This is a genomic window from Turneriella parva DSM 21527, from assembly GCF_000266885.1.
Lineage (GTDB): Bacteria > Spirochaetota > Leptospiria > Turneriellales > Turneriellaceae > Turneriella > Turneriella parva.
Genome location: NC_018020.1, coordinates 2057752 through 2113968, shown reverse-complemented (window position 1 = coordinate 2113968; position 56217 = coordinate 2057752). Strand labels below are relative to the sequence as shown.

The following is a 56217-nucleotide window of genomic DNA, read 5'->3' as shown; positions in this document are numbered from 1 at the left end:
TGTATTTACCGTGTTTGTCGCCGGCACCAATTTCTCATCGCGCACCACGGCGGCCGATCGCTACGCCGATGCTGCCATTTATGCACTGGCGCTCATCGCCGTGCTCATGGGTTATTCGGTGACGCGTTACGTGCAGGCGCGTTCTTATGGGCTCTACGCCGAGCTGCCGCTATTTATTCCCATGCCGCTTTTTTCGCCATTTGGTACGTTCGGCGTGTTGACTAAAACAGCTCATATCGGTGTGCACACGCATGCGCTTTTCGACGTCGCATTCTGGCCACCGGTCGTCAGTTTTTCGCTGTCGTTGCCGATGCTCGTCGCAGGTACGCACTTCAGCGAAATTGTTCCCGGCAACGCGCAGTTTGAAAATCCCCTTTTGCTCGTGGGGATAGCGCGCTTACTCAAAGACATACCTCTTGGGTACGACCTGGCGGTTCACCCACTGCTCGCTGCGGGCTGGGCAGGGCTTTTCTTCACCGCGATAAACCTGTTTCCCGTCGGCAACCTGTCGGGCGGACAAATTGCTTACACGCTGTTCGGGCGGCGCCAGCGCGATATAGGCTACGTCTTTCTCGGTGGACTCTTCATACTCGCGCTGTATTACCCCATGTGGTTCGGGTTTGTGCTCGGCTTCATTTATCTCGGCGTCGACCACCCCGAGCTGCGGCAGGTGCGCAACCCGCTGTTTTTCGAAATGACGCAGCAGACCACACGCCAGCCGCTCGATCGCCGCAGACAATGGCTCGCAGCCATCTGCGCGGTTATCTTTGTACTGTCTTTCACGACCCGACCTTTCGACGCGAAGAGCGAGAATGTTGTCGAACGTCCCCCCGCACAATTGGCGCCACCTGAAAATTTTCAGGCGCCGCCCGGGCCCCAACCGAATAAAGCGCCGGGCGAAGATAATTCAATCTAAAATTTTCACAGAGACACAACATGGCAGATGACAAAAAAATAATATTCTCAATGGTGGGGGTGAGCAAAGTTTACCCGCCGCACAAGCAGGTGCTGAAAGATATCTATCTTTCATTTTATTATGGGGCGAAAATCGGCATCATCGGCCTCAATGGTTCGGGTAAATCATCGCTCCTCAAAATTATCGCCGGTGTTCTCAAGAGCGACAAAGGCGAAGTTGTATTCTCTCCCGGCTATTCAGTGGGATATCTGGAGCAAGAGCCGCAACTCGACGAATCGAAAACTGTACGCCAGATTGTCGAAGAAGGTGCGGGTGAAGTTGTTTCTCTCTTAAAAGAATACGAAGCTGTCAGCGAAAGTCTCGGTACCGACCTCAGCGATGACGAAATGGAAAAGGCGATCGAACGCCAGGGCGAGCTGGGTGAACTGATTGAAAAGGCCAACGGCTGGGAGCTCGACAATATGCTGAGGCGCGCGATGGATGCGCTCAACTGCCCCGAAGAAACAGCAGTCATTAAGAATCTTTCTGGCGGCGAGAAGCGTCGCGTGGCCCTTTGCCGCCTGCTGCTGCAAAAGCCCAAGGTGCTGCTGCTCGACGAACCCACGAACCATCTCGATGCAGAATCGGTGCAATGGTTAGAGCAGCACCTGCAAGAATACGAAGGCACTGTGATTGCAATCACGCACGACCGTTATTTTCTCGACAATATCGCCGGCTGGATTCTCGAACTCGATCGCGGCGAAGGTATTCCCTGGAAGGGAAATTACTCTTCTTGGCTCGAACAGAAATCGAATCGCCTCGCCAACGAAGAAAAGGCCGAATCGAAGCGCCGCAAAACGCTCGAACGCGAGCTTGAATGGGTACGCATGGGCGCAAAAGGCCGCCAGGCCAAATCGAAGGCACGTCTCGGCGCGTATGAGAAGTTACTGAGCGAAGACGCCAAAGAAAAAGAAAGCAAGCTCGAGATCTATATTCCCGATGGGCCGCGCCTGGGCGATAAGGTCATTATTGCTGAAGGTGTGAGCAAGGGTTATGGTGACCGCTTGCTTTATGAAAATCTCAATTTCGAGCTACCACCGAACGGCATTGTCGGTGTCATCGGCCCGAACGGTGCGGGTAAGACGACGCTCTTCAGAATGATTATGGGGTTAGAGAAGCCCGATGCAGGTAAATTTACGGTTGGCGAAACCGTGAAAATTTCTTACGTCGACCAGCAGCATTCGGCAATCGATCCCAATAAGTCGGTCTTTGATGTCATTTCAGGCGGGGCGCAAGAAGTTAAGGTCGGTAAAATTTCAGTCAACGCGCGAGCTTACATGGCGCGCTTCAATTTCAGTGGCGCCGATCAGGAAAAAAAGTGCGGCACGCTCTCGGGCGGTGAACGCAATCGCCTGCATATGGCACTCGCGCTCAAAGAAGGCGGTAACGTGCTGCTGCTCGACGAACCCACGAACGACATCGACGTGAACACGGTGCGGGCCCTTGAAGAAGGCCTCGAGAGCTTTGCGGGCTGCGCTGTTGTGATCTCGCACGACCGCTGGTTTCTCGACCGCGTCGCGACGCACATTTTGGCTTTCGAAGGCGATGCGCAGGTGCGCTTTTTTGCCGGCGGTTTTTCTGAATATGAAGAAGACCGCAAGAAACGCCTGGGCGGCGAACCCCCCCGGTTCAAATACAAGAAACTGGTAAAATAGCTTCAGCCGTACTGGCGGTGCTCGAGAGCGTCGTCTTCGGTGATGAAGAGCGTCGATTCGAAATCGGTCATCACATTGATCAGCGGGCCGTAGCTTCTGCCCGCAACCACCAGCGGCCGCTTCGGGGCAAAAACCGCGAGAAGCTGCGTAAAGGTTTTGAGCTCAGCCTCAGCAAGGCCAGGCAGCGCTGAAAGATTAATCAGAATCTGCTCGCTGCGCGTCAGCGCCTGCAGCGACGTCGAGTAAAGCTGCCGTGTTTTGGCGATTGAGTCTGCGGTGAAAACACCGCCGAAAACAAATTTCAGAACCCCGGGTATGCGTTCGGTCACGACTTTGGCCTCGGTGCCGCGCTCCCCCGTCTCTTTCTTAAACAGCAGCATGCGGCGCAGGTTGGTCATCTTCTGCCCGAACTGGTTGATCTGAAAAGGTTTACCGATATAGTCGCTGATGCCATAACGCATGCACTGCAGCAGCATCTCTTTCGTCTTATCGGCGGTAAAAACCATTACCGGCATCTCGCGTGTCATCGGGTTGTCTCTGATCGACCTCAAAACCTGAACTCCGCTACGCCCGGGAAGCCCCATGTCGAGCAGCACCGCGTCAAAATAGTGTGTGCGCAAACGCTCTAACCCTGCTTCACCCGTGAGACAAAAGGTACCCTCAATCTGCAGTGGTTTAAAGATGGCGGCGAGCAGTTCGTGCTGAATCTGGTCGTCTTCAATTACGAGAATTTTCATTGTGCCGCCAGCCGGTGGGTAGCAAGCAGTGTGCCCGCGGCCTCGTAAACTGAAATCGGCAGGTCGAAAAATCTTCTACCCAACTGTGCGCGCCCTTTGAGGCTGGCGCATGCAGCGCGGATTGATTTTTTTACTGTTTGTCGCGTCGATTTCGGGTCTCTACGCCACACCCAAGAATCTGGTTCGCGAAGACATGTACCTGCGCCCGGGCTTTGACAAAACATGGATCAAAGAATGGCCTGAGCGTTCTAAAGCGCTCGCCGCGTGGCACCACCAGCCATCGAGCACCACCGACACTCGCCCGGTGAAGATCGCCACGCTGGGCGAGCCTTTTCCTAAACCAGGAATCTACCGCTGGCCCTCAGACAAAGTTCACGAGTACACCGCAGTGACGCGATTCTTCTTGCAGCCTGATGAACGAAAGGCCCCGGTCAGCTGGGGGTTGAGGCTTGGCAGCATCGCTGACAACTGGCAGGTATTTCTGAACGGCACAGAAATTGGCTCTGCATGGCATATTGACCCGGCGGGCGAACGCATTCTGGTTCACCGCGCCATTCGCGATACGGTCATTGAGCTGCCTTCGTCGCTTCTCGCCAGCGGTGAAAATATTCTGGCGTTTCGTCTGGCGGGCGACCACGGCAGCGCCGAGGTAGGCTTTTATCTCGGGCAACCCTATGAGGTCGATCACCTGCGCACACTGCTCAGCCGCCGCAGCGAGACTGTTGTGTTGATTCTGATTTGCCTCTATCTCGCGATCGGTCTATACCACCTGCTGCTCTATTCGCGCCGTCGGCAAGAAAGCTATAACTTCTATTTCGGCATCTTCTGTGTCGGCCTGTTCGTGTATCTTTTTACGCGTACAGCAATCGTCTTTGAAATTTTCGAAGATACTACGCTTATTCAGAAAGTTGAATACATCGTACTCTTTAACGTCTTAACACCCTTTTTGATCTTTATCGACAGGCTCTTTGAAAAACGCATCACGCTCTTCCCGAAAATTTACGGCGCCTTCGGGGCTGCACTTTCGCTCGCGGTAATACCTACCACATCACATTTTAACACGACCATATTGCGCGTCTGGCAGGTGAGCGCCCTGCTCGGCATTCTCTATTTTCTTGCATTTCAACTCTTTCGGTTTGTGATACGCGAAATTCGCACCCGTTACGCCGATTCGCAAAAGGTGACGACTATCGCCAAAAGCCTGTCGGCTTTCAAAAACACGATGCTGTTCTCACCGGCCGGCAACCTGCTGATCGGTATTTTGACTATTATGGGCACAGCGGTGTTTGACATTCTCGATTCGGTCATTTTCGCAACAGGCATTGCCTTCACGAAATACGGGTTTGCACTTTTTGTCATTGGCATCGCAGTAATGCTTGCTAACCGCTTTCTCACGGTACACAACCAGGTAGAAGAATTAAATGAGAATCTTGAGAAGAAAGTCGAAGAGCGCACTCGCGAACTCAAAGAGAGCCTTGTACGCGTTCAAGATCTCAAGAAACAACAAGACGCCGATTATTTTCTCACCGCTCAGCTTCTAAAACCGCTGGCCGCAAACACCGCGCACAGCGACAATATTGATATTGAGTATTTAATCCGCCAAAAGAAAACTTTTGAATTCAGAAAATGGAAATCTGAAATCGGCGGCGACATCAACATGGCCGCGTCGATTATGCTGAAAGACAAGCCGTTTGTTGTGTTTGTCAACGCCGATGCGATGGGCAAGTCGATGCAGGGCGCAGGCGGCGCGCTCGTGCTCGGGGCAGTCTTTCAGTCTACGATCGAACGTCTCAGATGGACGAAAGAACTTTCTGATGTTTTTCCCGAGATCTGGCTGCACACGACCTTTCTCGAACTGCACCGCATCTTTGAAAGTTTTGAGGGCTCGATGCTCATCTCGCTGGTCATTGGGCTCATCGACGAAAAATCAGGGCTCATGTATTATATTAACGCCGAACACCCGAGCATGGTACTTTACCGTAACGGCGAGACTCGCTTTCTCGATACCGAAATTCTGCGCAAGCTCGGCACGCCCGGCATCAAGGGCACCCTCGAGATTCACTGCTTTCAGCTCGAACCCGGCGATATTCTCGTCATGGGGTCAGACGGTCGCGACGACGTCATTCTCGGGCACAACGCCGATGGCTCGAACATCATCAATGAAAACGAGCAGCTGTTTCTTGAACACGTGCGCGAGGCGAAAGGCAACCTGCAAGAGATTCACCATCGCGTCGCGAGTATGGGCGAAATTATGGATGACCTGTCTCTGCTGCGCATTGAATTTAACCCGAAAGAAATACCTGCGGCTGTCGAAGAGCAAGATGAGAAGCTAGAGGCGCTTCGCCAGCATGCAAACGAGCTGGCTGAAAAAACTCAATACAATGAAGCAGCCGAACTTTTGATGCAGATTTATGAAATGCGGCCGCAAGATATCGAAATCTGTTATTTGATTGCGCAGAATTTACGCCGCGAAAAAAAGATCAAGGCTGCTTTACAATGGGCTGAGCGCGCCGTGCTGCGTGACGGCCATAACCTGCAATACCTGCTGCTCGCCGCTGAACTCAATATCATGGTGAGGCGCGCCAACAAGGCACAGGGCTATTTGCGGCGGGTACTCGAGCTCGAGCCTGAGCACCAGCGGGCGGCAAAGCTCGAAACTATGATTTTACAATAATGCACTGCGCCTGAGGCGCAGTGCATTTTCAAATCTCGGGCACAGGCCCAAGATCGTCACGGGATTCAGCACGCCCGTCAATCCTCAGGTATTTCTGGCCGGCAACTTCAACGGCCTCGACTTTGTTCAGAGGCTTAAGTCGCGAATCTTGCAACTCTGCAGTATAATAGACCCAGCCTTCTTCGAGATCGCGCAAGATTTCGAAGCGGTATTGAAAACAGGTTGAATCTCGGCCGTTTGAAAGCTCGACCATCACCAGCTCAGGAAATCGATCAGAATATTGCTGCCCAACGATGTAGCACGTGCCGGCGCCCGATTTTTTCGGCAGGTCGACATGTAACAGAACAGAGAGCGCGGGTAGCAGCATGGCTGCGCGTATGCAGCGGGGTACAGCTGTAAAGCCAAATTGCCAGCAGAAGCGCCGGGGCTTTACAAGCCACGGCGCTTCTGCCGGTTTGTAGTGGTCGGCCAAAGAGCACGACGCCCGTAGGCCGGCGACGCACACGCTTGCTTCCGCCATCCATGGCTCCGCAAGCCTGGCGACCTCGTGTCGCCCGGTGCGTATTTGTCGACGGCCTGTCTAAATCATCAAATTAGACGCATGTTCGATCACCGTATACACAACTTTAACGCAGGCCCGGCGGCGATACCCCTGCCTGTTCTTAAAAAAGCACAAGAAGAGTTTTTGAATTTCAAAGGCACCGGCATGTCTGTCATGGAGATGTCTCACCGCTCGAAAGAGTTTGAGGCAGTGCTCGCGCGCGCGCTCGATGGCGTGAAGAATGTCATGGGTGTTCCCGACGACTATTCGATCATTCTTGTTCAGGGTGGCGCAAGCCTGCAGTTCTCGATGGTGCCGATGAACCTCGCCCTGCCCGGCAAGAAAATTGACCTTATTCAGACCGGCGCCTGGACGCAGAAGGCCGAAAAAGAGGCGAAGAAGCATGCCGAGGTCAATATTGCCGCGACCACCGAATCTGAGAATTTCATGCGGTTGCCAAGGCCCGAAGAGATCAAGCTGACTGCCGACGCAGCGTATGTTCACATGTGTTCGAACAACACAATCTTCGGTACTGAATACCACTGGCTGCCCGACACCAAAGGCGTGCCGCTCGTGGCCGACATGTCTTCGAACATCTGCTCGCGCGAGCTCGATGTCAGCAAATACGGACTCATTTTCGCGGGGGCGCAAAAGAACCTCGGCCCTTCAGGCGTGACGCTGGTCATCGTTCGCAAAGACCTTGCCGAGCGTGCCGACAAGAAGCTGCCGTCGATGCTGCAATACCGTACGTACATCGCAGAGAACTCGCTCTACAACACGCCACCGACATTTGGCATCTACATGCTCGCGCTGACGATGGAGCACATTCAAGAGACCGGTGGCCTCAAGGCAACCGAAGCGCGCAACGTCGCCAAGGCAAACACGCTCTATGAAGCGATCGACGGTTCAAAAGGTTTCTACCGCTGCCCGGTAAACAAAGCCGACCGCTCGCGTATGAATGTGAACTATAGAATCTATAAGGGCGATACAGCCAATGAGGATCTCGAAAAGCAATTCGTCAAAGAGGCTGAGGCAGCCGGCCTCGCAGGTCTGAAGGGCCATCGTTCTGTCGGCGGTCTGCGCGCTTCGATCTACAATGCAGTCGGACAAGATTCGATAAACGCGCTGGTCGCGTTCATGAATGACTTCGCGCGCAAAAATGGCTAAACAGCAGAACGGCGAAGCCGTTCTGCTCATCAACTTAGGTTCACCCGATTCGCCTAAGGTAAGCGACGTGCGCCGCTACCTGGCCCAGTTTCTGATGGATGGTTACGTTATCGACGTGCCCTACCCGATTCGCTGGATGATCGTACACCTGTTTATACTGCCGTTCAGGCCGAAACGTTCTGCCGAAGCCTACAGCAAAATCTGGGAAAAAGACGGTTCGCCGCTCTTAACGAACACCAAGAAGTTCGCTGAAAAGGTGCAGAAATTCTCAAGAAAGAAAATCTACTGGGCAATGCGTTACGGCAACCCTTCGGTGCTGCATGTTCTGACGACGATGCGCAATGCCGGCTACACGCAGATACTCGTGGCGCCGCTGTATCCTCACCATGCGCTGTCATCGACAGTCACGGCGATTGAAGAAGCAAAACTGCATGCTGCAGATTTGAAACTCGAGCTGAGCTTTTTGCCCGCTTTTTATGACCAGAAGGCGCACCAGACGGCGCTCGCAAAACTGGTGAAACCCGCCGGGGCAAAACACGACTATGTGCTTTTCAGCTACCACGGTCTGCCGGTGCGGCACATCACGAAGGCCGATATAACCGGCGCATATTGCCTGAAAGTCGAAAACTGCTGCGAACGGCGCAATGAGCAGAGCATGCCTGCAGCCGCCGAGGCGCATAAAACGTGTTACCGCCACCAGATTATTGAGACCACAAACGCAGTGGCAAGAATTGCGGGCATTAAGAGTGATCGTTATGGCTTTTCATTCCAGTCGCGGCTGGGGCGCGCCGAGTGGTTGAAACCGATGACCTCTGAATTTATCTCAGAGCTACCCAAAAAAGGTATTCGCCGTCTGGCGGTGATTGCGCCTGCATTTGTTGCCGATAATCTTGAGACGCTTGAAGAGGTGAATATGCAACTGCGGGAAATTTTTCTCGCGGCCGGTGGCGAAAAATTTACCTATATCCCCTGCCTCAACGACGACAGCGCGTGGGCAAAAGGTTTCGCGCAGATTCTGAGCGATTCGCAGAAACCGCACACGCGCGCGTAACGCGATGACCGGTAAAACCCGCATAGTCTTCTGGGGGTCGCCCGGTATTGCTGCCAGTTTTTTGCGTGATCTGGTGCACAACCACAGCGACAGGTTTGTTATCACGGCGTGTGTTACCCAGACAGAAAAGACGATACAGCGGCAGGGCAAGACAGCGGCACGCTCGAAGGTGCACGATACGGCTCTCGAACTCGGCCTGCCCGTGCTGACGCCGAAGTCGGTCAAGAAAGAGGCCCGTGAAATTCTGAGCACGCTCAGCACTTTTGGCTATGATCTTTTTGTCGTCGTCGCGTATGGCAAAATTCTGCCGCAATCGATTATCGATGCTCCGCCGCTCAAATCAGTCAACTTTCATGGCAGCCTGCTACCGCTTCTGCGCGGCGCATCACCCATCGAACACTCATTATTGTACGGCTTTCGTGAAACCGGCTGGACTCTGCAACGCATCGTCGAAAAACTCGACGCTGGCGACATCATAGCACAGTCGCAGGTCGTTATAGATGAAAATGAAACCACCGGCACTCTTTACGAAAAACTCAGCGCCGACCTGATTCAAAACGGCGCACAAATGCTCGCCGACTACGCCGACGGCAAGGTAACGCCCCGACCACAAGACGAATCTGCGGCGACGCACTGCGGAAAGATCTCGGCAGAAGATGGCAGACTAAATTTCGAAAGGCCTGCGCATGAAATCTTCAATCGCTGCCGCGCCTTCACCCCCCGCCCGGGCGTTTTTGCCATGTTCAGGGGCAAGAAGGTGAAATTGGCATTGTCCCCACCCCCCGTCCCCCTCCCCACACGTGGGGAGGGGGTGCCAGAGGCGGGGGTGGGGACACTCACCAAACACGGCAAAACCGACCTCTCTGTAGTCTGCGGCGACGGTAACGTGTTGAACATAGTCTCCGTGACCCCCGAGGGCAAAAAGCCGATGGCAGTCGCTGATTTTATGAACGGCTATCGCCTGCAAGACGGCGACCGATTCGAATGATTTCGCGAAAAAGATCTTACGGATCATTCAGAGAGCTGGCGCCGATTGCCTTGCCGATCGTGCTGTCGCAGGCGATCGATGTGCTGATGCTCTTCTGCGACCGGCTTTTCGTCTCGCAGATTGGCAAAGAGCAGCTAGCAGCGACGCTTTCGGGCGGTATTCTCACCTTTATGATGACGACTCTGGTAACGGGCACACTCGGCCAGATCAACCCGCTGGTGGCACAGTACCGTGGCGCGCAGAGGCCACACGATGCGACGCGCGTGGTGCATCAGGGGTTCGTGTTTGTTCTGTTCTTTGCTCCCGCAGTCTTTTTAATCTCGCGCGCGGCGGCTCCCGAAGTTTTTTCTTTTTTCAATCACGGCGGAGTTTTGCTCAGCAGCGAACTCGGCTATTTTGAAATTCTGAGCCTGACGCTCTTTACCGCTGCCATTCGCCAGGTCTTTGCAAACTTCTTCATTGGCATCGGTGAAACGAAGATGGTCACAATCGCTTCGCTGACTGCCGTGGGGCTGAACCTGCCGCTCGCTTATGCCCTGACTTTCGGTGCATGGGGTCTGCCACAGCTCGGCATGCGCGGGGCAGCCTGGGCAACAGTGATCGCCGGCTTCTTGCCCATCGGTATTTTTGCGGCACGCTTCTTTGCCGCCGACCTGCGCACGCTCTACAACACGCGCATGCGCCCGCGTTTCGACCGCAATATTTTTCGCCAGCTCGTGCGTTATGGTTTGCCAGCCGGGCTTGAGACTTTTGTCAACGTCGGCGGATTTACCTTTTTCACGATGGTTATGTACAGCTACAGCCCCGACGTCGCTGCGGCGACAACCATCGTGCTCAACTGGGATATGGTGTCCTTTTTGCCGCTGCTGGGCATCAGCCAGGGGGCATCAAGCCTCGTCGGTCGCTATCTCGGTGCCGGTAAAAAAAAGCTCGCTCTGCGTTCGGCGTGGTCTGGCCTCAAGGCCGGTTGGGGTTATTCCATTATCATCACATCTATCTACCTCTCGGCCACGGTGACGCTCATCGTCATCTTTGCGCCACGCGATAATCTGGTGTCGTTCGACGGAGTCGTCGCCGTCGGCAAAACGATGCTGCGCATCTCTTGCCTCTACTTCTTTTTGGACGCAACGTACAGCGTACTCGGTGGTATTCTTAAGGGCGCCGGCGACACCTTATGGACGATGCTCGTCTCAAACACGGCAATGTGGACTGCGGCTGTGCTGGTCTACCAGTTCAAAGACCGAATGGGGCTGACCGCAATCGGCGCATGGTGGGTGCTGACGGCAATGGTATCGAGCCTCGGCCTTCTGTTCTTCTGGCGGTTCATTCAGGGCAAATGGCTGAACCGGTTAATGATAAGCGCTTAGCCGCATTGTGGTCTTGCGTTTGACCAGATCGAATCTGCCGCTCGTGACTTCTTTCTCGCGGGCACTCAGAATATCGCCATCGACCTGCACCGCCGCAGGCTTCAGAAGCTGCAGGCTCAGGCTCGACGAGCTGAAGACCTCGACCTCTGAAAACGCAGTGTGCGCGCCGGTCTTCGCTGCAAGAATAATGCGAATGAGCCGAATAAGTCCCGTGCGGCGTACGGTCACAATCTGAAAGTCTGGCGAATAAAAACTCGCACCCGCAGCGAACCTCAACCCCGAAGCCCAGTGTTTGAGCTGCGTGACAAGAATGATCGAATAGCGGCCGCTCACGCGGCGGTTGCCAATATTGAAAGTCGCAAAAACTGTTTCACGGCGCAGCAGGTGCGCAGCGACTATGCACAGTGTACCGATGGTCTCTTGAAATTTTCTTAGCGGTGGCAAAACGCGCAATAGTTTACCCACCCAACGGTTGACGATAACGCCGAGACCCCAGTTCGCCTGACCGATAAATACCTTTCGTTTTTTCTCTGCGCTGAGTTCGCCCAGATAAATCGAGCCGCTCATTTTTCCCTGCGCTTCGTCGATGTCGATGACAATGTCATTCACCGAACCGGCCGGTAAAAACAGCAATTCGCCTTTATATTTCAGAGCAGAGAGCTCTTCTGCCGCGATCGTCAGAGATGAATCGCCGCCGCAAATGCCGAGCGCATTAAACCGGCGAGCGTAAGCGCGCGCGGTCGCTCTGAAATCCGCCTCGCTGGTTGAAATGTGCTGCGTGATTGTTTTGCCTTGCGAAACAAGAGCTGCCTCGAGACGCGGCCACTCTCGTAAGGTACGACCGCCACCCGAAGTGGGATTGATAATGACGCCTATTTTTCTCATGTGCGCACCCTCCGAGCGCCTCAGGGTGCGAACGGTCGCTGAGGTGCTCGAAGCGATCAACCCGGACTATTTCAATAGTGATTCAAGGGCCTTAATTTCACGCACGAACTGCCATGCCTGCAGATCGCCTTTGATCTCGTCGCGAATTTTTCGCGACAGGTAATAGAGCGAGCGTGTGTAGCCCATCTTCGCATAGGGTTCAACCCACTGCACGAGAAAGCCTTCTTCTTTTTCCCAGGTGTGGGCGCCGCGCATGGTTTCGCCAACACTTGAACCGGTGCGCTGGCCATATTTTTCACTGAGTTTGCCGTAGAGTTCTTCAGCTTTGAGCAGCGGAAAAATACTTTCGACAAAAAAGAACTTCGCCGTGCCAGCTGTCGGGTCGTCAGTCGCAGGTTTCTCAGCTGGCTTACCGGTCTCAGGCTTTGGCATGGATTCTACAGCCTTGGCTGCCGGTTTTTTGTAGAACACGTAACGGTAATAGATTTCGCGCCGGCGAATCAGAATTTCCCGGTCAGGGTTATCGGATATGATTTCAACGTTATCCGCTGCATTCGCGTTAGAGGCCATGACGCGAAAGCGATCTTTCATTTCTTTGTAGCTCATGCCCCAGGCGATACCATCAAAACCCTCAATCTTGGCCCCACCGTTGTTGTTATTGCTATTGCCGGTCGAACCGGGGCCGCTGGTCGGTGCAGGGTTGCCCGCTGTTGCCGGCTTCGGTGCGGTTGCCGAGCCCGGCGTCGCCGTCGCTGGCCGCGCGGGAGAAGCGGCCGCAGGCCGTGGCGAGGTTGGCGCCGCCCCGGGCGGTCTGCCGGCCTGAGCCCAGAGCACTGTGGTAGTTACCACAAGCGAGAGTACAAAAATGCGCATTTTCACATTTTATTATCGGGTATTTTCGCGAAAAGCCTTATATGTACAATAATCCCAGGGCATTTACGCCTTTGGGTAAGGCCAAGAAATCTCATTCTCAAGGTATGTACCATTTGGCGCATAGCGCCGATGTCGCTGCAGATTCAGACCCTGACAAACTCAAAGAATGATGTAAAGAAGTTTGTCTATTTCATGAAGCGGGTTTACCGCAAATATCCGCACTTTGTGCCGCCGATCTATTCAGAGGTCGTGAAGTTCATTTTGAAAGGGCCCTTCAATAAAATCGGCGAAAAGCAGCTGTTTGTCGCGCTACGCGACGGCGAGATTGTGGCAAGACTTTCGGTTCACCGCAATTTTGCGCATAATGAGTTCTACAAAACCAACCAGGGTTTCTTCGGTTTTTTCGAGGCATTCGACGACCAAGAGGCTGTGAACGCCATTTTTGCCGAGGGTGAAAAATGGCTCAAAGAGAGAGGATGTAGTTCTGTACTCGGGCCCATGAACTTTGCGGTGTATGATGAAATCGGTCTGCTCGTCGATGCCTTCGACATCGACCCGGTGCTCATGTGCACTTATAATCCCCCCTATTACCTGAAGCTGCTCGAAAATGCCGGGTTCAAAAAAGAGGTCGATTGGTATGCATACCTTAAAGACACGACGATACCCAATTTCATGCGTCTCATCAACCAGCGCGTGCTGAAACAGCCCGGCATGGTCATTCGCGAGGTGAACCGCAAGAAAATCGACTCAGAGGCCGAAGCAGTAAAGCACATCTTTAACCAGGCGTGGGCCGAGAACTGGGGTAATGTTCCTTTTACCGACGAGCAGTGGCACCACCTGGTGAAAGACCTGAAGATGATCATCAATGAAAAGCTCGCGTTCATTACCGAGCTGAACGGCAAACCGATTGCCTTTGCGATCAGCCTCATCGATGCGAACCAGGCGGTCAAGAAAGCGAATGGCAGCCTCTTCCCGTTTGGCATCGTTAAACTGTTGCTTGAAATGCGAAAGATCAAGCGAGTGCGCACCACAATCATGGGCGTACTGAAAGAGCACCGCAACAAGGGCATTGAAATTGCGATGGTTCACAAGACGATTGAAAATGGCATCGAGCTCGGCATCACCGAATCGGACTGCTCGCTGATCGTCGAGACGAATACTGCCATGAGCAGCGTACTCGAAAAAATCGGCTGCGTGAAGTACAAGACGTACCGCGTTCTTAAGAAAGATATCTGAACATAGGTTTACTCAAATGGTGGCTCAGGTCTTGCCTGCGGCTATTTTCGATTGACGATTGCGGCATAACGCACCCCATGGCCGACCGGGCAGGCTTGATTCAGAAGGTGGCAACAGACAAATAGCCGCGTTCACCCCTGCCCTGATGTAATTTATCTCGAGGAGACAACATGAGAAAAATACTGATGAGCCTCTTGGTGCTCGCACTGGCTGCCCCTGCCGCGTTTGCGCAGAAAAAGAAAGCGGCCAAGGCGCCTGCAAAAAAAGCGGCACCCGTCGCAGCACCGGCGGCACCGGCAGCTGCAGCCCCTGCTGCAGCGGAAAATTCAGAACAGCCAGAAATCGACGAAGCCACGGCGAAAAAATACGATGTTTCAGCCGAACTGGTCGAATCACTCAAGCGCAAGCGCGTGCTCAACGACAAAGACTTCGCCAAGAAGAAAGAAGGCGGTTTTTTTACCGGCCTGCCGCTGCTGAACTCAGACCCCAACACGGGCTTCGGCTACGGCGCACGTGTGTTTTTCTTTCAGAACGGCCAGAAAGAAGACCCGCTGTTTCGCCGCACACCATACCGCCACCAGGTTTATGCGCAGTTCTTTCAAACCACTTACGGCTACCAGTACCACGAACTCAACTGGGATTCACCCTACATCATGAACTCGCTCTTCAGGGTGCGGTCGGCTCTGGTTTTCGAGAAGAATATCTGGGCGAACTATTTCGGTACCGGCGCCCGAACCATGAACGCGTTTCAGTTCAATAACCTCACCTACGACAAGTACGCCGAGTACAACGACGAGCTGCGCAAAGTCGATGCGAGCGGCAACACCAACTCAGCCTTCAACCGTTATTCGTATGAGCGCCCAGCGGCGGTGGCGTTCTTTGAACGCGACTTCTTCGGTGGCATCGTGCGCCCGCAGTTCGGCGTACATATCGGTAAATACAATATACGCGATCTGCAGGGCAGCAAAGTACAGGCTACCGGCGGCGAAGGCACCAGCAATGCAACCCTGCTTGGCGTTGAAAATCAACAGGGTCTCGTGCGCGGTTACGACGGCGGCTGGCATAATCTTGGCCGCGCAGCGATTGCCATCGATACGCGTGACTATGAGCCAGACCCGAACAAAGGCCAGCTCTTCGAATTTATTTCGGAGTTCTCGAACAAAGCTTATGGCTCGCAGTTCAATTTTGCGCGCTATACAATCTCAGAAAAAGTCTATTACAGTCCATTCGAAAAATACGTCGACCTGGTTCTCGCTGGTCGCGTCGCCTATACGCAAGCAGTGGGAGATATGCCGTTCTACGCGCTGGACCAGTTTGGCAGCACCGAGCGCATCTACCAGGGCGGCCTGGGCGGCTTAAGGTCACTGCGCGGTTACAAGGCGAGCCGCTTCATGGCGACGAATATGGCCCTAGCGAACTTTGAAGTCCGCTGGACAACCTTTGACTTCGAAGTTGCAGGGCAGAGATTCGCACCGATTCTCGTGCCGTTCTTCGATATCGGCAGCGCATTCGATAAGCCCGGGGATATCAAGACGAGCGTCTGGCGCTACTCCTATGGTATGGGCCTGCGCATCGCCTGGAACCAGGCGACGATCGTCATGGTCGATTATGCGATGAGCAAAGAAGATTCGAACATGTTCATCAACTTCAGCCACATCTTCTGAGTTTTTCACTCTGCGCGGCCAAGACCGCGCAGATTTTCTGAACATTCTTTTTCATGCAGCGTCTAAGCTGCATGAAAAAGAAGATTCTCATCACCTCGGGTTTGGTCGCGGCCATCGTTATCGTTGCGCTTACCTTTAACCGTGCGGCAAATAACTTCAGGCAGATTAAGCTCGGCGAATTCAAGAAATCTGAGTCACCGGCGAGCGCGACCGCTGAAGAAGATTCCGATGAAATACGGCTGAACGCTGCGACTGCCACCGCCGCCCCGCTCGCGGGCTCGAGGCGGGAGAAAGACGTGGCCAAGAATCAGCAGGGTCATGAACCCCTCTTACCCCTCGGCCCTGTTTTTAAGCCGGCGGTCAGCTCTGAACGCAGGCTCGAATACCGGGCAAATCTGACCTACCAGATTGCCGATCTGAAGGCTGCACGCGCATTCTTTAACCAGTGGATACCGCGTTACGGTTTCTTGCAGAGTGAGACCGCTTCGGCGCATGACAACGGTTACCTGACGCTGACGGTGAAGGTGCGCAGCTCGGGGCTTTACGCCGCCCTGGCTGAACTCGATGCTATCGGCACTCTTGCAGCTGAAAATATATCGGTCGTCGATCACACTGAAAACGCGGTCTATCAACAGATGCTTGCCGAACGGGAACAGATTCGCCTGCGCCGCCGGGCGACCGCCGCAGCACAAAATTCTGCAGCTTCGCGCAACTGGCAGGCCACTGAAAACCTGCTCGCCGCGAGCGAAGACAAAGAACTTCAGACCCGCATCGCCGACTGGCGCATCAACGATCGGGTGCAGTGGGCGACGATTACTGTGCAGCTGACACTACCGGCGGCGGTTAAGCCGGCTGCGATCGAGGTGCCTCTCTTTCAAAACGCCTTTGTAGGAGTTCTCAACGTGCTCTTGCAGTTACTCTATCTCGCGATCTATCTTGTGCCCATAGCTGCCTTGGTATGGCTTGGCTGGCGCGCATCGCTCAGAATAATACCCGCGTTGCGTACCATGCCACGGGCTTAAGCCCGTTGGCCTATGCGTTTATAAACCGCCGGCGGTAAATGTTGATGAGAATTCCCACGGAAATGTAACACAAGAGCATATGTGAACCACCGTAGCTGACGAAGCTGAGGGGTATGCCCGTGACGGGTAACAATCCTACTGAAATGCCGATATTAATGAATACGTGCAAAAAGAAGATGAGCGCGATGCCTGACGCGAGCATCGCGCCGAAATCGTCTTTCGACGTCACAGCAATATTGATCGCGCGCAGAATCAAACCAAAGAGCAAAAGCAGCAGCAGCGAGGCGCCCCAAAAGCCCATCTGCTCGCCGACCACAGAAAAGATGAAGTCGTTATACCACTCGGGCAAGAAAGGCGTGTCGCCTTTGGTCATGTCGCCCTTGAAGATACCTTTACCTGCGAATTTGCCTGACCCGACAGTAATGAGCGAATGGCGCAGCTGGTAGCCGGCACCCTTTTGAAACTTGTCGGGATTCACAAACGAAACGATTCGAATCACCTGGTGGGGTTTGAAGTTGATGAACTTGTGGAACATAAAACCCGAGCTGAAAGAGAGCCCGACGATCAGCGCAATGCTCGCGACACGCCGCATCCAGAAGGCACCCGTCATGAAATTACCGAGAAGGCCAAGGCCATAGAAGAAGATGCCGGTGCCGCCGATCGCCATGACGACGACGCCATTGCGCAGCATATCGCGCAGAAAGCTGGGGTTGTTCTTTTCAATGTCTGCAGCAGTCTGCCAGAATATCTTCAGGTTCTCGCCCTGTGAAAGCGTTTCTTTCGCCCAGGTCACGAGGTTTTTGTCTTGTACGAGCCGGGTATTGTAGTTCAGGTTTTCAGCGACCTCCCAGACTTCGAAGTTCAGAATACGCACTGCATCCGCAAGGCGAAAATGATCTTCGCGCAGCGCGTTGTAAATGTCGTCGACGATGACATACCGCTCGTATTCGAGAAACATCGGCGTGAAAAGCGCAAAAAACCCAATGATCGCAAAACCGAAAAGCACGGCCGTGTTCGCACCGCCGATGAAGAGCATGCCAAACAAGATCGACATGAACATGACCGCGCCACCGAGGTCGGGCTGCACACCGATGAGTAAAGCGGGCACTGTCGCGAGCACAGAGGGTATTATCAGCTCTTTAAATTTACCGATCTCTGATTCGCGTAATACCAGGTACTTACTGAGCGTAATGACAATGACAAGCTTCATGAGTTCGGCGGGCTGAAAGCTGACACCGAGAAAACTAAACCATGACCGCGCACCCTTGACCTCTTTGCCGATAAAGGGAACCATAACGAGAAGCAGCAAGACGATGCCGATCGCATAGATCAGTGGCGCAAAGGCGCCAATCGTCTGGTAATTGATATTCGCAAAAACCAGCATGACAATAATGCCAAGTACCAACCAGAAAAGTTTTTTGCGCGCCAGCTCTTCGCCGGTCACGCCGCCCCCGTAGAGCACAATGACCCCAATGAGCGTCGCAGCAACAGCGAGCGAGATTGAAACCCAGTCGAGACGGCTAAATCTTTCCATAACCACCTGCCGGGAAAATTGCGAGCTGTCGGTAAGCGCCCATCAGTTGATCGTGCCTGCCTTCAGCTTTTGTGAATATTTGACGAATACATCGCGCGCTATCGGTGCAGCACCGACGGCGCCGCCCACGCCACGCTCGACGAGAACACCAATGACGACGACGTCTTTGGGTTCGCCGTCGAACGGCCCATAACCGATGAACCAGGCGTGCTGCGACGCCTTGTTGAAGCGATCACCCGAGCGCGTCTGCACGGTGCCCGTTTTGCCGGCAACCGGCACAATACCGGGAACTCGAAAAACCGACGCTGCCGTGCCACGCGTCGTCACGGCGCGCATGCCTTCGCGCACAGCCAGAAGCGCTGACTTTGAAAGGGGAATCTGGTCGGCGATAACCGGCTTCATCTCGAGCTTCACCTGGTCGTTCTCTGCGAAGCGAACCTGTTTAATGAGATGCGGCCTGTAGATGGTGCCGCCGGTTGCGACGGCTGAATAGAAACCGACCATACCAATCAGCGTTGTCTCAATAAAGCCCTGCCCGATGCTGAGGTTTATCGTGTCGCCGTCGAACCAGCGCGTGTTGAATGTCTTCTCTTTCCACGCGCCGTCGGGAACAAAACCAGCGATTTCATTTGGCAGGTCTATCTGCGACTTTTCGCCGAGGTGAAAATAGCGCGAATATTTGATCATGGGTTCAGCGCCCATGCGGTAGCCGGCTTCGTAAAAATACACCGAGCAACTTTGCGCCAGTGCACCGACGAGGTCATTGTGGTGGTGCGTCGCCCAGTCGTTGAAGATCGCGTCGGGCGACCCCTTATAGCTGCTCTTCAGCACGAATTTGCCGGGGCATGAATAGCTGTCTGATTTTGAAAGGCGCTTTTCTTCAAGGCCGGCGAGCGCGACCAAAGGTTTGTACGTTGAGGCCGGAGGGTATTTCGTCGAGATTGCGCGGTTGAGTTCGGCCTTCTCTTCTTGTACTTTTCGAATATGGTCGGCCCGGTCAGGGTTGTCGAGCGCGATCAGAATATTTGGGTCAAAATCGGGTTTCGAGACAATCGCCAGAATTTCGCCCGTATAAGGGCGGATTGCTATCAACCCGCCAGTTTTGTCGGCCATGGCCTTGGCCGCCGCCAGCTGCAGGTCTGCGTCGATCGTCAATATCAGGTTATTGCCCGGCACAAAGTTGCGAAAAACCTTTTGCTCTTCAATGTCGCCCGTCGCTGATTTGATCTGTACGATTTCGCCGTCTTCGCCGCGCAGAATCGTATCGTACTGCGCCTCTAACCCGTTTTTACCGGTGTACTGGTAACTTCTGACCCCGGCTGAAATTTCGCGCTGATTGGGCAGGCCAATGTAACCCGTGAGGTGCGCGGCGGCTGAACCCAGATTGTAATAACGCCGCGAAATCGGCCGAATGATGAATTTTGAAAAGGTAATGTAATAATCTGCAATGACGGTAATCTGATCGGGCTTCAGGTTTTCGATGAGCACTATTTCTTCGTGCGCCTTGTACTTGTTGTCGGCTACCTTCTGCGTCAATGCACCCTCAGGGTAGCGGAGCAGGCGTTCGAGTTTGCCCACAAGCTCTTTCAGCTCTTTTTTACGGGGAAAGTGAGAAGGTATTACGCTCAGCGACACAGCTGAAGAATTCGATACGATGTATGTCGCCTTGTCACGGCTGGTATAGTTGCGGGCGAAGAGCTCTCCCCTCGGGGCATTGAGCGCCACGACCCGGCGAATAACACGCTGCGACTTATCGAAGAACTCGTCACCGCGCAAAAGCTGCAGATCACCGAGACGCAGAATCAAAAGCCCCAGCATCGCCAGCGTAAAAATCGTCAGGCCGGTAACGCGCCGGTCGAGACGCTGGCGCAGCTGAAACTGTTGTATCGTCTGCGCCATGCCTTAATTTACCCCAGTCGGCGGATAATGCGCTGCCCTTCTGTTTTCTCAACCGTGGGAAAAGCCCAGCGCAGCAGCCGAAACCAGACTATCGAGAGAATCGCCGTGAACAGCGCTTCGGGCAAGACGATCGTGATGAGCGATGCCGCATGCGCGCTGCTGTGAAAAATCGCGACTGTGAAGAACATGAGAATACCCTTCAAAAGGCAGGCGACAAATACAACGATGACAATCAGAGAGGTCGCATCTTTGTTGATGTCGCGCGCAACCTTGCCCGACACATAACCAATGATGGTCTTGGCGAGCGCCGACGTACCGATATAATATTGCATATCTTGTTTCACGAGGTTTGTGTAACCACCGAGATTGATATCTTGCAACAGGCCGCCGAAAAAACCAATCCACAGGGCGGCGAAAGAACCGCGGTAGAGCGCAAAGTAGACAGTGAGTATCAGCAGAAAATCGGGCTTTACCGAACCCAGAGCAAAGAAGTCGACGCTCGTCTGCAGAAAATACGAAACAAAAATCGCGATGCCAATGACGATCTTTTCGAGTATCATTGTGCCTCCTCTGCGTCTGGTGCGGCAGGGTTTTGCGCAGGCTTCGGCGCCGCGTCGCCTTTGGGCGCGGCATCGGGCTTCACGGCAGACTTTTCTGCGGCTGCGTCGCCGTCGGCTTTATCGGGCTTAGCCTTCTGCGCTGCGGGCACCGGCGGCTGCAATTTGGGTTCTTCAACCGTGTCGGGCTTCAGCGGTAAAAAGTTCAGCGATTCGGTATCGACCTTTTTCTGAATCACGATCACAAAATCGAGTTTCTTGAAATCGATTACCGGGCTGATTTCGGCTTTCTGAAAGCTGCCGAGCCGTTCTATTCGTTTGCCGACGGTGCCTACCGGCAACCCCCTGGGAAATATGCCATCGCCGCCTGAGGTCACGATTTCATCGCCCGGCGAGATAAACACGCCGAGGCTGAGATAGTCGATGAGCGGCGCGTCTTGGTGCGGGCTCTGGCCGTTTAAGAGCGCCCAATGTCCCGTCTTTTTGACGTTCACGCCAATGCGCGAAAACTGGTCGGTAAGGGGCAAGATGCGCGCCGAATGCGGGTTCACCTGAATGACCTTGCCGACAATGCCGACGACGAGTTTGGTTTCTGCGGGCTTATTATTTTCTGCCGGCACGGTCACCGTCTGCAGCGCAACGACGGGCATATAAGTCGCGACTCCGTCGGCGCTGCCTTTGTTGATAATAATTGTTCTGAACCAGTTGTCGGGGTCTTGAGAAATAACCTCTGCCTGCAACACCGGGTGGTTGCTCACGGGAGGCAGCTGCAAGAACTGCCGCAGCTTAACATTCTCTTCGCGCAGCCTGATCAGCTCGACCTGAGTATCGAGGTTCGATTTGACTTTTTCACGCAACGCGTCGCGCTCTGATCGCACAGCTTCATAGGTGCCATAGCTGTCGACAAACCGCGACATGCCCTTGCCGAACGAAGTGAAGGTGCCCGAAAAAAAATCGAGCGCCTGGCTCGCGCTGTTCGCGGTACGCGACAGCAGGTTCGATTTCCAGATGAGGCAGCTGAGGCAAATGGTAACGGTCAATACCAGCGAAGAGCCGGTCTTGTAGCGTGAGAGTATTTCAGCGAGCATGACTTGAAAAAAGCCCTAAATCCGGCATCTGGAATTATGTCTCTTCATTATCTACACGCTCCGTCAATTGAAATTGCATTGAATCGGCAGAAGCTCGCTGAGGCTATTTTCGCTGGCGGGAGCTTCTGGCGATTCGTTGGATATCCCCCTCTTCTGGCCATTTGTGATTTACGCCGCCTTGACGCAGAAGAGGCGTACGCATGCCGGCCACCGCCGATTCAGAGATTGTGACCGAAGGCATTCGCGTGAAGGCAGAGCCTCACTTTTTGGCCGAACGGTCGATACCCGAACAGGGCCAGTACCTGTTCACGTACAAAATTACGCTCGTGAACGAAGGTGATGCCTGGGCCAAACTGAAATCACGCCATTGGATTATTATCGACTCTGACGGCCACCGCGAAGATGTTTATGGGCCGGGTGTCGTGGGTGAAGAACCCGAACTCGAACCGGGTGACACCTATACCTATTCGAGTTTCTGCCCGCTGTCGACAAACTTCGGCACGATGGAAGGCAGTTTCAGCATGGTTCGCCGCGACGGTTCACCTTTCGAAATCAGGGTCGCGCGTTTTTATCTGACAGTGAACCAGTAACAACAAGCTTCGCCTGCCAGGGTTCGCTTATGCGAATTGCCGCAGCGGCAGGCATCACAGCGCGTAAACGACAGTGCCCGAAGATTTACCTCGAAGCATGATCTTGCCGATCTTGCGCAGCTGCGGCATGCCCTCGGTTGCAGCAAGCTCAGCCGTCGCGTCAGAGAGCAGCAGATTTTCGCCGACTTTTTTACCCAGCGCTTCGATGCGTGCTGCAACATTGACCGCGTCGCCGATCACCGTGTATTCTTGCCTTTGTTCGCTGCCAATGCGCCCGGCAAGCACCTCACCCGAATGGATACCCAAACGAATGCCCGGTTTCTCGCCAGACAGATCCGAATAATGGGTGCGAAATTGCAGCGCCGCGGCGATCGCCGCGTCGGCATGCGTTTCAAGCGGAACCGGTGCATTGAAGATTGCCATGAAGGCGTCGCCGATAAACTTATTGATAATGCCACCATGCGCTGAAACAACATTCTGCGCGAGTTCGAAATATCGGTTCAGAAACTTCACGACTTCTGCGGGTGAATGCTTTTCTGAGAAGCCCGTAAAGCCCGCGAGATCGCAAAACAATACGCTGATGACCCGCAGTTCGCCGTCGAGCTGACCGCTGCCCAGAAGATAGTCGCGCACCGAAGGGTCGACCATGCGACCGAATGTCTCGCGCATCTCTTCGCGCTCTGCGAGACCGCGCGCCATGGCATTGATGTCTGCCGCCAGCGTGCCGATTTCATCACCAGACGTCACAGAAACCGAGGTGGTAAATTCACCCGTTTGAATGCGGGTGGTTGCACTCTGCATTTCACGCAGCGGCGCGCTGATGAACTTGCTCTGCAGCCAGGTAAGCATTATGCCGATCACAATGATCAACAGCAGCAGCAGCACCAGGTCGCGCGTCGCGAGGTATTCGAAGTCTGCAGGTTTGTGCGCATCGAGAAAAAATATGATGCGCGCCAGAATAATGAGCGGTAAACCCAGGGTCGCCAGAAGATGAAGCACGAGCCTCATGCGGATAGAGAGGTTAAATGCGCCCATGAGCGCCTCTGGCTTTATCTGCTCGCTGATTTTCGGCATGATGAGCCGCCGGTTGATAAATTCAAGGCTGTAGTAACAAATGAGCAGCGCCATCGCGGCGAGCACCCAGGTAAAAATCAGTGAATCCCAGATGAACTGCCCGGGAATTCCCGGTCTGAATAGCAAAATCGCGCTGAAAGAGAATATACCAATCACCCAACCGGTCGTCGCCAGCAGACTGACTAAAATCGGTAACTGCAGCGCCCGCTTCTGCAACTTCGTCGAATCGGCGATTTTTCTGGCAAAGTCTGAATAGAATCCGGGAGAAATTATTTTATAGATGAACGGCATAACAACCACAAAGGGCAATATACGCGACGAAAATAAGATTACCGGATCGCTGTCGATAATACGTGAAAGATAACGCAGCTCGGGCGCGATGAAAAAACCGCTGAGCCAAGTAATTGACCCGACAACAATTGCGTTCGACAAGAAACTGATCGTTAACATGCCAATGTAGCAATTACGAAAATAGTGCGCACCCATGGTCGGGCAAAACCAGTGGCGATTGCAGCGTAAACAGATAAACCTGACCAAAGCGGACATCTGCGCCGGGCACCAGCTCTGGGCTTCAACTAACCCGTAACCAGTTCAGAAGAGCGAAGGTTAATTTAATGGTTTTTGACATATCGCGTCGATGCGCCGTGCCGGTAAGGTGTGCGAAATTCTGGGAATGAGCGCCAATGTCCCGACTGACATTGTATTCAGCTTCACGGGGTTAATCCGCCGGGGTGGCGAAACCGGGCCACACCGCGACGGCTGGGGCATCGCATTCTACGAAGACAAGGGGCTGCGACTGTTTCACGACCCCGAAGAGAGCAGTCGCTCGAAGATCGCGGCGTTCTTGCAGTCATACCCGATTCGCAGCGAGATTGTCGTCAGCCATATACGCAAGGCGAACCGCGGCAAGGTGGCGCTGAAAAACACGCACCCTTTCGTGCGCGAGCTGTGGGGGCGCAACTGGGTGTTCGCACACAACGGGCAACTGAAGGGCATCAAAAAAGTAAAATTCGACAGCTTTGAACCTGTGGGCACGACCGATTCAGAGGCGGCGTTCTGCTGGCTTTTGGGTAAGTTGCGCAGAAAATTCAGCACTCCGCCTGCGCAACCGGCACTCATCAAAGAAATTCAAAAGTTGTTTGCAGAGCTCGCAGAACGGGGTGTGGCGAATATTCTGATGAGCGATTCAAACCTGTTGTTTACACACTGCAGTAACCGGCTGGTGCACATTACACGGCGCGCACCGTTCGGCAAGGCGCAGCTGCTCGATGCAGATGTCACGGTTGATTTTCAGAAGGCCACCACCGAAAAAGATGTCGTCACGATTCTGGCGACGCGGCCGCTCACGGGCAACGAAAACTGGATTCATTACAAAAGCGGCGAATACCGTGTCTGGCGCGACGGCGAAACAGTCTCTACCAACCTGAAGGCCTGACAGGTTCCTTTTTGGCAACCTGGCAGCAGGCGAACGGAACCGAAAAAGTGAAAAGCAGCGTCGTCGCTATGCCCTACCCAGTGCATAGGTTTCAATTGCATTTTTCTTTCCCTTGAGCGCCAGGGCACCGACTGCCTGCCACGCGGCATTCTTGAGTTCGGGGCTGAGCGCATCGAAAACTGATTTCGAAACCACAATTTCGCGCCCGATGTCTTTGCTCGCTGACTCGAGCCGTGCCGCGGTATTGACCGTGTCGCCGATAAAGGTGTATTCTTGCCTGTCGGGCGAACCGATACGACCGGCAATCACCTCGCCCGAATGGATGCCGAGCCCAATGCGAATTTCATGCCCCAGCTCACGCGTCAGCTTCGCGGCTGCCGCTACCATTTCGCCCGCAGCTGTGACTGCGCTCTGAGGCCCCGGTTCAGTGTCGCCCAGCCCGAATACCGCGAGAATGCCATCGCCAATAAACTTATCGACCTCGCCGTTATGCCGGTGAATAATCTCAACCATCACGGTAAAATAACGGTTCATCATTGCAACGAGCGCTTCGGGGCTGATACTTTCTGACAGCGTCGTAAAATTTCGAACATCTGACATCAGCACGGTCAGTTCGATTTTTTCACCGCTCATTGTATGCTGGCTGTCGGCGAGCAGCCGCTTGGCGATGCGCGGGCTGACCATTTTGCCGAAGACAGACTGAATCTTCTGTTTTTCGCGCAGACCGGCAATCATTGAATTTGTGTGGGTGGCGATATTGCCGAATTCATCATTGGTGACGACCGGTACGGCAACTTCAAGATTACCCTGTGACACATCTTCGAGTGTGCGGGTTTGATTCTCAAATAATAATCTGAGGTTGCGTGAATAAGCGACGATGAGGCCTATAAGCAATGCGAGCAGAACCCCCATCACAAAGAAGATCTCTTTCAGAACCGAAGGGCGGTAATAGGCAACGGCGCCTGGTTGCTGCGTCGCCAGCCACTTGAGATCTTTATCGACGACCAAAAATATTGTTACCGTCGAAAGTACAACGGCCACGATTGTCACCGCCGAAATGCGTTGAATAATCGACGATTTGGATTTACCCAAGAAATCAAAACTCTCTGCACTGCGGAGCATTTTGCGCTGCAACGCAAGGTATGCATGCGTCGAGATAAAAAAGCCGAGCGCCGTAAAGCCTACTGCAACCTTACCCCCGCTTGCCAAAGGAAACTCATAGTTGGTTCGGTTATAGAGCGCAAGCCCGACGGCCATTGCGGCAAAAATAGCGAAATCATGCCAGCCGCGCGTGGCCGAGGTGTAGCGTAGCAAACCCCGAAGCGACAAACCCGCAATGAAGACGGCAGCCAGCTCAACCGCAAAACGATCGATTCCGAGGCCATCGATGTAGGGACAGACGCTGCCACCGTAATACAGAATAATCAGGTAGGCCAAAGCATACCAGCTGACGATAAACAGATTCTCGCGCCTCATTCCCCTTCGTCGGGGTAATGCGGCTGATATTACGCGAAAAAGGTATCAGCTTTGGCGCTTCAATAGCCGCCCTGGGCTTTTTGACCAATACCCAGCCAGCGTTTGGGAAAAAACAGTACTGCGCGGTAGAGCAGCATACCCAGAATAATGCCGACGATGACGTAAAGCAGAGATTCGAGTGTCATCGGCAACGCCGGTTGAAACTGTACATTCTTCGCAAGCGACCAGTCGACGTGTTTCAAAAACACAAATGGCCGCGAAAAAGCCGATGCGTTCTTGATCGCTTCGAACGCGAGCTTTACCTTCTCAAAGTTGTTCAGCTGGCTCTGGTGCAGTTCGCCCGATTTTTTTGCCGCCTGCGATTCAGATTTGGTCAGGTCGTCGATGAACTGTTTCGTGGTCATCTCGAGCTCGGCAGCCTTGTCAGCAATTTCTTTCACCGATTTTTCGTACGTGGCCCTGGCCCCGCTTAAGACATTGAGGTAGAGGTTCATATATTGTGGTGCCTGGCTGAGCATCAGGGCCGCAAAAAAGACAAAAAGTCTTTCAGCCAGCGAACCGAAAAAGCCGCCAATATATTTTGTTATGAATTGCATGAACCCGGTTGCGCGAGCTTTGCGAAGTGTAAAGCGAAAGCCCCGGCCTACAAGTGCTTACGGTTTTTCAGCAGGCGCGTCTTTTCAATGAGCCGCAAATGATTCTGCGCCGCGCCGTCGCCCGGCACCTTTGCGAGGCACTTTTCGAAATATTCGCTTGCTTCGTCGAGCCTGCCGGCACGCATTGCTTCAACGCCTTTCTCGAACTCGTGCGCATTCGCAATGAGCTGCTGCTGGCGTTCTTCGGGTAGTGGATTCAGCAGTTCATAGATCTTCAGCGTCTGCGTTTTACCTCTGAGTTGGGCGACATCGACGAGCCGAATGCGGTAATCGTCTTTGGGAATCTGCGCCAGCGATTCACCGCTCAGCAAAATCGCCGCGCCGAGCTTTTTCGTGAGGCTTTCGATGCGCGAGGCTGCATTGACCGTATCGCTGATGACGGTATTCTCCATGCGGCGTACCTCGCCGATAGTGCCCAGCATAATGCGCCCGGTGTGAATACCGATACCAATGCGAATTTCGGGAAAAATGCCGTCAATAAACTGCGCATTGAACCTTTGCAGCATTTCATGCATTGCCACGGCGGCACGCGCGGCATCGGCGCTGTTAAAGAAGAGCGCCAGAATGGCGTCACCAATATATTTGTCGATGAAGCCATTGTTCTCACGAATAATCGGCCCCATGACGCTCAGATAATCGTTGATAAATGAGAAGTTTTCGGCGGGGCTCAGCGTCTCTGATATGCCGGTGAAGTTGCGAATATCGGCAAACAGAATCGTCATCTCTTGTTCGGTGTGGTCGCCGAGGCCAACCTCATGAATATTCTTTCGGTTCAAGAGCTGTAGAAATTCTGTGGGCACAAACCGGTTTAGCGAAGCATTGGTTTTTTCAACCTCGGTCACTGCTGAATCCATGACATTGCGCAGCAGAAAGAGCAGAGTCGTGATCAGGGTCAAAGCTATCACGCTCGTCATTAATCCTACTTGAGCTGCTGTCAGATATTCGCCGTCGATCTTTGGGCGAAGCAGCGCGAAAAAAACCACGTTTGCGATGACCATGAGTGCATACATCGGTAAAATGTAACGCTTGCGCCCGAATAGGCCGACGACCAGAATCGGTATTGCAAACAGGTGAATGAATGTCGAGTACGCGGTGAAATATTCGCCCTCAAGCTTGCGGTATTGCGCGAGCGCGATGATCAGAAACGCCACAAAAGCCAGCGTCTGCCCGGCGAGATAGAACCGGCCTCGGGAAAGAATGAATAAACAGGTGAGGCCGATAGCCATCGAAGCGAGCATCGGCGGCCCGGCAATCGGCATGCGGTGCGGAATCCAGATTGCGTAAATTACAAGAAAGAGTGGCATGAGCAAAACGAGCGAAACGCAAAAATAATAGAGAATCGTCGCCTTGCGCCGAATGACATAGCCGGCGTCGTAATAGGGTTTCAAAGCCCAGCCTTTGAGCTTTTGCAGCATTTCCCAGACTGCTTTTAAAAGACGGCCGGTCAACGAGATGAACGTCTTTACAGGGTGTCTCAGTTTCATTTTTCATTTTGAATGCGCGCGTCTCAGCTGCCTCTCTTTACCTCAAAAAACGATCCGAACGATGCGCAGGTTGCCTCACACCGCCTGCTCTCGCGAGCGGGGTACATTCGCAAACAGGGCTCGGGCCTCTACGCATACCTGCCGTTCGGCGACATGGTTCACCGCAAGATTGAACAGATTATTCGCGAAGAGATGAACCGCTTCGGCGGCGTCGAAGTCACATTGCCGGTGATTACCCCCGCTGAACTCTGGCAAGAATCGGGCAGATGGGATCTCATGGGCAAAGAAATGATGAGGATGCAAGACCGTCATGAGGTCGGTTACGCCCTGGGGCCAACGCACGAAGAAGCGATGACCGACGTGGCGCGCAGCTTTCTACAATCGTACAAACAGCTACCGATCAACCTCTACCAGATTGGCCGCAAATACCGCGATGAAATTCGCCCGCGCTACGGCCTTATTCGCTGCCGCGAATTCGTCATGAAAGACGCCTATTCGTTTCATGCAGACGACAAGTCACTCGACGAAACCTACCAGAAAATGCGTGAGGCCTACCGCGCCATTTTCGAAAGATGCGGATTAAAAACGATACCAGTCGAGGCCGACTCAGGCAATATGGGCGGCAGCGGTTCTGAAGAATTTATGGTCGCCTCGTCGATCGGTGAAGAGACGTTGCTGCTCTGCAGCGACGAGGCGTGCGGCTATCGCTCGAATCAAGAGAAGACTGCTTTCTTTGAAAATCCCAGCAGGGGCGAATCTGTATCCGCCCAAAACGAAACTGCCAGCGAATTTGAAACCGGCGCACTGAAAACCATTGAAGAAGTCGCGAAGCTCACGGGACAAAACCCACGCGATTTTATCAAAGCAGTCATCTTTGAAGATGCGCAGAATATCTATCTCTGCTTCGTTCAGGGTGACCGCGAACTCTCTGAAATCAAGATGAAGAACCTTGCCGGCGCAACCGACTACTGGCTCGCAGCTGAAGAAACTATAAAAGCCGTCACTGGCGCCGAACCAGGCTACGCCGGGCCAGTTGGCCTGAAGTACAAGGATGGCGAAAACGTCGAAGGCACCCTTCGACAAGCTCAGGGTGACGAAAAGGTCATGGTGAGCCCGTCGAACCATGGCAAGGGCAAGAGCGCAGATAACAGAAAAACGCTTCGCGTTTTCTTTGACACACACCTCAAAGGGCGCTCGGGCCTTATCACCGGCGCGAACAAGACCGGTTACCACACCAAGAACGTCGCCGAAGGCCGCGATTTCACTATTTCAGAAGGCCATGACCTGATCGTCGCGCATGCCGGGGACATTTGTCCGCAATGTAAGAAGGCAGAACTTACCGAAACACGCGGCATAGAAGTCGGCCACATCTTTAAGCTCGGTAAAAAGTACTCAGAAAAGATGAAACTCTCGGTGCTCGACCCGAACGGCAAACCTCTCACGCCGACCATGGGCTGTTACGGCATCGGCGTCGGCCGCACGATGGCGACATCGATCGAACAGAACCACGACGAACGCGGTCTGATTTGGCACAAGAACCTGACCCCTTTTGTGGTTTATCTCGTGTCGCTGGCGAAGAGCGAGAGCGAAATCGCATTCGTTGATCAGCTTTACGCGAACCTTCAGGCTAAAGGTATCAGCGTTTACCTCGACGACCGCGACGAACGCGCGGGGGTTAAATTTAACGACGCAGAGCTGGTTGGCTTTCCGTTCATTGTCACCGTCGGCAAAAAGTCGATTGAATCGGGTAAACTCGAGGTCAAACTGCGCCGCAGTGGCGAAAAACTCGAACTCAGCGAAGCCGAATTGGTTCAACTGGTGATGGAATAACCCATTACCCGTTAAACCCTATTTCACTGGTTTAATCTTGCGCCCGGTCAGCGACAGATGATAATCGGTTGACCACACCGTCTGAATCTTCTGCGCTTCGAGCAGCGCAAGACTCGCCGCATCGACGTATGTCAGTTTAGACCCACGATGCCGGTCGAGCATTGCTTCAGTTGCGACCTGCGCGTCGACAGTCGAAAACAAGATCTTTAGTTTAGGGATAGCGTGCACAAACAGGCGAAACTGCCGCGCAATCTCTTCACCCGCCTGATGCAAGAACCACGAATACGTCTCAGACAATACCAGCTCTGAAGTGTAAGGCTGAATATTCTTCTCTTGAAAGAGGTAGAGCGCCTGTTGGTGCCAACGGTCTCGCTTGTTCAAATAGGCGATAAAAATGCCGCTGTCGATGAAGACCTTTTCTGTCATAAGAAGCGTTTGCCATAAACCACTTCGTCGACCGTTGAACTGTCATTGGGGTCACCGTCGTAGATACCGGCAAAGCGTGCGATAGGCCCGGCCTTGCGGTATTTCACGAGCTGCTCGGTTACACTTTGCCTGCAGAACTCGGCGAGCGAAATACCGTTCTCAGCAGCGTGAATTTTCGCCTCTTCGTATACCTCGCTTTCGAGAGATATCTGAGTCCTAATCATGTTATCATGATTGCATATAATGATAACATGTCAACTATTTGTGGCCGCTTTCTACTTTGCGGCCGGTCTTAAAACCGCAATCAATCCGCGCATGGCAGGCCATAGTAAGTGGAAAAATATTCAGCACCGCAAGGGCGCGGCAGACGCGAAGCGCGGCGCCATGTTCACGAAACTGGCGAAAGAGATTATGGTTGCGGCAAAGCTGGGTGGCGGTGATGAATCCGCAAACCCGCGCTTAAGAACCGCCACGCTCAAGGCCCGGCAGAACAGCATGCCCAAAGACAACATCGAACGGGCGATCAAGAAGGGCACCGGCGAACTCGAGGGCGTGACCTATGAAGAAGGCGTCTACGAAGGTTATGGTCCGGGCGGCATCGCGATCATGGTTGAAGTGCTGACCGACAAGAAGTCACGCACCGTGCCCGAGCTCAAGAGCACTTTCAAGACTAACGGCGGCACTATGGCCGAAGCCAACGCGGTTGCATACCTTTTTGATAAGAAGGGCCTCATTCTCGTTGAAGGCGACAACATTACCGAAGACGACGTCATGGAAATCGCGCTCGATGCGGGCGCAGAAGACATCGAGAAAGACGATGAAAAGGTTTTCGCCGTCAAAACCAGCGTGAATGATTTTCACGCAGTGCTGTCGGCTATGGAGCCAAAACTTGCCGCGAAAGGTTACAAGATCGTTGAATCGGCGCTCAAGTACATTCCGCAGACGACCATTACGGTTGAAGGCGAAAAGGCGAAAGAGGCGCTCGAACTGATCGAAGCGCTTGAAGACAATGACGACGTGCAGAACGTGTACACGAATCTCGAGCTGACCGACGCAATGATGGCGTGACATTTTGTCGATTAGCGCACAAAGTGCGCTAATCGACAAAATACATTGCAAGCGGGCCTTTGCCCTTCACGGCAATCTCACCGCGATACAAACAACTAAACTTGTCTTTAATGAGCTTATACGTTTCGGTGGATGTATTAATTTTACCTGGCTCGCCCGCTGCTTCAAGCCGGCTCGCCGTGTTCACGGTATCGCCCCAGACATCATAAATGAATTTTTTTCTGCCGATGACTCCCGCGACGAGGCGCCCTGTGTGCACGCCGATGCGAATCTGCCAGAAGCGCGGGTCTTCGGTACGCCTGCTGTCAACGAACGCGATAATCTCTTTGGCGGCCATGACACACCGGGCCGCGTTGTCTTTAAGGTCGACGGGTACACCGCCGGCAAACATGTAGGCATCGCCGATCGTTTTGAGTTTCTCCAAATTATACTTTTCGATGATTGCATCAAACGCGCTGAAACAATCGTCGAGCTGCCGCAGCAGATCAGAAGGGTTTCGAGTTTCAGAGCTGGCGGTAAACCCGACGAAATCGGTGAATACCACAGTCACGAGGTCGTGTTCGACCGGCTCGACGGTACCGTTGCGCTTAAGCTCGTCGGCAATCGTTTCGGGCAAGATATTCAGCAGCAGCTTGTCTGACTGGTGGCGCGCGGTTTCGAGGTCGATCTCACCGCGCAGGCTGCTCCAGTAAAAGTGCAGGCATTGTGCACCCAACAGGGTAAAGACTGCGCCCGAGCTGATGTAGTTCAAAGTGCGCGCCGTGTCGGGCGATAATCTGGCGATCGGGTCAATATATGCGTTAATGTATTGTATGAGCAGGTACTCCGCCGCAAGCGTGAGCAACGCGGGAAACAGCAGAATCTTCTGGTGGCGATCGACGACAAAGAACACGCCAACAAACGCCGCATAGAAAAACTGGTGCAGACCCGATTCATTACCGAATACAAGACAAATGCCGAACAACTGGCAGACGGCGGTCGCGAAAAAGAGCAGCTTGGCGAGGGTGTGCACGCGCAGAAAATTCAGAAAAATCACCATCGAGTATGAGAACAGAAACACGACGCTGCCCGAAAGTAGCAAGGGGTCAATGTCGACTTTGAGGTACAGATAGATAAAGGGGTATGGCAGCGACGTGGCAATGACGATCAGCGCAAACACGTTGCAATTGATGATGTAGCGGTTTCGATGCGCATCGAGGTCTGCGCCGGCACGTGCCAGAGATTTGAGTAAAGAGAACATTTGCGACCAAACCCCGTTGGTGCATCGCGTCAAGTGCAATGCAACGCGCCCGGCATCGATTCTGATTCTTTTTTTTAATTGTACGTCTGCCGGGCGCTAACAGATTGCCAGCCGAATGGCCGGGCTTGCAGAGCAACAATTTCAGGTTTCAGAAGAGAAAACACAGACTTATACATTTTTTAAGGTCAAAGGCGCGATGAATTCGCAGAATACCCACGAAGTCCGCCGCCGCTTTCTTGACGCAGCCACGCGCGACCACGTATTGCTCGACATGAGCGAAGTTGAACTTATCGTCTCGACCGGTATCGGGCTGCTCTTTGAAATGAGCGAGCAGCTGTCGCGGGGCAATAAGAAGCTCGTGCTGATTCAGCCTTCATCGCGGGTGCAGCAGGTCATCAGCATGACGGGCTTCACCGAGATGTTCTCTTATGCCCCATCACGCATTGCGGGCGAAAAACTGCTGGCCTGAAAGGTCGCCGGCTGAATAAAACGGAGCGTAACCCAATGCCCGCCGAACAAAAGAAACTCTTTAGCAAAGATAACCAGGCCGGTGACAAGTTCAACTATGCCCGCAAGCTTTTTCACCTGATTGGTCTCGTGATTCCCGTCGGCTATTTCTTCACCTGGCTCGACCCCGTCAGCCCATGGCAGTTCAAAGAGACGACGCGCTCCCTCATCTTTTGGATCACCGGCGTCATCACCATATTTTTTCTGGTCATTGAGTTCTTGCGCTTTCGTTTTAAACTATGGCAAGACCTGTTTGTAAAGGTTGCCGGCCCCATGCTCAAGGGTAAAGAGCTCAACAAGATGCACGGCAGCGTGCCTTATATTCTCGCGCTTTGTCTTGTTGTGGGTTTTTTTCCGCGCGATATCGCAATTCTCTCCATTCTGTTTCTGACGTTCGGTGACCCGGCGGCTGCGCTCGTCGGAGGCAAATATGGTACGATACGCTTCTACAACGGCAAGAGCCTTCAGGGCACACTCGGCGGCATTGGCGGTGCATTCTTCTCAGGTCTGGTTTTTCTGTTGCTGCTTTCAGCGACCGGCGTAGCGTCAGATTTTGTTCTGTGGGATACTCACGGCGTTCGGCTTGAAAACTGGCTGACGCTGTGCATCGGGGCAATCTCTGCTCTGCTCATTGAATTTGTGAGCCACGAAGGTTTGCTCGATGACAACCTAACGATTCCGGTAGGCGCATCTCTCATCATGATTGGCGCGCATGCCCTTTTCGCCGGCCAAAACCTTGCTGCATACTTTAACCCGATTCAAGACCTGCTGCGTACTATTCACTAGAGGTGCATTGTAACTTTGAAGCAGCACGCAGAGACCGGTAAAGACTGTAGTTCACCATGAATGCGGCGCTCGATATTTTCGAACCGACGCTGTTGCCCCTGCTGCGGCTAAAGCCGCTGTTCTTGCTGCGCGATGGCATTTATTCTCCATGGCAAAGGGCCAGACGAACGGGCAAAGCATGCAGCGAAGCAATCACCGGCCGCTCAAACCCCGAAACCGCAGCTCTGTCGCAGCTCGATGCTTCGCTCGCAAATCTGAGGTGGATTTCTAGTGACACGAAACATACCGCTGCCAGGCCTGCAGCCTTGCTCACGAATATAGGCAAGCAGATTGAAGCCGATCTGTCGCTGCTTGATGCCTATTTCTCTGCAGCGCAGCCAAACACCTTGCAGATTGAGGGTAATGCTGCCCGGGCAATCATTCATCCCGAAGCCGCCATATCGCGGCATGCAGTCATCGATACCAGAGGCGGGCCCGTCGTCGTCGACGCCGGTGCGCGAATCGGCGCTTTTTGCCTCATTCAGGGGCCGGCCTACATCGGCAAGAAAACACAGCTCGACAGCTGCCGCTTTTCGAACAGCATTGCCGGTGAAAATTGCCGGCTCGGCGGTGAGATTGCCGACTCGATCATCGGTGATTTTTCAAACAAACACCACGACGGCTTTCTGGGCCATTCGCTCGTCGGCGACTGGGTAAACCTGGGGGCACTGACAACAACTTCAGACCTGAAGAATAACTACGGCGAAGTAAGGCTCACTTTCAACGGCACACGCTATGAAACCGGCACCATTAAGTTTGGTGCAATCATCGGAGACTATGCCAAGACGGCGATTGGCACCCTCATCGGCACGGGAACCATAATCGACCTGGGGGCAAACCTCTTCGGTAAGGCGCACTGGTCGGGCTACGTGCCCCTCTTTACCTGGGGCGAAGGCCAAAAATACGAAGGCCAGCTGTTCTTGCGTGATGCTAACCGCATGATGCAGCGGCGCGGCAGGTCGGTAACGCCGCCGCTTGAGGCCTTGTTAAACTCTCTGGTGCCGCGCGGCTGAAAGCGCGGCGCTTTCAGCTATTTATACATGTCTTCGATTTGTTTGGCGTATTTGTCGAATACCACATTGCGGCGCACTTTGAGAGTCTGCGTCAGTTCTTCACCGACTTTAAACTCGTCGGGTATCACCGTGAACGTGGTCACTTTTTCGAAGTTCTTAAAGCCTGCTTTGTCTGAAACGCGTTCTTTGATCTCGGTCTTGAACAGTTTCTGAATATCGGCATTCACCGGCCAATCGCGCATTTCGGCAGGTAGCTGCAGTTTGTTTTCTTCTGCATATTTTAGCACAGCTTCTTTCGCGGGCACGATCAGTGCCCCCAGCGTTTTTTTGTCCTGGCCGACGACCACGATTTGGTGAATGTATTCGCTCTGTATCAAAGTGTCTTCAATCGGCTGCGGCTCGACGTTTTCACCGCCGAAAAGCACAATCGTGTCTTTGGCTCGGCCGGCGAATTTGAGTTCGCCGTTCGCCGTATACACGAGAATATCACCCGAGTTCAGCCAGCCGTCTTTCAGCACCTCGCTCGTCTTCTGGTCTTCTTTATAATAGCCCTTCATGATGTGAGGGCCCGTATGCCAGCAAACGCCTTTCGTATTGGGTTTTGTCACTTCGTTGCCGTGATCATCGAGCAGCTTCACGCGCGTGCCCTTGATCGGTTTGCCGACAGTACCGATCACAGTTGCCGGGTACGTGCGGCGGCAGGTAACGCCGCCCGTCTCTGTCATGCCATAGGTTTCAACAATCGCGATGCCGATTGAATAGAAGAAACGGTCAATGTGCTCAGGTAAAGCTCCTGCACCTGAAAGGGCAAACTGCACACGCCCGCCGAGGCCCCTGCGCACCTTGGCGAGAATTACCTGCGCGAGCAGGTTTGGTATAAAGAGCAGTACCAGATTCACGAGCGCTGCGGGGCGGCGAAACAGGTGAAAGAGTATCGATGGCTTTTCGAGTCGGTATTTGGTGTTCGATAGAATATCTTTCTCGAGAGAGAAATGCATCGCCGACCAACGCGCGAAATGGAAAATCTTCTGCGCAACAGGCGATGCCTTTTTGACACCGTCGATTACCTTGTTGTAAAAACTTTCCCACACGCGCGGTACAGAAAGCAAGAAGGTCGGGCGCGCCTCTTGCAGGTCTTTCGCAAGCGTCGCGACTGACGTGAATGCGATGGCGACACCTTTTGTGAGTGCAACCGATTCAATCAGGCGCTCGGCGACGTGCCAAGGCGGCAAGAAGCCCATGGTCACCCCGCCTGAAATCAGGGGCAGACCATCAGCGACATGCCAGATTTCCCATGCGAGCGATTTCTGCGTGTGCATGACACCTTTTGGGTTGCCCGTTGTGCCCGAGGTATAGATGATAGTGACGAGATCGTCTTCAGCGACGCGGCCACCGAGATCGGCAAACCGGCTTGGGTTTGCAGCATGGGCCGCATTCCCTTTCTCAATGATTTCATTGAGTGAATATACGGTAATGTTCGATGGCACCTGCGGCTTTGCCCCATTGACGAAAATTATCGTCTTCAGGTGTTCAAACGCGCTGAGGCTCGACGCAATGCTCTGGTAGACCTTTTCGTTGTCGAGAATAATGACCGGGCAATCGGCGTGCTTAAAAATATACGTCAACTCTGCAGCTGTCGCATCGGTACCGCGTGGCACGTCAACCCCGCCAATCGAATTGATACCGATGCTGACCGGCAACCAGGTCTGGCCGACGTCGGCAATAAAGCCCACCTTGTCGCCGCGCTTTAGCCCGATCGAGTCGAGCCCCAGGCCGATCGCGCGCGCCTTTTCAAAGAACTCTTGAAAGGTCACTTTGGTATAGGGCGAGTTCTTATCTGCGCGGTACATTTGCGCAATTTCTTTCTGGTATTTAGCCACTGACTTCGTGAGAAGTTCATACATCGTGTATCTGCTGAGCATTGCCATCGCCTCTTTTTTGTGGAGCGCATAGCCAAGCAAGACAATTCGCTTTTTTGCTGTATCGGCCAATTCGATAATCAGTGAAGGTTCATGCAACGCGAGAGGGCGGCTTCAGCTCAATATCTTGCCGCCGGTTTCTGAGTTTTTCCATGCCTGGCAAATTTATCGTATTCGAAGGCATCGACGGCAGCGGCAAGAGCACCACGATCACGGCTGTGGCTGAAAGGCTGAACACGGCGGGGTATAAAACGACGCAACTGCGCGAACCGACAGAGAAAACAGATGCCTCCCGCGAAATTCGGCGCATTCTGCGCACTGCCGAGAGCATCGACGCTAAAATCAGCCGCGACCTGCTCGAACTCTTTCTCATCGACCGCCTGTGGGATATCAAGCACCAGATAGAACCCGCAATCAGAGCCGGCTCGATTGTACTGCTTGATCGTTACTTTATTTCGACCAGTGCTTATCAGGCGGCTGACACCAACGAAACGCAGAAAATCATGCAAGATTATCTCGGCGACACGCGCATTCTGAGGCCCGATCTCGTCATTTATCTGAACCTGCCGGTTGCCACTGCCTTGAGGCGTCTTTCAGGTCGCGGCGCGCGTGACGTTTTCGAAACCGAGGCGCGCCTTGCAGGCATTGCATCACGTTACGCTGCGGCGATGGGTTATATACAGAAGACTGCACCGACTATAGACGTGCACGAAATTACGCACGAACTCACCGACAAAGATTTTGACTCGCTCGCTACGAAAATATCAGGAGCCACCGCTTGAAAGAAATTCTGGTCATGCGCTTCAGCGCCATAGGCGACATCTTGCTGACGACGCCGGTGGTCGCCGCTCTCAAAAAGCAATACCCTGGCGCGCGAATCACTTTTCTGGTGAAGGCGCAACACAAGGCTTTTATAGCCGCCTGCCCGCAGGTCGACCGCATCGTTGAATGGCAGAAATCTGACTCACTGTTTGAGATAAGAAAAAAACTGGCGGATGTCTCACGTTACGATCTGATCGCCGATTTGCAGAGCAACCTCAAGTCACGTGTACTTTCGCTCTTGATCAGCGCGCATCAAAAGCGCCATTACAAGAAACCATACCTCAACCGCATCTTGCTCGTGTGGCTGAAGAAAAACCGCTACACCGAAAAACTGCGCGTGAGCGATCGTTATTTTGCGTCACTCGAGGGTTTGGTTGAAAAGCCGCCAGATCTGGCGGTCAGTCTGTCGCGTACAAAACTGCCAAAGCCGCTCGAAAAGTTTATCGCTGAACCTGCGACGCTCATCGCGCCCGGCGCGCGTTGGCTGACCAAACGCTGGCCCGCTGAGTACTTTGCATCGCTTGCTTCGAAAATTCTTGAGAAACTACCGACGCAGCGAATTGTCTGGTTGGGCGGCCCCGATGAGACTGAAATTTTTCAGTTCTTGAAAGAACACCCATACCTCAAGCGGCATGCGAAGCGCATGATGTTCTTGCAGGCCGAGCTGAGCGTCACGCAAATGGCGGCTCTCGCCGACGGGGTAAAGGTCATCGTCGCCAACGACAGCGGTCTCATGCACCTGCTTTCGGCAGCAAAAACCCCGCTTGTCGCGCTTTTTCTGAGTACGGTTGAAGAGTTCGGTTTTTATCCGTTAGGTGGGTCGGCTGAAGTGCTCGCGGCGCGCAATATCAGTTGCAGACCCTGCAACCACAAGGGCCTCGCTGCCTGCCCGAAACTGCACTTTCGCTGCGGGCGCGAGCTCACTGCTGACCAGGTCTATGGCGCCGTCGCGGCACACCTGGTGCCCGTTACGCCTGAATAGTTTCAGGTGACGCGCTGCGCTACTCACTCGGGAATTTGTAGCGCGCGCCGCAGCGATTGGTAGAGTTCTGCCTGATTGATCGGTTTTGTGACGACGTCGTTCATGCCTGCTGCGAGCACCTTGCGCCGGGTTTCACTCAGCACGTCGGCTGTGAGCGCGACGATCGGTATCTGGCTTTTTTGCGGATCATCGAGCGCACGAATATTTTCTGCCGCTTCGATTCCATCCATGAAGGGCATCTGCAGATCCATGAGAATAAGGTCAAAGCCGCCTTTTTGTGCGCGCCCGAGTGCGTTGAGACCGCTATCCACAATTTCGACTTTGGCGTTCCAGGCTTCGAGCAGCGTGCGCACGAGCAGTTGATTCACTTCGTTATCTTCGGCAACAAGAATGTTCGCCCCTTTCAGGTCGCGGCCGCCTTTGCGCTGGGCTTCTTGTTCTTCACCAGGTTTTTCGAACCACATCGTGAGCGTGAAAACTGAGCCTTTACCGGGGCTGCTCATGACTGCAATCTTGCCGCCCTGCATCTCGACGAGGTGACGGCTGATCGCGAGCCCTAGACCTGTGCCACCGTAACGCACGGCAGTCTCGCGCGAGACCTGCGAAAAGCTCTCGAAGAGAAACGGCAGCTTCTCGCCGGGAATTCCGATACCGGTATCTTCAACTTCAAAACTGATGCAATAGGCTGTCGGTGATTCTTCGAGCAGCGTTACCCTGAGGCGCACAAACCCACGGTGCGTGAATTTCATCGCATTGCCCGCAAGGTTCAGCAACACCTGGCTGAGGCGTGAAGGGTCACCGGCAATGCGCCTGGGCACATCATCTGCCATCTCAAGTTTGACTTCAACCTCTTTATTGCGGTTGCCGTAGAACTGCGCAGTTTGCATGACGTTGCGCGTGATTTCAGCGAGATCGAAATCGACTTTGCGCAGAGTGACTCGGTTCGTCTCGATGCGGGCAAAATCGAGAATATCCTCGATGATTGAGGTGAGACTCGCCGAAGAGATGCGAATCTGGTTGAGGTAGGCGTTAAACTGTTCGCGTACTTTCGCATCGGCGATGCCGTTGGTGGCCTCGAGCAAGATTTCGGCAAACCCCTTGATCGCGTTCATCGGGGTGCGCAGTTCATGCGACATGTTAGAGAGAAAGAACGACTTGGCGTTGCCGGCTTCGGTTGCCTTATTCGCAGTAAAGCGCAAAGCCTGTTCGTTTCGCCGGTTCTCGTAGACGAGATAATAAGCCACGAGCATGAGCAGCACGGGCCCGCGCACCAGATTGCCGCGCATGAATTTCGCCGCGAGAGCGGGTGTCATCGCATCGTAAAGCGGCGCCCAGGTAAAACTCATCACGACGATCGAAACGATACAGGCGGCAATCGCGATCGAGAGAAGCAGAAGTCTTGATATGCGCAGCTGCGGGTACAATACGAACGCGGCCTGCGTCAGGTTAACGAGCAGTATCCAGAAACCTGAAGCAAAGCCGAAATAGAGGTGGTGGTGCGAAATTGCAAAGGCGGCTATCATCAGGTAAAAGACGCGCGCGAGCAGAAATGAGCCGAAGTAAGTCAGAATCAACAGGCTCAGATACGCGAGTGTAACGGCGACATTGACGGTGACTACATAGGTTAACCCGAGAGAATAGAAGCTGAACGCCTGCAGAATGACCGTGAGGGCCGAAATGATCGCAATTCTGTTAAAGAGGCGCAGCAGCGGCTGCGCCGCGCCTTCGGGCACGTGCCCAAGACCAATGTCACCCAGCCAAGCCCAGAACCGAATGACCGCCTGCATGGGTTATTTCTTGAAAATCAGCGCTCCGGGATTCATGATACCTTTGGGGTCGAGCGTCTTTTTCACCGCGCGCCAGGCCTGCAGCGTCGCGGGTGAGTGCTGACGGTCGAGCAGGTGCGCGACCAGACGGCCGATGCCGTGGTGGTGCGAAAGTGTACCGCCGTTCGCCGCAAAAACCTGCACAATACCGCGATGAAACTTCTCGAACTGCGCCAGCTCGTCTTTCGCGAGCATCGGCGAAACGAAAATAAAATAGAGATTGGCGCCCGTTTCATAGGTGTGCGAAATATGGGTGAGACAGAGCGTCTGCCCGTCGCGCTTGATATATTCGCGTACTGCCTGCCACAGCTGCGTCAGGTTCGAGTAGTGCACTGCTGTTTCGAGCGTATCTATACGAATGCCCGCATCCATCATCGGGTCGCGCATATAGGCTGACGAGTAGCGCTGTTCGAGCCACTTGCGTGTGGCGTAAGAGCCGAGCGAGAGTCCGCGGTGTTTGCGCACGATGCGCCCAAGCGTTTTTACGCCGAGCTTCACCTGCGCCGGGTCGCCTTCGAAAATGGCGTACATGAGCGAACGACCGCCCTGCCTGAAACCGAGCATGTTCAGCGCTGCGCCGGTGATGCCCTTGTCTTTGCCCTTCATGCCGAGACCAATTTCAGTTTCTTCAGGGTCAGAGATGCGAAAAAAATGCGGAGGCATCACCTGCGACTGCATCATCTCACGCATCGCCGTTACGGCTTCTTCAAACGATTTAAACATGTAAGATTTGAGCGAAGCATTCGCGGCGTTGTATCGGCGCACCCGCAGCGTGACTCTGGTGATGACCCCGAGCGTGCCTTCGCTGCCCATGAGAAAGTGGCGTATGTCGGCGCCGACAGATGCAGCCGGGTAGTTGCCACATGAAATGAGACCTGCGGGTGTGACCGCACGAAAGCCGACTACCATGTCTTCGATGCGGCCATAACCCGTCGAAGCCTGGCCGGCCCCGCGAGCGGCGAGCCATCCGCCGACGGTCGCAAACTCAAACGACTGCGGAAAATGCCCGCAGGTATAACCGCGTTCGTTAAGATATTGCTCGAGCTCGGGCCCGAGAATGCCTGCCTCGACTGTCACTGTCGAATCTTCGGCGTTTAGCGACAAAATGTCTTTGTAGTTGCGTGTCAGGTCGAGCGCGATGCCGCCTTTTTCTGCTTCCAAAGCCCGCGTGACCGAGGTACCTCCCCCCCAGGGGACGACCGCAATGCGTTTCAGATTGCAATAGTTGATGACTTTGATGATATCTTCTTCGGTGCGCGGCATGACGACTGCATCGGGCACGTTCGCAAACTTACCCATGCGCATGCGCAAGATATCGCCGTAATATTTGCCGAACGAGTGGCGCGCGCGGCTAAAGTCGTCAACCTGCACGTTATCGCTGCCGACGAACCGCATGAGATCTCGCAACACCTGGCGCGTCAGGCGGCTCTTCTTGGCGAGTTTGACTTCTTCTTGCGCGTTGCTGTTGAGGGGCAGGTCGCGGGCTTCGCCCTGTATGCCGAGCAGATGCTTAAAATGATTAATGTGGTGTTCTATCGTCGAATCGATTTTCTTTTCTGTGTCGCCCCAGTTATAGACGTTTTTCCAGATCTTGCGCATATTCCCATTAGCCGCGCCGTGACACGCAGGCAAGCCGAAAGGGGGCTGCCGGCAAGCCGTTACTCAAAACCAATAGCGCGCGCCCGCGGCAACGCTGATGCCTAAACCCCATGAGGGAAACAAGAACGGCTGCGCCGAGGCTTCACCGAATATCGAAATTCTGTCTTGTGCGAGGTATTCGACACCCACGACCCCCCGAATGCCTAACGATGTTTCGCGCACTTTGTCTTTGCCTCTGTCGCCTCTGTCTTGAATAACGAGGCCCCCGCCTACATAGAGCGGCAGCTTGCCGCCGTCGCCAAAAACATTATGTATATGTATCAGAAAATCTGTGCTGAGCCAAACACCCTTTTCGACCAGACTTAAACCCAGCGCTCCCTGCACTGCGAACTGGCGGTCGAGGGTATATTTCGCCGAGACGCCCGTGGGTTCGCCGAGAATTCCACCGAGCCCGAAATGCCCTGGCTGATTGGCATGCGAAGCTGCCATGAGGGGTGAGAGCGTGGCAACCACGCACACCAGAATAGCCCATGTCGTTGCACGCATGGCCCAAGATCAGAAATTTTGACATGCCGAAAAGTTTAACTCGCTTGCAGGCATGGCCAGTTTCGCCTGAAGATTCCCGGCAATTTGTAGATTCCAAAACGAAGTGCGATAGGATAAAGTAGTGTAAGGCCGCGCCGGGGTTTCGAGGTTGATTTGCGAAATACGACCACGGAGACCCCGGATGCGACCTTACGTTCAACTATCCAATGAAGAAAGACTGTGTATAGAAGAAAGCCTCAGGCAGGGCCGCCATGCCGGACGTATTGCCAGAGACCTGAAGCGCCACCCGAGCACCATTTATCGTGAAATCCGCCGCAATTCAATGCCGCGGCATTACAGCGCCCGCTGCGCAAAAGATGCAGCGCGCAGGCGCCAGACGAATACCAACGCCGCAAAGGTGACCCCGGAACTCTGGTCACAGATCGGCGCATCGCTCAAATCGACGCTGTCACCGGAGCAGATCGCGGGGCGTATGCGGCTTGAACGCTTCGGCGGGGTTTGCATGCAGACGATCTATAATCATATCCGTAAGAAATCCGCCACATCGAATTTCTATCGCCTTTGCCTGCGCCGCAAGGGAAAACCATACAAGCGCACAGTGCGGATTGAGGCTGAAAACAAAGGGTTTTTACGCATTCACGACCTGCCAGCCGAGGCTTTGACGCGGCGAAAACCTGGCTATTGGGAGGGTGATTTGGTGGAGGGAAAAATCGGCACAGGACAAATCGCAACCTTTGTCGAAAGACATTCGCGCTACACCAAGGCGGCAAAAATCGAGCGCAAACTCGTTGAGCAGTTCAACGCGGCTGCACGCGACCTGTTCGCAGACGTCGATAATTCTCTGTTACGGGGTGTGATTTATGATCGCGGCACAGAAATGAGCGGATACCGGGACCTGCAACAGGTGCTGAATTGCGGAGTGTATTTCTGCGACCCAGGATCGCCCTGGCAGCGGGGAACGAACGAAAACACCAACGGCCTGCTGCGCGAGCCATTTCCGAAGGGAACGGACTTTCGGGAAATCGACCAGGAACAGGTTGACGCGGCGCTCGAATTACTGAATAATCGGCCACGCAAGCGACTGAATTTTCGGACGCCAGCCGAGGTCTACTTTCGGAGGTCGATTGCACTTCGTTTTGGAATGTAAGATTTTCGAAAAAATGCGAATCTTATTCTCCTTTACAGGCTGTCTTTAATCTCAAGGCCATACCGCCCCGATTTCGCCAACGCGACCTGAAAACAATGCTCAAAAATCGCATCGCGACCACGATGGCGGTGTATATTGAGGGTTGATAACAGTGCTGGCTACCCGTACCGCGCGCAGTTTCGCCGCATTCGGGACATGAAGGGCACACAAGAGGATTTATGGCAAGTTTAGATGAAAAACCGTTGATCGTGCAGTCAGACAAGACCCTGCTGCTAGAAGTCGACCACCCAATGTTTGAGAACGCGCGCAGCGAAATTTCGAAGTTTGCTGAACTCGAAAAATCACCCGAATATCTGCACACGTACCGCATCACTCCGCTTTCTCTCTGGAACGCGGCGGCGTCTAAACTCAAGGCAGAGCAGATCGTCGACACGCTCTACAAGTATTCAAAATATCCTGTGCCGCAGGCGGTGAGCGCAGACATCTACACGCAGATTGGGCGATATGGCAAACTCAAACTCGATCGCGACGACCGCGGCGACCTCGTACTCAAATCGACCGACCCGCGCTACATCGCCGAGGTTATTCGCAACAAGAAAGTTCAGCCTTACGTCGAAGGCCCGAAGAACCCAAACGAAGTTTACGTCAAGGCCGACTTTCGCGGCCACATCAAGCAGGCACTCATCAAAATCGGCTTTCCCGTTGAAGACGTCGCGGGCTACGAAAAGGGAAATGATTTCAAGTTTGAACTGCGCCCGAAACTCGGCAGCGGCAATGATTTCGTGATTCGCGACTATCAAGAATCTTCGATCAAGGCCTTCTACGCCGACGGCAGCGTCGAAGGTGGCTCGGGTGTGGTGGTGCTGCCCTGCGGTGCCGGCAAAACCATCGTCGGCATTGGCGCCATGCACGCCGTCGGTGCGCAGACGCTGATTCTCGTGACGAACACACTCTCGATCAGGCAGTGGAAAAACGAAATTCTCGACAAGACCACGATTCAAGAAAGCGAAATCGGCGAATACTCGGGTGACAAAAAAGAAATTAAGCCGATCACGATCGCGACCTACAACATTCTCACCCACCGCAAAAAAAAGGGTGGGGATTTCACACACTTTCATCTCTTTTCGTCGAACAACTGGGGTTTTATCGTCTATGACGAGGTGCACTTGTTGCCCGCGCCGGTCTTTCGCATGACGAGCGAACTGCAGGCAAAGCGCCGGCTGGGCCTCACCGCGACCCTGGTGCGCGAAGACGGTCTCGAAGAAGACGTGTTTTCTCTGATCGGCCCGAAAAAATACGACGTGCCGTGGAAAGAACTCGAAAAGAAAAAATGGATCGCCGAAGCGCGCTGCGTCGAAATTCGCACGCCTCTGCGTTCACTGATGCGCGGCATGTACTCGGTAGCCGACGACCGTGAAAAGTTTCGGCTTTCTTCAGAGAACCCTGAAAAAATGCGCGTGATCGGCACGCTGCTTTACCACCACCGCGACGATCAGGTGCTCGTGATCGGGCAATACCTCGACCAGCTGCAGCGTGTTTCGGCGCGTTTCAAGATTCCGCTGATCACGGGCAAAACCCCGCTCGACGAACGCGCGCGCCTCTACGAAGCTTTTCGCACAAAACAGATCAGGGCACTCGTGGTTTCGAAAGTGGCAAACTTTTCGATCGACCTGCCCGACGCGAATGTCGCGATTCAGATATCGGGTACATTCGGTAGCCGCCAAGAAGAGGCGCAGAGACTCGGGCGCGTGCTGCGTCCGAAGGGCAACGGCAATCAGGCGCTGTTCTATTCTGTCATCACCAACGAATCGAGCGAAGAACAGTTTTGCCGCAATCGCCAGCTGTTTCTCACCGAGCAGGGTTACGAATATTATATCTATTCGTACCAGGATTTCCGCGATAAGTTCGGCACTTACGTCGAGATCATGAAGAAGATGAAAGAACTGCGCGAGGGTGCCCCGGCAAAATGATTACCCGGCTCGCGTTCGCCGTTGCCGTTACCGTCTGGGTCTTCTGGCAGATTCCCGTTTCGGCCACGCGTGAAGTGCAGCTGCCCGAGCTGCAGTCGGTTACCGCATTCGACGCAGAGCCGAACGCGGCAGCGACGGCGGCCCGCGTCTTCTTCCGGCGCAAGTCTCCGGGCCAGTACAGCGCGCATCTTCTCAGCGAGCGCGGCGAACTCGTGCGTACCATGCAGCTACCGGGGCAGACGCTCACCAAGGCTGACGACAGCAAAATATCTCTCGAAAACAAAGAGGGATATATAACCGGCGCAGAAAATGGCGCGTTTTTCATCTGGTACCCCCAGATCGGCTCGCAGGTTTACATGTTTAACGAGCAGGGCCAGTTTCTCTGGGAAAAAGACGAAAGCCACTATTTGCATGTGTTGCCGCGCGGGCGTTACATCATGGCTGCCGCCGGCGACCATTCACGCCTGACGTTCATGAATCCTGATTTTAAGACCCAGGCAGATTTTCAGGGAGTGCTGTTCACGCACTATTTGCTCGACGACAACCCCGATCTTGCCGCGCAGGCCTGCCTCGGTTCGCTCGACGGCGAAGTGATTGTCGCACACTTCGACCGCAGGCTCTTTATGCGCACGAAACTCGGTTATGCGCTGAAATCTCTCGCATGCGATTTCGCGACGGGCGAACTTGCGGCAATCGTCGAAAAAACCGTCACGGTTGAAAAGCAGCCTGTACAAAAAGACTTTTTGCTGCGCGCCCGGTTTACCCTGAACGCGCCGGCGGGCGCTGCTGCCGAAGAGACGATGCGGCGCGTCGAACCTGACATCAAAACAGTTGCGAGCTCAGAGCTCGCGGTGCGCACGGTCACGGCATCTCCCGTGGCGCTGACTGCACAGACGACATGCTTCGTGCAGACCAACGCCGAAGGTTTTCTGCAACTCTTTATCTCGCGCGGCGCCAAGGCTCCGCCCGAGATGCGCGCGCTCGAAATTAAAGACAGCGTTCAGGCCGCCCCCGAACTTTCACCCGATGTCTGGAAAAGCACCACGATCAGCCTCACGGGCGGCAGCGCATGCCTTATCACACACCGGTCGGGCCACGCTATCATTGCCGACGAACGCGGGTTACTGCTGCACCGGCGCGATCTGCCGGTTGAACGCATCGTGAAAACCAACAATGGCGTTTTTCTGCAACTACCGCAGGGTATCGCGCTGCTGAAATAAGAACCTGTTAAGTCTGGTTATATTCGATCACCATCATCGCGATGTCGTCGCGAAACGGCACACCCTCAGCGAACGAAACCATATCTGAGAAGATGCGGGTGGTCACACGGCCGAGATCAAGGCCGCGGGTGATGCGGAGCATTTTTTCGAGGCGATCGACGCCGTAGAAGTGATTCGCCGCATTCGCTGATTCGGTAACGCCATCGGTATAGGCAAACAACCGGTCACCCGGGCGCATCTGTACGCTGCCGTTTTCGTACAGCGCATCGACGTCGTCGAGCCCACCGAGAATAAAGCCCGAAGTGTCTAAGAGGCGCATGTCACCTGCGCGCGTCTGAAAAAATGCCGAAGGGTGTGCGGCATTTGAAAACTCCACCAAACCCGACGGATACAATTTCAGCAAGAACCCGGTCATGAAGTCTTGCGTTTTGATCATTTTCAGAATTTCGTGGTTCGCCTGCGCCAGCGCAGCAGCAGGTGAAATTTTTTCTGTGAGCACATTGCTGAAGACGTTTTTTGCCGCCATCGTCAGCATCGCCGCCGGCACGCCATGCCCCGAGGCATCGGCGACAAGCGCGAAGGTGATATCGCCGCGCTGCACGACATCGCAGTAGTCACCCGAGATGCGACCGAGCGGCAGAATCGTCGTCTGAAAGGTATATTCGCTGATCGTGAGCCGTGGTTCGGGAAATATTCCCATTTGAATGTGCGAGGCAAACAGCAGCTCTTGATCGAGTTCGGCATCTTTGCGTGTGAGTTCTGAATTAAAAACCGCGAGTTTCTGGCGCGCATCGAAGAGCTGGCGCTGCTTCGCATACTCCATCATGTTGATGAGAATGAATGAGAAGAACCCGCCGCAGAACAAAAGGCCCATAAAGAGATAGAACGGGCCCTGATGTGTGAACATAAAAATAACGCCCGGCACCACAAGGCCCGACATAAAAATCAGATAGCTGATGCGCGAATAAGAGAGTATCACCGCTGCTGCGCCAAGAATCGAACCGATGATCGTGGTCATCATGCCGATGTAGTGGTCGGGCATGGTCTCCCACGACATGAAGATGCCCCAGGCGAGCGAACTCACGAGCAGGCCGAGCAAAGTGTTCAATAGCGTCAGTTGGTTTTGATATCCCCATTTCTTGGTGAGTTCCCAAAAAAAGTAGATATCGAGTATCGTCACGAAACCGATAAAAACCGAAATCACGGCCCACTGCGTCAGGTAGGCAAATTTCGACTGGTAATAGCAGATGCCGATGAGCACGATCGCATAAACGAGAATCGTCACCCAAATGACGGGCATGCGCAGAGCGCGAATATATTCATCGAAGAAAAGAACGTCAAGGTCGGGCGGCAACCGCCGGGGAAAAAGCACAAAGCCCCCCCCCATACCCATCGCCTCGGCTTCGGGGTCGCCAAAAAGCAGGTTCATGAGGCGCTTTTTGGTCGTGGGCTTATTCATTTTTCTTTACAGTTGGTTTCAACTATGAATGCTGGCGGGAGTACCCCCGCATGAAAGACATCGAAATTGCCAAAATACTCTACCTCGCGAAAAGCAAAAAATATGAGGTTGCCTGTGCCAGCTTCGATGTCGTAGACCATCTTTTTAAGCTCGACGTGCCCAAAGGCCTCAAACGCCGCAAAAGCTCTGTTCAGACGCTGAGCATGCTCGCCGACGAAAAAGTCAAATTTGGCTATGACCGCAAAGAAGCGGTTGCAGTGGCTGATGACGACGAAAACGAAACCGACTGAAATCTCCAGATTCTGATACCTTAGCCCTCGGGCCCGTTTCACTTAATTCACGCCTCATTGTGGGTACCGGCCGGTATCCGACCCTCGAAATTATGCAGGCATGCCACCGCGTCGCCGAAACGCAGATGGTGACCGTTGCGCTGCGCCGCATCGAGGTCAGAGACAGCAACCGTTCTGCATCTCTGGTCGACCATGTCGACACGACAAACATCACCCTGCTACCGAACACCGCGGGCTGTGCCTTTGCCGCTGACGCTCTGCGGCTGGCGCGAATCGCGGCCGCGATGGGCAACACGCACCTCAAGATCGAAGTCACAGGCGACGTGCAGACGCTGCTGCCCGACCCGATTGAAACGCTGAAAGCCGTCGAACTCATTAAAGCCGACCCCGCCAGCAAGCATCTCTACCTCATGGTCTACACGTCAGACGACCCGGTGATGGCGCGCCGTCTCGCCGACGCGGGTGCCGAATGCATTATGCCCGCCGCGAGCCCTATCGGCAGCGGCCGCGGTGTCGCCAACGAAGCGAACCTCACGATCTTGCTCACGATGATGCGCGGGCGTTTGCCGGTGATCGTCGACGCCGGTATCGGCACACCCTCGCACGCGGCACGCGCGATGGAACTCGGCGCCGACGCAGTTCTGCTCAACACCGCAATCGCAAAAGCCAAAGACCCGGTTCTCATGGCAGCGGCGATGCGCGATGCAGTCAAAGCAGGCCGTGCCGGATTTCTAGCGGGGGCAATACCGGCGAAGCTGTATGCGACTGCTAGCAGCCCGCAATGAGGGCGTCGAGCCCAACTTGAGGGTTGCCGCATCTCCCGGATTCGCTTTGCGAATCCGGGAGATGCGGCGTTTAAGCGTTCAGTCGAACAGGCCCTCGCCGTAAAACCAGGCGATGCTTAACCAGACCATAACAGAAAAACCAAACCAAAAGAACCCGATAATCAGAATCGAAAACAAGAAAGATCTGTAACCCGCCATCGCGTTGCCGTCACTTTCTGATAGAACCGTCAAGTACGTTATGGGCGCGTTCGCGACAAATGCGTAAGGCAGCAATATCACGGCAGAGCCAATGAGCAATACGTACTTCAAAAGCTTAAACCAAAGCATATCGCTCGGGCTCAACAAGAACTCGAGAAAATCGAGCAGATAGCCAAATCGCCGGTCACGGTTATAGTGTTTGTCAAGCACTGAGCGCGTCTCATGAAGCCGGCGCAAGCCAATGGTTTTGGATATTCGGCTTCTGGTATATTTTTGTACGAACTCGGATATTCTTTCTTGTCTCAGGTATCGATCGACTGCCCAGATGACCAGAGCGAATTGAAACATATATGCAAGAAAGAACGCACTGTGCCATGCGAGTTGTATTGCCTCATGCAGTGATAGAGCCAGAATTGCACAGATTGCCGCGGTGATCAGCAGCACCCAGAACGAAAATGAACGAGCCTCTGAATGTGCTTCAAATTCGTCGATAATGACCTGTTCAATCATTTGCTGCGGACGATTGTGGTTTGCTAAGAATACTGTGTCTAAGGCGAAAGCAATATCTCGACGTTGTTGCCTCTCATATAGCTTGTATCGGGCCGTGATTCATCCAGCATTCCGAAATACCAGATTAACGCTGCCCGAGAAGATGAAGATAAGCCTCGCATCCAAAAGACCTTTCATCGCTGCATCGAACGGCACAAAGCCAGCCCTCTGTAAAGCCTTTTGGCATCGGATTTTGCTCGGCCGCCAGTCTTCATTTCGCCTGCGGGGCGCTCGTAATCAACGCTTGGCAGTCGTGCTCTGAAGGGTGCCTGCCCCCTCTGTCTTCGGTCGAGCTACGAAAAACTCAAGGCTTCACCATGAGTTGCAAGGACAATAAAGTAATCTTAAAGCATTAAACTCAGTTCTTTTTCGGCCTATGCTGTTTAATATAGACCTTCGGCACTAGAAATCCGGCAGTATTCGCTGAGTACCCCCCACCTATAGGCATCGCTATTCTTGATCGCAATTCCAGATGCAGGTGGGCTTCATACGATCCGCCGGCCGTACCTATCGTACCGATTCTTTGTCCTCGTGTTAAGAAATCACCCAGTGAAGGTTCCATTTTATGGAAGTGCGCATATAATGCTTCTATGTAATCGAATGAATTACCTGTTTGCACCCTGTGAATTACGCGCAATACTTTCCCCCAACCGTTGCCAATATCACGAGAATAAACCACGACGCCATTGCCAATGGAGTAAATCGGTTTACCCAGGTCTTTATTGTTTGGGCCGGCATTCCAGTCTTCGCCTAAATGATCGTCTGTGCCGAAAGGATTCGCATCATAGCAACCTGCACCTTCAGGTTTACAGATGGGAAAATCGAATCCATCAAAAGTCGGAATTTGCGTTAAGAGCCGGTGAAATTTTTCTGCCTCATATTCGTAAACTTCAAGAATATTTCTTTCTTCTTCGAGCTTTTGCTGTGACTTGCATGCCGCCATTATAATGAACTGTAAGGTCAGAGCAAACGTGAACAAGATTATTCTCATAAAATTGCTGCATCCCCAATGTCACACAAGGTTAGTTTCGCCCAACATTCGTCTACGCATACGCGATTATTTCAATCTGTAAAGCCGATTCGCGGGAATAGCGTGCCCAAAGTGCCTGCCTGGCTTCGGTGGCGCTACGGTACAACCTTTGGGAACTTTCTAAATGCCAATTTTTCAATGGTACTTTCAGCAAAGCCTTTCTTTCTCAGGCGCCCGCTATAAGAAGCTCTCAACCCAGCCACATCATCGAAAGGGAACTGCTGCAATAACTGCGCCGTTTCTGAGCCGAACCTCCGCTGCCAATTCTGATCCAAAGCCCCCAATAATTCTGATTGCTTTTGGAAAATCATTCGCCTGCAATCCTCGCCAATTATCCGGTTTGAAAGCTCAAAATCAACAGCCATTGACCAGGTTATTGCCTTAAATATCCAGTAAAAAAACTCCTCCAGGTCTGGAGTGCTTCTACGTTCCGATTCTTTGCCTCTCTCAAGAATTACATAGTGATATTTTTGGTTATTGAGTTCTATATGGGGATGCGCGTCGTAAGTGGGTTTGCCGAATGAGGGCAGGTAATTATTCGGGGCCGAAATTAGCATCGCCTTCTTTCTTACCAGATTTTTGATCTGTAACAGGCTCAAATGATTCATGAGTAAGTTTTTGCGAAAGATTGCGTACAAGGCTAAATCTCCCTGACGCTCGGTGACGCGTATGGCATAATTTTGGGCTGTAAAGCCAATTTGCGCCATCAAATGTGCCCAAAGCGCCTGCCTGCGACGAGGCGAAGCCGAGTCTCCGTCCTAGGTGGAGCACCGAACAAACGTCCCGCTTGTGCGACGAAGGTATCTCTGGCGCGCAGGGACGCGACCCAGCTTCTACGGCGCTGCTTTCAGAGCAAGCGTGACGAGCCGCAGGCGAGTCTCCGTTTCGGTGAAGTCGGGGTTTTGCGCCGCAAAACCCGGAGCTCCGCAGCGCGACCAAGGATTCGCTACGCGAATCCGCAGGTTTCCGCTTCGGAGCGCAGCAGGTAAATTTTGTTGTCTGCCGTGGTTGCACAATCGAGCCCGGCCATGGACGGCCGGGCCATTATTAAGTTATGTATTTGTTTCTAAGCTCTTCTCTTGCCTCTGGATGGGATTTATATCGAGTTAAAGCAGCTGCAACCATGGGGCCTGGCAGACCATATATTTCCGTAATTAACGCCAAATGTGCACCGTACCATTGTTCAGTCCATGAGATGGATTTTAGAGCGGAAGTAATTGATTTGGATGGCTCGACCTGAATCGCTTGCGGAGATTTTAACCAGACGAACACGGCGGAATTATCATGTATGTTGCCCGGTTCGATTCGGGCCATATTGTCCCATTCTATGCCGATAGTATAACGCCTATTTCCCAGGACGAAACGATCAACGTCGAAGCGGATGAAACCTGCTGGTAACTTCTTTAGAAGGCCTAAGATCACCATTGTTATCCCTAGAGCCAAGAGGCCGCCCCCAATTAGCCTGAGAAATATGGGCATCCCGGTGCCAAAAACAGCCATCGTCGCGCCAAAAATAGAAAGTCCAAAGGCATACACCATCAAGCGTAGGCGCGAAGGTCTAATTGCTACGCCGCCAATGACATCAACCGATGAACCATCAAATTTACTTTCGCGAATCTTCCGAAAAACAGTTAGACCGGCAACGGTGCTACCAAAGCCAAAAAAGACTAAGCAATATATGCCTAAATCGCTATTGTTCGAAAAAACCAAAGGCGTGACCGCGCTAAAAATTACGAAGATTGCAAATGCAGCCCAATCACGTATCGTTGGACGTAACCAATCATATCGCTTCTTATTGTTCTTCATGCAATTTTCAACACACAGGCATCGTGCACCGCCATGGATGGCGGCGAATAACATGTTCAACCATGGCAGACAACACGGAATTTACTTGAAGTCGATAGCGCATCGCGCAATAAGTGCGGTCTTCATTCGAAAGCCGCGGCTTGGCGCACTATTAATTTGCTGAAGGTCGCCTCGTTGCGCCGCACCGAATGCACGTCACGTGCGTGCGGCGTCAACGACTCCTGGCGACCGAGGCCGAGCACACGACCCAGCCGCAGGTGGTCGCGCGCGCAGCGGCTAAATTTTGTTGTAAACCGTTGCCCGTTCATATTAGCTCGCTTTCACCCGGTATAGCACATGTCGGCGAAGTGGATGTTGTTGCGGAACTCTCGGGTGATCAAAATCCTCATCAGGATTGCGAATCATACCAATCTTTTCCATGACCCGTCTGGATGCCACATTTTCAGGCACCGTGAATGCCACAAGTGACTTGAACCCGAGCTTATGGAAGGCATAGTTCTTCGCAGCATTTGCTGCTTCAGTTGCATAGCCTCTGCATTGATATTTTCGAATGATTCGCCAACCTAATTCTATAATTTCTGAAAAGGGCGCTTGAAAGGTTATTGTCGAAAGTCCAGTAAAACCAATGAATTCCTGAGTCTCCCTTGTCTCAAGCGCAAATAGACCAAAGCCTTTCTCTTCGAAGTGACCCACTATTTTGTCAAATAATATGTTCGATTCCTCTGAGGTTAAAGTGGTGGGGAAAAAACGCATGACTTCTAGGTCGGCATTCATCTCAGCAAAGTCATTGAGGTCTTCGCGCCGCCAGGTGCGAAGAATCAATCTTTCGGTTTCAATTCTTGAAAAACTCATCTCTGGCAACGGAGTACAGCGCGAAATCTATTCGAGGTTTTGGCTGGCCGTGTCTTCACGGCAAGCCAAAAATATGCCCGAAGCGCCCGCCCGAGTCCGGCAAAACCAAGCTCCCGCTTGGCCGGGCGCAGGGCATCTCTGGCGCGTAATCACGCAACCCGTCTTCGGCGGCGCTGCTTTCAGAGCAAGCGTGACGAGCCGTAGGCGAGTCTCCGTCTTCGGTAGAGTCGGGGTTTTGGGCCGCAAAACCCGGAGCACCGCAGGGAGCGCAGCAGAGAAAATTTGTTGTCTGAAGTTTGCGGGTTCGGAATCGAAAAACTTGACGAAGTGATTACAATGTAATTGCTTGATCGGTATGATCTTGCAGATAGTAAAGGTGGGCAACTCGAAAGGGCTGCGTATCCCCAAAAGTATTTTGGAACAATACCATATCGAAGATGAGGTGGATGTCACTTCGACGAAAGATGGACTTCTCTTGAAACCGATTAAAAGTAAGGCTCGAGCAGGTTGGGCAAAGAAATTCAAAGAGATGGCGACAAACCGGGATGATAGATTATTAATGCCCGATTTCACAGATGCGGCAGATCGAGACTGGCAATGGTAGTGGAACAATACGACGTATTTCTGATAAATCTTGATCCGACTATCGGCCATGAGATTAAGAAAACCAGGCCCTGCCTTATCATATCACCAAATGAGATGAATGGTAATATTTCTACGATAATCATCGCCCCTATGACAACTGTTTCGCGAAATTATCCGACACGAGTGAAAACAGTATTCAAGAAGAAGACCGGATATATAGTCCTCGACCAGATTCGTACGGTCGATAAAGCGCGTTTAGTTAAGAAGCTTGGTAAGGTCAATATTGAAGCCATTGGCTCAGTTAAGTCAGTTTTGCGAGAAATGCTTATAGATTAGTCCCCGCAAGTTTCACACAACGTGGAATCTACTTGAGGTTTTGGCTGGCCGTGTCTTCACGGCAAGCCAAAATCTGCCCGAAGCGCCTGCCTGCGACGAGGCGAAGCCGAGTCTCCGTCCTAGGTGGAGCACCAAACAAACGTCCCGTTTGTGCGACGAAGGCTTCTTTGGCGCGTAGGGCCGTGACCCGTCTTCGGGTCTCTGTCTTCAGAGCTCGCGTGATGAGCCGTAGGCGAGTCTCCGTCTTCGGTGGAGTCGGGGTTTTGCGCCGCAAAACCCGGAGCACCGCAGGGAGCGCAGCAGGTAACTTTTGTTGTGCGACGCTCGCTACCTTACGCGTGCCAATTGCTCAGCACTGACCCTGATATGCGCCAGTTCAGTATCGGGAAAATGCATCTTTGCCGTTGGAAATAGGCCAATTAAGTCCCATAGAAATTTCACAGTTATCATTGCTATAAACGTAGATGCATGGTCGGCAAGATCCTTATGTCGTTTCATACCAGCCTTATAGTTCTGTAAAAGGCTAATTGAATCGGTATGTGCGTAAGCCGAAGCGTGAATAAAATAAGTTTTGAGAACGCTTGCATTGATTCCCGCCGCCTGGGCAATTTCTGTCCTCTTCATTACCTGCCAGCCTTTGCCGTTCAGAATTCTCTTCTTTCTATCTTCAGGCAAAGCCTTAAAAATGGGATCTGCCGATAATTCAGCAACCAAATTGGCAATCTTCGCTTCTGTCGCAGCAATTGATTTGCCGTGATTATCGCGCATATTTGGTCTGT

Annotated in this window: 52 protein-coding genes (2 of these 52 cut by a window edge); 26 read left to right on the top strand and 26 right to left on the bottom strand. The window is 53.4% G+C overall.

The window, feature by feature from the left end; translation table 11 throughout:
* A protein-coding gene (locus TURPA_RS10200) for a zinc metalloprotease (RefSeq protein ID WP_014803222.1) crosses the window boundary here: on the top strand, nt 1-916 show its 3' portion. The gene continues 101 nt to the left of window position 1, outside the view; the window shows 916 of its 1017 coding nt (coding positions 102-1017); the start codon falls outside the window, past its left edge; the stop codon is at nt 914-916.
* 20 nt (nt 917-936) lie between these two features.
* Entirely contained in the window at nt 937-2610 is a 1674-nt protein-coding gene (gene ettA / locus TURPA_RS10195) for an energy-dependent translational throttle protein EttA (protein WP_014803221.1), read from the top strand.
* A 2-nt stretch (nt 2611-2612) separates the two neighbouring features.
* Here ettA and TURPA_RS21770 read toward each other — a convergent pair whose 3' ends face one another.
* On the bottom strand, nt 2613-3347 hold the full coding sequence (locus tag TURPA_RS21770; RefSeq protein WP_014803220.1) for a response regulator: 735 nt from the start codon (nt 3345-3347) through the stop codon (nt 2613-2615).
* A 109-nt stretch (nt 3348-3456) separates the two neighbouring features.
* Here TURPA_RS21770 and TURPA_RS10185 point away from each other — a divergent pair, with 109 nt between their 5' ends.
* On the top strand, nt 3457-6021 hold the full coding sequence (locus tag TURPA_RS10185; protein WP_014803219.1) for a SpoIIE family protein phosphatase: 2565 nt from the start codon (nt 3457-3459) through the stop codon (nt 6019-6021).
* A 28-nt stretch (nt 6022-6049) separates the two neighbouring features.
* Here TURPA_RS10185 and TURPA_RS10180 read toward each other — a convergent pair whose 3' ends face one another.
* Nucleotides 6050-6388 carry a hypothetical protein gene (locus TURPA_RS10180; protein WP_041948446.1) on the bottom strand — a complete coding sequence of 113 codons (339 nt, stop codon included), beginning with the start codon at nt 6386-6388 and terminating at the stop codon, nt 6050-6052.
* 234 nt (nt 6389-6622) lie between these two features.
* Here TURPA_RS10180 and serC point away from each other — a divergent pair, with 234 nt between their 5' ends.
* From serC to TURPA_RS10160, 4 genes are read left to right on the top strand one after another with little or no spacing between them, the layout of a single operon-like run.
* Nucleotides 6623-7729 (top strand): 3-phosphoserine/phosphohydroxythreonine transaminase, encoded by a 1107-nt coding sequence (gene serC / locus TURPA_RS10175; protein WP_014803217.1) that lies wholly within the window; start codon nt 6623-6625, stop codon nt 7727-7729.
* Nucleotides 7722-8780 (top strand): ferrochelatase, encoded by a 1059-nt coding sequence (hemH, locus tag TURPA_RS10170; RefSeq protein WP_014803216.1) that lies wholly within the window; start codon nt 7722-7724, stop codon nt 8778-8780. Before serC ends, hemH begins: the two co-directional genes overlap by 8 nt.
* Nucleotides 8781-8784: 4 nt before the next feature.
* Complete coding sequence (fmt, locus tag TURPA_RS10165) at nt 8785-9768, top strand: methionyl-tRNA formyltransferase (RefSeq protein WP_014803215.1); 984 nt, start codon at nt 8785-8787, stop codon at nt 9766-9768.
* A complete protein-coding gene (locus TURPA_RS10160) occupies nt 9765-11135 on the top strand; it encodes an MATE family efflux transporter (RefSeq protein ID WP_014803214.1) in 1371 nt (456 codons plus the stop codon). Before fmt ends, TURPA_RS10160 begins: the two co-directional genes overlap by 4 nt.
* Here TURPA_RS10160 and TURPA_RS10155 read toward each other — a convergent pair.
* Together TURPA_RS10155 and TURPA_RS10150 are read right to left on the bottom strand one after the other, a co-directional pair.
* Nucleotides 11118-12020 (bottom strand): diacylglycerol/lipid kinase family protein, encoded by a 903-nt coding sequence (locus TURPA_RS10155; RefSeq protein ID WP_014803213.1) that lies wholly within the window; start codon nt 12018-12020, stop codon nt 11118-11120. The two genes, TURPA_RS10160 and TURPA_RS10155, sit on opposite strands and share 18 nt — an antisense overlap.
* A 66-nt stretch (nt 12021-12086) precedes the next feature.
* Nucleotides 12087-12893: a hypothetical protein gene (locus TURPA_RS10150; protein WP_014803212.1), complete on the bottom strand. Its 807-nt coding sequence runs from the start codon at nt 12891-12893 to the stop codon at nt 12087-12089.
* Nucleotides 12894-13022: 129 nt separating this feature from the next.
* Here TURPA_RS10150 and TURPA_RS10145 point away from each other — a divergent pair, with 129 nt between their 5' ends.
* From TURPA_RS10145 to TURPA_RS21765, 3 genes are all read left to right on the top strand, one after another.
* Nucleotides 13023-14129: a GNAT family protein gene (locus tag TURPA_RS10145; protein WP_014803211.1), complete on the top strand. Its 1107-nt coding sequence runs from the start codon at nt 13023-13025 to the stop codon at nt 14127-14129.
* 170 nt (nt 14130-14299) lie between these two features.
* Nucleotides 14300-15793 (top strand): Omp85 family outer membrane protein, encoded by a 1494-nt coding sequence (gene omp85 / locus TURPA_RS10140; RefSeq protein WP_014803210.1) that lies wholly within the window; start codon nt 14300-14302, stop codon nt 15791-15793.
* Nucleotides 15794-15864: 71 nt separating this feature from the next.
* A complete protein-coding gene (locus TURPA_RS21765; RefSeq protein ID WP_014803209.1) occupies nt 15865-16815 on the top strand; it encodes a DUF4349 domain-containing protein in 951 nt (316 codons plus the stop codon).
* 10 nt (nt 16816-16825) lie between these two features.
* Here TURPA_RS21765 and TURPA_RS10130 read toward each other — a convergent pair whose 3' ends face one another.
* The 4 genes from TURPA_RS10130 to mreC are packed head-to-tail and all read right to left on the bottom strand — an operon-like array spanning nt 16826 to nt 21893.
* Nucleotides 16826-18349 carry an FtsW/RodA/SpoVE family cell cycle protein gene (locus TURPA_RS10130; protein ID WP_014803208.1) on the bottom strand — a complete coding sequence of 508 codons (1524 nt, stop codon included), beginning with the start codon at nt 18347-18349 and terminating at the stop codon, nt 16826-16828.
* Between the two features lie 42 nt (nt 18350-18391).
* The gene (gene mrdA / locus TURPA_RS10125; RefSeq protein WP_014803207.1) at nt 18392-20248 is read right to left on the bottom strand and encodes a penicillin-binding protein 2; all 1857 of its coding nucleotides are present in this window, start codon (nt 20246-20248) and stop codon (nt 18392-18394) included.
* A gap of 8 nt (nt 20249-20256) precedes the next feature.
* Nucleotides 20257-20808 carry a rod shape-determining protein MreD gene (gene mreD / locus TURPA_RS21760; RefSeq protein WP_014803206.1) on the bottom strand — a complete coding sequence of 184 codons (552 nt, stop codon included), beginning with the start codon at nt 20806-20808 and terminating at the stop codon, nt 20257-20259.
* A complete protein-coding gene (gene mreC, locus TURPA_RS10115; RefSeq protein WP_014803205.1) occupies nt 20805-21893 on the bottom strand; it encodes a rod shape-determining protein MreC in 1089 nt (362 codons plus the stop codon). Before mreC ends, mreD begins: the two co-directional genes overlap by 4 nt.
* Nucleotides 21894-22093: 200 nt before the next feature.
* On the opposite strand from mreC, the gene apaG reads away from it, so the two are divergent.
* The gene (gene apaG / locus TURPA_RS10110; protein WP_014803204.1) at nt 22094-22483 is read left to right on the top strand and encodes a Co2+/Mg2+ efflux protein ApaG; all 390 of its coding nucleotides are present in this window, start codon (nt 22094-22096) and stop codon (nt 22481-22483) included.
* 54 nt (nt 22484-22537) lie between these two features.
* On the opposite strand, the gene TURPA_RS21755 is transcribed toward apaG, so the two are convergent.
* Nucleotides 22538-24043, bottom strand: coding sequence for an adenylate/guanylate cyclase domain-containing protein (locus TURPA_RS21755; RefSeq protein ID WP_014803203.1), 1506 nt, complete (start codon nt 24041-24043; stop codon nt 22538-22540).
* Nucleotides 24044-24212: 169 nt separating this feature from the next.
* Here TURPA_RS21755 and TURPA_RS10100 point away from each other — a divergent pair, with 169 nt between their 5' ends.
* Nucleotides 24213-24992 (top strand): class II glutamine amidotransferase, encoded by a 780-nt coding sequence (locus TURPA_RS10100; protein ID WP_041949207.1) that lies wholly within the window; start codon nt 24213-24215, stop codon nt 24990-24992.
* A gap of 66 nt (nt 24993-25058) precedes the next feature.
* On the opposite strand, the gene TURPA_RS21750 is transcribed toward TURPA_RS10100, so the two are convergent.
* Genes TURPA_RS21750 through TURPA_RS21740 form a run of 3 tightly spaced genes read right to left on the bottom strand, consistent with a single transcriptional unit; the run spans nt 25059 to nt 28539 of the window.
* Nucleotides 25059-26468 (bottom strand): adenylate/guanylate cyclase domain-containing protein, encoded by a 1410-nt coding sequence (locus TURPA_RS21750; RefSeq protein ID WP_014803201.1) that lies wholly within the window; start codon nt 26466-26468, stop codon nt 25059-25061.
* A gap of 59 nt (nt 26469-26527) precedes the next feature.
* Nucleotides 26528-27064: a DUF2937 family protein gene (locus TURPA_RS21745; protein ID WP_014803200.1), complete on the bottom strand. Its 537-nt coding sequence runs from the start codon at nt 27062-27064 to the stop codon at nt 26528-26530.
* Nucleotides 27065-27111: 47 nt separating this feature from the next.
* Nucleotides 27112-28539, bottom strand: coding sequence for an adenylate/guanylate cyclase domain-containing protein (locus tag TURPA_RS21740; RefSeq protein ID WP_053332164.1), 1428 nt, complete (start codon nt 28537-28539; stop codon nt 27112-27114).
* An 81-nt stretch (nt 28540-28620) separates the two neighbouring features.
* Between TURPA_RS21740 and TURPA_RS10080 the strand changes: the two genes are divergently transcribed.
* Complete coding sequence (locus TURPA_RS10080) at nt 28621-30438, top strand: proline--tRNA ligase (RefSeq protein WP_014803198.1); 1818 nt, start codon at nt 28621-28623, stop codon at nt 30436-30438.
* 18 nt (nt 30439-30456) lie between these two features.
* Here TURPA_RS10080 and TURPA_RS10075 read toward each other — a convergent pair whose 3' ends face one another.
* Nucleotides 30457-30864, bottom strand: a complete 408-nt coding sequence (locus TURPA_RS10075) for a type II toxin-antitoxin system VapC family toxin (protein ID WP_014803197.1) — start codon at nt 30862-30864, stop codon at nt 30457-30459.
* Nucleotides 30861-31088, bottom strand: a complete 228-nt coding sequence (locus TURPA_RS10070; protein ID WP_014803196.1) for a hypothetical protein — start codon at nt 31086-31088, stop codon at nt 30861-30863. Before TURPA_RS10070 ends, TURPA_RS10075 begins: the two co-directional genes overlap by 4 nt.
* Nucleotides 31089-31179: 91 nt before the next feature.
* Here TURPA_RS10070 and TURPA_RS10065 point away from each other — a divergent pair, with 91 nt between their 5' ends.
* Complete coding sequence (locus TURPA_RS10065; protein WP_014803195.1) at nt 31180-31932, top strand: YebC/PmpR family DNA-binding transcriptional regulator; 753 nt, start codon at nt 31180-31182, stop codon at nt 31930-31932.
* Nucleotides 31933-31960: 28 nt separating this feature from the next.
* Here the strand turns inward: TURPA_RS10065 and TURPA_RS21735 are convergent, their stop codons facing one another.
* A complete protein-coding gene (locus tag TURPA_RS21735) occupies nt 31961-33172 on the bottom strand; it encodes an adenylate/guanylate cyclase domain-containing protein (protein ID WP_014803194.1) in 1212 nt (403 codons plus the stop codon).
* Between the two features lie 115 nt (nt 33173-33287).
* Here TURPA_RS21735 and TURPA_RS10055 point away from each other — a divergent pair, with 115 nt between their 5' ends.
* Genes TURPA_RS10055 through TURPA_RS10045 form a run of 3 tightly spaced genes read left to right on the top strand, consistent with a single transcriptional unit; the run spans nt 33288 to nt 35517 of the window.
* Nucleotides 33288-33641 (top strand): STAS domain-containing protein, encoded by a 354-nt coding sequence (locus TURPA_RS10055; protein ID WP_014803193.1) that lies wholly within the window; start codon nt 33288-33290, stop codon nt 33639-33641.
* 35 nt (nt 33642-33676) lie between these two features.
* Nucleotides 33677-34465 (top strand): diacylglycerol/polyprenol kinase family protein, encoded by a 789-nt coding sequence (locus TURPA_RS10050; RefSeq protein ID WP_014803192.1) that lies wholly within the window; start codon nt 33677-33679, stop codon nt 34463-34465.
* Nucleotides 34466-34521: 56 nt separating this feature from the next.
* A complete protein-coding gene (locus tag TURPA_RS10045; RefSeq protein WP_014803191.1) occupies nt 34522-35517 on the top strand; it encodes a glucose-1-phosphate thymidylyltransferase in 996 nt (331 codons plus the stop codon).
* A gap of 17 nt (nt 35518-35534) precedes the next feature.
* On the opposite strand, the gene TURPA_RS10040 is transcribed toward TURPA_RS10045, so the two are convergent.
* Nucleotides 35535-37439: an AMP-dependent synthetase/ligase gene (locus TURPA_RS10040; protein ID WP_014803190.1), complete on the bottom strand. Its 1905-nt coding sequence runs from the start codon at nt 37437-37439 to the stop codon at nt 35535-35537.
* A 149-nt stretch (nt 37440-37588) separates the two neighbouring features.
* Between TURPA_RS10040 and tmk the strand changes: the two genes are divergently transcribed.
* Nucleotides 37589-38218, top strand: a complete 630-nt coding sequence (tmk, locus tag TURPA_RS10035) for a dTMP kinase (RefSeq protein ID WP_014803189.1) — start codon at nt 37589-37591, stop codon at nt 38216-38218.
* The gene (locus tag TURPA_RS10030) at nt 38215-39240 is read left to right on the top strand and encodes a glycosyltransferase family 9 protein (RefSeq protein ID WP_014803188.1); all 1026 of its coding nucleotides are present in this window, start codon (nt 38215-38217) and stop codon (nt 39238-39240) included. Before tmk ends, TURPA_RS10030 begins: the two co-directional genes overlap by 4 nt.
* A gap of 23 nt (nt 39241-39263) precedes the next feature.
* Here the strand turns inward: TURPA_RS10030 and TURPA_RS10025 are convergent, their stop codons facing one another.
* The 3 genes from TURPA_RS10025 to TURPA_RS10015 all read right to left on the bottom strand — a co-directional run bounded on the left by TURPA_RS10025 (nt 39264) and on the right by TURPA_RS10015 (nt 43211).
* The gene (locus TURPA_RS10025; protein WP_014803187.1) at nt 39264-41027 is read right to left on the bottom strand and encodes an ATP-binding protein; all 1764 of its coding nucleotides are present in this window, start codon (nt 41025-41027) and stop codon (nt 39264-39266) included.
* Between the two features lie 3 nt (nt 41028-41030).
* Nucleotides 41031-42665: an FAD-binding oxidoreductase gene (locus TURPA_RS10020; protein ID WP_014803186.1), complete on the bottom strand. Its 1635-nt coding sequence runs from the start codon at nt 42663-42665 to the stop codon at nt 41031-41033.
* Between the two features lie 63 nt (nt 42666-42728).
* Entirely contained in the window at nt 42729-43211 is a 483-nt protein-coding gene (locus TURPA_RS10015; RefSeq protein WP_014803185.1) for a hypothetical protein, read from the bottom strand.
* Nucleotides 43212-43392: 181 nt separating this feature from the next.
* On the opposite strand from TURPA_RS10015, the gene TURPA_RS10010 reads away from it, so the two are divergent.
* From TURPA_RS10010 to TURPA_RS10000, 3 genes are all read left to right on the top strand, one after another.
* A complete protein-coding gene (locus TURPA_RS10010) occupies nt 43393-44358 on the top strand; it encodes an IS30 family transposase (protein ID WP_014801244.1) in 966 nt (321 codons plus the stop codon).
* Nucleotides 44359-44576: 218 nt separating this feature from the next.
* Nucleotides 44577-46328: a DNA repair helicase XPB gene (locus TURPA_RS10005; protein ID WP_014803184.1), complete on the top strand. Its 1752-nt coding sequence runs from the start codon at nt 44577-44579 to the stop codon at nt 46326-46328.
* Nucleotides 46325-47548 carry a hypothetical protein gene (locus tag TURPA_RS10000; protein WP_014803183.1) on the top strand — a complete coding sequence of 408 codons (1224 nt, stop codon included), beginning with the start codon at nt 46325-46327 and terminating at the stop codon, nt 47546-47548. The genes TURPA_RS10005 and TURPA_RS10000 overlap by 4 nt, the downstream gene beginning before the upstream one ends.
* A gap of 7 nt (nt 47549-47555) precedes the next feature.
* On the opposite strand, the gene TURPA_RS09995 is transcribed toward TURPA_RS10000, so the two are convergent.
* Nucleotides 47556-49007 carry a PP2C family protein-serine/threonine phosphatase gene (locus tag TURPA_RS09995; RefSeq protein WP_014803182.1) on the bottom strand — a complete coding sequence of 484 codons (1452 nt, stop codon included), beginning with the start codon at nt 49005-49007 and terminating at the stop codon, nt 47556-47558.
* A gap of 50 nt (nt 49008-49057) precedes the next feature.
* Here TURPA_RS09995 and TURPA_RS09990 point away from each other — a divergent pair, with 50 nt between their 5' ends.
* Both TURPA_RS09990 and TURPA_RS09985 read left to right on the top strand, forming a co-directional pair.
* Nucleotides 49058-49297: a hypothetical protein gene (locus TURPA_RS09990; protein ID WP_014803181.1), complete on the top strand. Its 240-nt coding sequence runs from the start codon at nt 49058-49060 to the stop codon at nt 49295-49297.
* Nucleotides 49294-50082, top strand: coding sequence for a thiazole synthase (locus TURPA_RS09985; protein WP_014803180.1), 789 nt, complete (start codon nt 49294-49296; stop codon nt 50080-50082). Before TURPA_RS09990 ends, TURPA_RS09985 begins: the two co-directional genes overlap by 4 nt.
* 78 nt (nt 50083-50160) lie before the next feature.
* Here the strand turns inward: TURPA_RS09985 and TURPA_RS09980 are convergent, their stop codons facing one another.
* The 5 genes from TURPA_RS09980 to TURPA_RS09955 form a co-directional block, all read right to left on the bottom strand.
* A complete protein-coding gene (locus TURPA_RS09980) occupies nt 50161-50790 on the bottom strand; it encodes a hypothetical protein (protein WP_014803179.1) in 630 nt (209 codons plus the stop codon).
* A gap of 397 nt (nt 50791-51187) precedes the next feature.
* The gene (locus TURPA_RS09975) at nt 51188-51820 is read right to left on the bottom strand and encodes a M23 family metallopeptidase (protein WP_014803178.1); all 633 of its coding nucleotides are present in this window, start codon (nt 51818-51820) and stop codon (nt 51188-51190) included.
* A gap of 134 nt (nt 51821-51954) precedes the next feature.
* On the bottom strand, nt 51955-52566 hold the full coding sequence (locus TURPA_RS09970) for an immunity 63 family protein (RefSeq protein WP_014803177.1): 612 nt from the start codon (nt 52564-52566) through the stop codon (nt 51955-51957).
* 340 nt (nt 52567-52906) lie between these two features.
* Complete coding sequence (locus tag TURPA_RS09965; protein ID WP_157210462.1) at nt 52907-53665, bottom strand: hypothetical protein; 759 nt, start codon at nt 53663-53665, stop codon at nt 52907-52909.
* Nucleotides 53666-53974: 309 nt separating this feature from the next.
* Nucleotides 53975-54517 carry a GNAT family N-acetyltransferase gene (locus TURPA_RS09955; protein ID WP_014803174.1) on the bottom strand — a complete coding sequence of 181 codons (543 nt, stop codon included), beginning with the start codon at nt 54515-54517 and terminating at the stop codon, nt 53975-53977.
* A 355-nt stretch (nt 54518-54872) separates the two neighbouring features.
* Here TURPA_RS09955 and TURPA_RS09950 point away from each other — a divergent pair, with 355 nt between their 5' ends.
* Together TURPA_RS09950 and TURPA_RS09945 are read left to right on the top strand one after the other, a co-directional pair.
* A complete protein-coding gene (locus TURPA_RS09950) occupies nt 54873-55121 on the top strand; it encodes an AbrB/MazE/SpoVT family DNA-binding domain-containing protein (RefSeq protein WP_014803173.1) in 249 nt (82 codons plus the stop codon).
* Entirely contained in the window at nt 55115-55438 is a 324-nt protein-coding gene (locus TURPA_RS09945) for a type II toxin-antitoxin system PemK/MazF family toxin (protein ID WP_014803172.1), read from the top strand. Before TURPA_RS09950 ends, TURPA_RS09945 begins: the two co-directional genes overlap by 7 nt.
* A gap of 327 nt (nt 55439-55765) precedes the next feature.
* On the opposite strand, the gene TURPA_RS09940 is transcribed toward TURPA_RS09945, so the two are convergent.
* Nucleotides 55766-56217, bottom strand: partial view of a DUF5677 domain-containing protein gene (locus TURPA_RS09940; RefSeq protein ID WP_041948444.1) — the 3' portion only. It continues 376 nt past the right edge of the window; only the last 452 of its 828 coding nucleotides appear in the window; its start codon lies beyond the right edge, outside the window; it ends in the stop codon at nt 55766-55768.

What these genes read in the sequence shown, in the direction of transcription:
- TURPA_RS21740 (WP_053332164.1), bottom strand. Translation starts at nt 28,539, where the DNA reads ATGCTGCAAAAGCTCAAAGGCTGGGCTTTGAAACCCTATTACGACGCC.
- TURPA_RS10040 (WP_014803190.1), bottom strand. Translation starts at nt 37,439, where the DNA reads ATGCTCAGCAGATACACGATGTATGAACTTCTCACGAAGTCAGTGGCT.
- TURPA_RS10080 (WP_014803198.1), top strand. Translation starts at nt 28,621, where the DNA reads ATGCGCGCGTCTCAGCTGCCTCTCTTTACCTCAAAAAACGATCCGAAC.
- TURPA_RS21750 (WP_014803201.1), bottom strand. Translation starts at nt 26,468, where the DNA reads ATGAGGCGCGAGAATCTGTTTATCGTCAGCTGGTATGCTTTGGCCTAC.
- TURPA_RS10065 (WP_014803195.1), top strand. Translation starts at nt 31,180, where the DNA reads ATGGCAGGCCATAGTAAGTGGAAAAATATTCAGCACCGCAAGGGCGCG.
- TURPA_RS10150 (WP_014803212.1), bottom strand. Translation starts at nt 12,893, where the DNA reads ATGCGCATTTTTGTACTCTCGCTTGTGGTAACTACCACAGTGCTCTGG.
- TURPA_RS10070 (WP_014803196.1), bottom strand. Translation starts at nt 31,088, where the DNA reads ATGATTAGGACTCAGATATCTCTCGAAAGCGAGGTATACGAAGAGGCG.
- TURPA_RS10155 (WP_014803213.1), bottom strand. Translation starts at nt 12,020, where the DNA reads ATGAGAAAAATAGGCGTCATTATCAATCCCACTTCGGGTGGCGGTCGT.
- TURPA_RS21770 (WP_014803220.1), bottom strand. Translation starts at nt 3,347, where the DNA reads ATGAAAATTCTCGTAATTGAAGACGACCAGATTCAGCACGAACTGCTC.
- mreD (WP_014803206.1), bottom strand. Translation starts at nt 20,808, where the DNA reads ATGATACTCGAAAAGATCGTCATTGGCATCGCGATTTTTGTTTCGTAT.
- TURPA_RS10020 (WP_014803186.1), bottom strand. Translation starts at nt 42,665, where the DNA reads ATGCGCAAGATCTGGAAAAACGTCTATAACTGGGGCGACACAGAAAAG.
- ettA (WP_014803221.1), top strand. Translation starts at nt 937, where the DNA reads ATGGCAGATGACAAAAAAATAATATTCTCAATGGTGGGGGTGAGCAAA.
- TURPA_RS10005 (WP_014803184.1), top strand. Translation starts at nt 44,577, where the DNA reads ATGGCAAGTTTAGATGAAAAACCGTTGATCGTGCAGTCAGACAAGACC.
- TURPA_RS10015 (WP_014803185.1), bottom strand. Translation starts at nt 43,211, where the DNA reads ATGCGTGCAACGACATGGGCTATTCTGGTGTGCGTGGTTGCCACGCTC.
- TURPA_RS10160 (WP_014803214.1), top strand. Translation starts at nt 9,765, where the DNA reads ATGATTTCGCGAAAAAGATCTTACGGATCATTCAGAGAGCTGGCGCCG.
- TURPA_RS09980 (WP_014803179.1), bottom strand. Translation starts at nt 50,790, where the DNA reads ATGATTGAACAGGTCATTATCGACGAATTTGAAGCACATTCAGAGGCT.
- serC (WP_014803217.1), top strand. Translation starts at nt 6,623, where the DNA reads ATGTTCGATCACCGTATACACAACTTTAACGCAGGCCCGGCGGCGATA.
- omp85 (WP_014803210.1), top strand. Translation starts at nt 14,300, where the DNA reads ATGAGAAAAATACTGATGAGCCTCTTGGTGCTCGCACTGGCTGCCCCT.
- TURPA_RS10010 (WP_014801244.1), top strand. Translation starts at nt 43,393, where the DNA reads ATGCGACCTTACGTTCAACTATCCAATGAAGAAAGACTGTGTATAGAA.
- TURPA_RS10075 (WP_014803197.1), bottom strand. Translation starts at nt 30,864, where the DNA reads ATGACAGAAAAGGTCTTCATCGACAGCGGCATTTTTATCGCCTATTTG.
- TURPA_RS21755 (WP_014803203.1), bottom strand. Translation starts at nt 24,043, where the DNA reads ATGGGTGCGCACTATTTTCGTAATTGCTACATTGGCATGTTAACGATC.
- TURPA_RS10185 (WP_014803219.1), top strand. Translation starts at nt 3,457, where the DNA reads ATGCAGCGCGGATTGATTTTTTTACTGTTTGTCGCGTCGATTTCGGGT.
- TURPA_RS10050 (WP_014803192.1), top strand. Translation starts at nt 33,677, where the DNA reads ATGCCCGCCGAACAAAAGAAACTCTTTAGCAAAGATAACCAGGCCGGT.
- TURPA_RS10130 (WP_014803208.1), bottom strand. Translation starts at nt 18,349, where the DNA reads ATGGAAAGATTTAGCCGTCTCGACTGGGTTTCAATCTCGCTCGCTGTT.
- TURPA_RS10000 (WP_014803183.1), top strand. Translation starts at nt 46,325, where the DNA reads ATGATTACCCGGCTCGCGTTCGCCGTTGCCGTTACCGTCTGGGTCTTC.
- TURPA_RS09945 (WP_014803172.1), top strand. Translation starts at nt 55,115, where the DNA reads ATGGTAGTGGAACAATACGACGTATTTCTGATAAATCTTGATCCGACT.
- TURPA_RS09950 (WP_014803173.1), top strand. Translation starts at nt 54,873, where the DNA reads ATGATCTTGCAGATAGTAAAGGTGGGCAACTCGAAAGGGCTGCGTATC.
- hemH (WP_014803216.1), top strand. Translation starts at nt 7,722, where the DNA reads ATGGCTAAACAGCAGAACGGCGAAGCCGTTCTGCTCATCAACTTAGGT.
- mrdA (WP_014803207.1), bottom strand. Translation starts at nt 20,248, where the DNA reads ATGGCGCAGACGATACAACAGTTTCAGCTGCGCCAGCGTCTCGACCGG.
- TURPA_RS10055 (WP_014803193.1), top strand. Translation starts at nt 33,288, where the DNA reads ATGGCCGGGCTTGCAGAGCAACAATTTCAGGTTTCAGAAGAGAAAACA.
- TURPA_RS09990 (WP_014803181.1), top strand. Translation starts at nt 49,058, where the DNA reads ATGAAAGACATCGAAATTGCCAAAATACTCTACCTCGCGAAAAGCAAA.
- TURPA_RS10145 (WP_014803211.1), top strand. Translation starts at nt 13,023, where the DNA reads ATGTCGCTGCAGATTCAGACCCTGACAAACTCAAAGAATGATGTAAAG.
- TURPA_RS10025 (WP_014803187.1), bottom strand. Translation starts at nt 41,027, where the DNA reads ATGCAGGCGGTCATTCGGTTCTGGGCTTGGCTGGGTGACATTGGTCTT.
- TURPA_RS09970 (WP_014803177.1), bottom strand. Translation starts at nt 52,566, where the DNA reads ATGGCGCAAATTGGCTTTACAGCCCAAAATTATGCCATACGCGTCACC.
- TURPA_RS09975 (WP_014803178.1), bottom strand. Translation starts at nt 51,820, where the DNA reads ATGAGAATAATCTTGTTCACGTTTGCTCTGACCTTACAGTTCATTATA.
- TURPA_RS21745 (WP_014803200.1), bottom strand. Translation starts at nt 27,064, where the DNA reads ATGCAATTCATAACAAAATATATTGGCGGCTTTTTCGGTTCGCTGGCT.
- apaG (WP_014803204.1), top strand. Translation starts at nt 22,094, where the DNA reads ATGCCGGCCACCGCCGATTCAGAGATTGTGACCGAAGGCATTCGCGTG.
- TURPA_RS09965 (WP_157210462.1), bottom strand. Translation starts at nt 53,665, where the DNA reads ATGAAGAACAATAAGAAGCGATATGATTGGTTACGTCCAACGATACGT.
- TURPA_RS21765 (WP_014803209.1), top strand. Translation starts at nt 15,865, where the DNA reads ATGAAAAAGAAGATTCTCATCACCTCGGGTTTGGTCGCGGCCATCGTT.
- tmk (WP_014803189.1), top strand. Translation starts at nt 37,589, where the DNA reads ATGCCTGGCAAATTTATCGTATTCGAAGGCATCGACGGCAGCGGCAAG.
- fmt (WP_014803215.1), top strand. Translation starts at nt 8,785, where the DNA reads ATGACCGGTAAAACCCGCATAGTCTTCTGGGGGTCGCCCGGTATTGCT.
- TURPA_RS21735 (WP_014803194.1), bottom strand. Translation starts at nt 33,172, where the DNA reads ATGTTCTCTTTACTCAAATCTCTGGCACGTGCCGGCGCAGACCTCGAT.
- mreC (WP_014803205.1), bottom strand. Translation starts at nt 21,893, where the DNA reads ATGCTCGCTGAAATACTCTCACGCTACAAGACCGGCTCTTCGCTGGTA.
- TURPA_RS09995 (WP_014803182.1), bottom strand. Translation starts at nt 49,007, where the DNA reads ATGAATAAGCCCACGACCAAAAAGCGCCTCATGAACCTGCTTTTTGGC.
- TURPA_RS10045 (WP_014803191.1), top strand. Translation starts at nt 34,522, where the DNA reads ATGAATGCGGCGCTCGATATTTTCGAACCGACGCTGTTGCCCCTGCTG.
- TURPA_RS10180 (WP_041948446.1), bottom strand. Translation starts at nt 6,388, where the DNA reads ATGCTGCTACCCGCGCTCTCTGTTCTGTTACATGTCGACCTGCCGAAA.
- TURPA_RS09955 (WP_014803174.1), bottom strand. Translation starts at nt 54,517, where the DNA reads ATGAGTTTTTCAAGAATTGAAACCGAAAGATTGATTCTTCGCACCTGG.